This window comes from Thermovenabulum gondwanense, assembly GCF_001601575.1.
Taxonomy (GTDB): domain Bacteria; phylum Bacillota; class Thermosediminibacteria; order Thermosediminibacterales; family Thermosediminibacteraceae; genus Thermovenabulum; species Thermovenabulum gondwanense.
Genome location: NZ_LOHZ01000032.1, coordinates 57672 through 115342, shown reverse-complemented (window position 1 = coordinate 115342; position 57671 = coordinate 57672). Strand labels below are relative to the sequence as shown.

At 34.9% G+C, this 57671-nt stretch carries 70 protein-coding genes (2 of these 70 cut by a window edge); 65 read left to right on the top strand and 5 right to left on the bottom strand.

The window, feature by feature from the left end:
* From ATZ99_RS07490 to ATZ99_RS07450, 9 genes are all read left to right on the top strand, one after another.
* Positions 1-230: the end of a peptidase U32 family protein gene (locus tag ATZ99_RS07490; protein ID WP_068748614.1), read on the top strand. It extends 997 nt beyond the left edge of the window; 230 of the gene's 1227 nt are visible here — the last part of the coding sequence; the start codon falls outside the window, past its left edge; it ends in the stop codon at positions 228-230.
* An 82-nt stretch (positions 231-312) separates the two neighbouring features.
* On the top strand, positions 313-1848 hold the full coding sequence (locus tag ATZ99_RS07485; RefSeq protein WP_245641335.1) for a peptidoglycan D,D-transpeptidase FtsI family protein: 1536 nt from the start codon (positions 313-315) through the stop codon (positions 1846-1848).
* A 151-nt stretch (positions 1849-1999) separates the two neighbouring features.
* Positions 2000-3286: a YjiH family protein gene (locus ATZ99_RS07480; RefSeq protein ID WP_068748613.1), complete on the top strand. Its 1287-nt coding sequence runs from the start codon at positions 2000-2002 to the stop codon at positions 3284-3286.
* A gap of 18 nt (positions 3287-3304) precedes the next feature.
* Positions 3305-4948, top strand: a complete 1644-nt coding sequence (hutU, locus tag ATZ99_RS07475) for a urocanate hydratase (protein WP_068748612.1) — start codon at positions 3305-3307, stop codon at positions 4946-4948.
* A gap of 14 nt (positions 4949-4962) precedes the next feature.
* Complete coding sequence (locus ATZ99_RS07470) at positions 4963-6171, top strand: helix-turn-helix domain-containing protein (RefSeq protein WP_068748611.1); 1209 nt, start codon at positions 4963-4965, stop codon at positions 6169-6171.
* 111 nt (positions 6172-6282) lie between these two features.
* Positions 6283-7932, top strand: coding sequence for a urocanate hydratase (hutU, locus tag ATZ99_RS07465; RefSeq protein ID WP_068748610.1), 1650 nt, complete (start codon positions 6283-6285; stop codon positions 7930-7932).
* A gap of 21 nt (positions 7933-7953) precedes the next feature.
* A complete protein-coding gene (gene ftcD, locus ATZ99_RS07460) occupies positions 7954-8856 on the top strand; it encodes a glutamate formimidoyltransferase (protein ID WP_068748609.1) in 903 nt (300 codons plus the stop codon).
* 53 nt (positions 8857-8909) lie between these two features.
* Complete coding sequence (hutI, locus tag ATZ99_RS07455; RefSeq protein WP_068748608.1) at positions 8910-10166, top strand: imidazolonepropionase; 1257 nt, start codon at positions 8910-8912, stop codon at positions 10164-10166.
* On the top strand, positions 10163-10789 hold the full coding sequence (locus ATZ99_RS07450) for a cyclodeaminase/cyclohydrolase family protein (protein ID WP_068748607.1): 627 nt from the start codon (positions 10163-10165) through the stop codon (positions 10787-10789). The genes hutI and ATZ99_RS07450 overlap by 4 nt, the downstream gene beginning before the upstream one ends.
* Here ATZ99_RS07450 and ATZ99_RS07445 read toward each other — a convergent pair whose 3' ends face one another.
* Together ATZ99_RS07445 and ATZ99_RS07440 are read right to left on the bottom strand one after the other, a co-directional pair.
* On the bottom strand, positions 10790-11875 hold the full coding sequence (locus ATZ99_RS07445; protein ID WP_068748606.1) for a GerAB/ArcD/ProY family transporter: 1086 nt from the start codon (positions 11873-11875) through the stop codon (positions 10790-10792).
* Between the two features lie 9 nt (positions 11876-11884).
* Positions 11885-13354 carry a spore germination protein gene (locus tag ATZ99_RS07440; RefSeq protein ID WP_083947410.1) on the bottom strand — a complete coding sequence of 490 codons (1470 nt, stop codon included), beginning with the start codon at positions 13352-13354 and terminating at the stop codon, positions 11885-11887.
* 115 nt (positions 13355-13469) lie between these two features.
* Between ATZ99_RS07440 and sigK the strand changes: the two genes are divergently transcribed.
* Positions 13470-14192: an RNA polymerase sporulation sigma factor SigK gene (sigK, locus tag ATZ99_RS07435; protein WP_068748605.1), complete on the top strand. Its 723-nt coding sequence runs from the start codon at positions 13470-13472 to the stop codon at positions 14190-14192.
* Positions 14193-14210: 18 nt separating this feature from the next.
* On the opposite strand, the gene ATZ99_RS07430 is transcribed toward sigK, so the two are convergent.
* Genes ATZ99_RS07430 through rd form a run of 3 tightly spaced genes read right to left on the bottom strand, consistent with a single transcriptional unit; the run spans position 14211 to position 16067 of the window.
* Positions 14211-15386: an FprA family A-type flavoprotein gene (locus tag ATZ99_RS07430; protein ID WP_068748604.1), complete on the bottom strand. Its 1176-nt coding sequence runs from the start codon at positions 15384-15386 to the stop codon at positions 14211-14213.
* A 13-nt stretch (positions 15387-15399) separates the two neighbouring features.
* Complete coding sequence (locus ATZ99_RS07425) at positions 15400-15903, bottom strand: ferritin-like domain-containing protein (RefSeq protein WP_068748603.1); 504 nt, start codon at positions 15901-15903, stop codon at positions 15400-15402.
* Between the two features lie 2 nt (positions 15904-15905).
* The gene (rd, locus tag ATZ99_RS07420; protein WP_068748602.1) at positions 15906-16067 is read right to left on the bottom strand and encodes a rubredoxin; all 162 of its coding nucleotides are present in this window, start codon (positions 16065-16067) and stop codon (positions 15906-15908) included.
* 164 nt (positions 16068-16231) lie between these two features.
* On the opposite strand from rd, the gene ATZ99_RS07415 reads away from it, so the two are divergent.
* The 55 genes from ATZ99_RS07415 to spoVAC all read left to right on the top strand — a co-directional run.
* Positions 16232-16648: an RrF2 family transcriptional regulator gene (locus ATZ99_RS07415; protein ID WP_083947409.1), complete on the top strand. Its 417-nt coding sequence runs from the start codon at positions 16232-16234 to the stop codon at positions 16646-16648.
* A gap of 20 nt (positions 16649-16668) precedes the next feature.
* Entirely contained in the window at positions 16669-18297 is a 1629-nt protein-coding gene (hcp, locus tag ATZ99_RS07410) for a hydroxylamine reductase (protein ID WP_068748601.1), read from the top strand.
* Between the two features lie 134 nt (positions 18298-18431).
* Positions 18432-18944: a YqeG family HAD IIIA-type phosphatase gene (locus tag ATZ99_RS07405; RefSeq protein ID WP_068748600.1), complete on the top strand. Its 513-nt coding sequence runs from the start codon at positions 18432-18434 to the stop codon at positions 18942-18944.
* Positions 18945-19025: 81 nt separating this feature from the next.
* Positions 19026-20711, top strand: coding sequence for a GspE/PulE family protein (locus ATZ99_RS07400; RefSeq protein ID WP_068748599.1), 1686 nt, complete (start codon positions 19026-19028; stop codon positions 20709-20711).
* A gap of 2 nt (positions 20712-20713) precedes the next feature.
* Positions 20714-21766 (top strand): type IV pilus twitching motility protein PilT, encoded by a 1053-nt coding sequence (locus tag ATZ99_RS07395; protein WP_068748598.1) that lies wholly within the window; start codon positions 20714-20716, stop codon positions 21764-21766.
* Positions 21767-21775: 9 nt separating this feature from the next.
* A complete protein-coding gene (locus tag ATZ99_RS07390) occupies positions 21776-22981 on the top strand; it encodes a type II secretion system F family protein (protein ID WP_068748597.1) in 1206 nt (401 codons plus the stop codon).
* Between the two features lie 62 nt (positions 22982-23043).
* Positions 23044-23370, top strand: coding sequence for a competence type IV pilus major pilin ComGC (locus ATZ99_RS12225; protein ID WP_281178172.1), 327 nt, complete (start codon positions 23044-23046; stop codon positions 23368-23370).
* A 163-nt stretch (positions 23371-23533) separates the two neighbouring features.
* Entirely contained in the window at positions 23534-24268 is a 735-nt protein-coding gene (locus ATZ99_RS07380) for a prepilin peptidase (RefSeq protein WP_068748595.1), read from the top strand.
* 19 nt (positions 24269-24287) lie between these two features.
* Positions 24288-24734, top strand: coding sequence for a GspH/FimT family protein (locus ATZ99_RS07375; RefSeq protein WP_068748594.1), 447 nt, complete (start codon positions 24288-24290; stop codon positions 24732-24734).
* A 25-nt stretch (positions 24735-24759) separates the two neighbouring features.
* A complete protein-coding gene (locus ATZ99_RS07370) occupies positions 24760-25143 on the top strand; it encodes a prepilin-type N-terminal cleavage/methylation domain-containing protein (protein ID WP_068748593.1) in 384 nt (127 codons plus the stop codon).
* Positions 25115-25642: a PilW family protein gene (locus ATZ99_RS07365; RefSeq protein ID WP_068748592.1), complete on the top strand. Its 528-nt coding sequence runs from the start codon at positions 25115-25117 to the stop codon at positions 25640-25642. The genes ATZ99_RS07370 and ATZ99_RS07365 overlap by 29 nt, the downstream gene beginning before the upstream one ends.
* A gap of 31 nt (positions 25643-25673) precedes the next feature.
* Positions 25674-25946 (top strand): late competence development ComFB family protein, encoded by a 273-nt coding sequence (locus ATZ99_RS07360; protein WP_068748591.1) that lies wholly within the window; start codon positions 25674-25676, stop codon positions 25944-25946.
* A gap of 12 nt (positions 25947-25958) precedes the next feature.
* A complete protein-coding gene (gene pilM / locus ATZ99_RS07355; protein WP_068748590.1) occupies positions 25959-26834 on the top strand; it encodes a type IV pilus biogenesis protein PilM in 876 nt (291 codons plus the stop codon).
* Between the two features lies 1 nt (position 26835).
* The gene (locus ATZ99_RS07350; protein WP_068748589.1) at positions 26836-27363 is read left to right on the top strand and encodes a PilN domain-containing protein; all 528 of its coding nucleotides are present in this window, start codon (positions 26836-26838) and stop codon (positions 27361-27363) included.
* Between the two features lie 26 nt (positions 27364-27389).
* Positions 27390-27947, top strand: coding sequence for a type 4a pilus biogenesis protein PilO (gene pilO / locus ATZ99_RS07345; protein WP_068748588.1), 558 nt, complete (start codon positions 27390-27392; stop codon positions 27945-27947).
* A gap of 78 nt (positions 27948-28025) precedes the next feature.
* Positions 28026-29099, top strand: coding sequence for a M24 family metallopeptidase (locus ATZ99_RS07340; RefSeq protein WP_068748587.1), 1074 nt, complete (start codon positions 28026-28028; stop codon positions 29097-29099).
* A gap of 45 nt (positions 29100-29144) precedes the next feature.
* On the top strand, positions 29145-29702 hold the full coding sequence (gene efp, locus ATZ99_RS07335; protein WP_068748586.1) for an elongation factor P: 558 nt from the start codon (positions 29145-29147) through the stop codon (positions 29700-29702).
* A gap of 19 nt (positions 29703-29721) precedes the next feature.
* Positions 29722-30207, top strand: a complete 486-nt coding sequence (locus tag ATZ99_RS07330; RefSeq protein ID WP_068748585.1) for a CD1247 N-terminal domain-containing protein — start codon at positions 29722-29724, stop codon at positions 30205-30207.
* Positions 30208-30306: 99 nt separating this feature from the next.
* Entirely contained in the window at positions 30307-31323 is a 1017-nt protein-coding gene (gene spoIIIAA / locus ATZ99_RS07325) for a stage III sporulation protein AA (protein WP_068748584.1), read from the top strand.
* A complete protein-coding gene (gene spoIIIAB, locus ATZ99_RS07320) occupies positions 31313-31834 on the top strand; it encodes a stage III sporulation protein SpoIIIAB (RefSeq protein ID WP_068748583.1) in 522 nt (173 codons plus the stop codon). Before spoIIIAA ends, spoIIIAB begins: the two co-directional genes overlap by 11 nt.
* 17 nt (positions 31835-31851) lie before the next feature.
* Complete coding sequence (gene spoIIIAC / locus ATZ99_RS07315) at positions 31852-32052, top strand: stage III sporulation protein AC (protein WP_068748582.1); 201 nt, start codon at positions 31852-31854, stop codon at positions 32050-32052.
* 33 nt (positions 32053-32085) lie between these two features.
* A complete protein-coding gene (gene spoIIIAD, locus ATZ99_RS07310) occupies positions 32086-32472 on the top strand; it encodes a stage III sporulation protein AD (protein ID WP_068748581.1) in 387 nt (128 codons plus the stop codon).
* A 13-nt stretch (positions 32473-32485) separates the two neighbouring features.
* Positions 32486-33658: a stage III sporulation protein AE gene (gene spoIIIAE, locus ATZ99_RS07305; RefSeq protein WP_068748580.1), complete on the top strand. Its 1173-nt coding sequence runs from the start codon at positions 32486-32488 to the stop codon at positions 33656-33658.
* Between the two features lie 4 nt (positions 33659-33662).
* Positions 33663-34253 (top strand): stage III sporulation protein AF, encoded by a 591-nt coding sequence (spoIIIAF, locus tag ATZ99_RS07300; protein ID WP_068748579.1) that lies wholly within the window; start codon positions 33663-33665, stop codon positions 34251-34253.
* Positions 34253-34825, top strand: a complete 573-nt coding sequence (locus ATZ99_RS07295; protein ID WP_068748578.1) for a hypothetical protein — start codon at positions 34253-34255, stop codon at positions 34823-34825. The genes spoIIIAF and ATZ99_RS07295 overlap by 1 nt, the downstream gene beginning before the upstream one ends.
* A gap of 13 nt (positions 34826-34838) precedes the next feature.
* Positions 34839-35354: a SpoIIIAH-like family protein gene (locus ATZ99_RS07290; protein WP_068748577.1), complete on the top strand. Its 516-nt coding sequence runs from the start codon at positions 34839-34841 to the stop codon at positions 35352-35354.
* Positions 35355-35442: 88 nt separating this feature from the next.
* Entirely contained in the window at positions 35443-35811 is a 369-nt protein-coding gene (locus ATZ99_RS07285) for an Asp23/Gls24 family envelope stress response protein (RefSeq protein ID WP_068748576.1), read from the top strand.
* 59 nt (positions 35812-35870) lie between these two features.
* On the top strand, positions 35871-36395 hold the full coding sequence (amaP, locus tag ATZ99_RS07280) for an alkaline shock response membrane anchor protein AmaP (protein WP_068748575.1): 525 nt from the start codon (positions 35871-35873) through the stop codon (positions 36393-36395).
* 16 nt (positions 36396-36411) lie between these two features.
* Positions 36412-36627 carry a DUF2273 domain-containing protein gene (locus tag ATZ99_RS07275; protein ID WP_068748574.1) on the top strand — a complete coding sequence of 72 codons (216 nt, stop codon included), beginning with the start codon at positions 36412-36414 and terminating at the stop codon, positions 36625-36627.
* A gap of 24 nt (positions 36628-36651) precedes the next feature.
* A complete protein-coding gene (gene nusB / locus ATZ99_RS07270; RefSeq protein ID WP_068748573.1) occupies positions 36652-37068 on the top strand; it encodes a transcription antitermination factor NusB in 417 nt (138 codons plus the stop codon).
* A 34-nt stretch (positions 37069-37102) separates the two neighbouring features.
* Positions 37103-38317 (top strand): exodeoxyribonuclease VII large subunit, encoded by a 1215-nt coding sequence (gene xseA, locus ATZ99_RS07265; RefSeq protein WP_068748572.1) that lies wholly within the window; start codon positions 37103-37105, stop codon positions 38315-38317.
* A complete protein-coding gene (locus ATZ99_RS07260) occupies positions 38314-38550 on the top strand; it encodes an exodeoxyribonuclease VII small subunit (RefSeq protein WP_068748571.1) in 237 nt (78 codons plus the stop codon). Before xseA ends, ATZ99_RS07260 begins: the two co-directional genes overlap by 4 nt.
* Complete coding sequence (locus ATZ99_RS07255) at positions 38538-39428, top strand: polyprenyl synthetase family protein (protein ID WP_245641334.1); 891 nt, start codon at positions 38538-38540, stop codon at positions 39426-39428. The genes ATZ99_RS07260 and ATZ99_RS07255 overlap by 13 nt, the downstream gene beginning before the upstream one ends.
* A gap of 717 nt (positions 39429-40145) precedes the next feature.
* Positions 40146-40772 (top strand): hypothetical protein, encoded by a 627-nt coding sequence (locus tag ATZ99_RS07245; RefSeq protein ID WP_245641333.1) that lies wholly within the window; start codon positions 40146-40148, stop codon positions 40770-40772.
* Positions 40773-40785: 13 nt separating this feature from the next.
* A complete protein-coding gene (locus ATZ99_RS07240; RefSeq protein ID WP_068748569.1) occupies positions 40786-41583 on the top strand; it encodes a TlyA family RNA methyltransferase in 798 nt (265 codons plus the stop codon).
* A 4-nt stretch (positions 41584-41587) separates the two neighbouring features.
* Positions 41588-42436 carry an NAD(+)/NADH kinase gene (locus ATZ99_RS07235; protein ID WP_068748568.1) on the top strand — a complete coding sequence of 283 codons (849 nt, stop codon included), beginning with the start codon at positions 41588-41590 and terminating at the stop codon, positions 42434-42436.
* 18 nt (positions 42437-42454) lie between these two features.
* Positions 42455-42898, top strand: a complete 444-nt coding sequence (locus tag ATZ99_RS07230; protein ID WP_068748567.1) for an arginine repressor — start codon at positions 42455-42457, stop codon at positions 42896-42898.
* 24 nt (positions 42899-42922) lie between these two features.
* Positions 42923-44650, top strand: a complete 1728-nt coding sequence (gene recN, locus ATZ99_RS07225) for a DNA repair protein RecN (RefSeq protein ID WP_068748566.1) — start codon at positions 42923-42925, stop codon at positions 44648-44650.
* A gap of 161 nt (positions 44651-44811) precedes the next feature.
* Positions 44812-46101: a SpoIVB peptidase gene (gene spoIVB / locus ATZ99_RS07220; protein ID WP_068748565.1), complete on the top strand. Its 1290-nt coding sequence runs from the start codon at positions 44812-44814 to the stop codon at positions 46099-46101.
* Between the two features lie 105 nt (positions 46102-46206).
* On the top strand, positions 46207-47019 hold the full coding sequence (spo0A, locus tag ATZ99_RS07215; RefSeq protein ID WP_068748564.1) for a sporulation transcription factor Spo0A: 813 nt from the start codon (positions 46207-46209) through the stop codon (positions 47017-47019).
* 94 nt (positions 47020-47113) lie between these two features.
* Complete coding sequence (gene steA, locus ATZ99_RS07210; protein ID WP_425428303.1) at positions 47114-48241, top strand: putative cytokinetic ring protein SteA; 1128 nt, start codon at positions 47114-47116, stop codon at positions 48239-48241.
* Between the two features lie 42 nt (positions 48242-48283).
* On the top strand, positions 48284-48874 hold the full coding sequence (locus tag ATZ99_RS07205; protein ID WP_187694836.1) for a copper transporter: 591 nt from the start codon (positions 48284-48286) through the stop codon (positions 48872-48874).
* A gap of 29 nt (positions 48875-48903) precedes the next feature.
* Complete coding sequence (locus tag ATZ99_RS07200; RefSeq protein WP_068748561.1) at positions 48904-49713, top strand: MraY family glycosyltransferase; 810 nt, start codon at positions 48904-48906, stop codon at positions 49711-49713.
* Complete coding sequence (locus ATZ99_RS07195; RefSeq protein ID WP_068748560.1) at positions 49689-50780, top strand: DUF3866 family protein; 1092 nt, start codon at positions 49689-49691, stop codon at positions 50778-50780. Before ATZ99_RS07200 ends, ATZ99_RS07195 begins: the two co-directional genes overlap by 25 nt.
* A 13-nt stretch (positions 50781-50793) precedes the next feature.
* A complete protein-coding gene (locus ATZ99_RS07190) occupies positions 50794-51339 on the top strand; it encodes an NUDIX hydrolase (protein ID WP_068748559.1) in 546 nt (181 codons plus the stop codon).
* Complete coding sequence (locus ATZ99_RS07185; RefSeq protein WP_068748558.1) at positions 51340-52503, top strand: endonuclease Q family protein; 1164 nt, start codon at positions 51340-51342, stop codon at positions 52501-52503. It abuts the gene before it with no gap.
* A 66-nt stretch (positions 52504-52569) separates the two neighbouring features.
* Positions 52570-53199 carry a stage II sporulation protein M gene (gene spoIIM, locus ATZ99_RS07180; RefSeq protein ID WP_068748557.1) on the top strand — a complete coding sequence of 210 codons (630 nt, stop codon included), beginning with the start codon at positions 52570-52572 and terminating at the stop codon, positions 53197-53199.
* Positions 53200-53214: 15 nt separating this feature from the next.
* Positions 53215-54102, top strand: a complete 888-nt coding sequence (gene xerD / locus ATZ99_RS07175; protein WP_068748556.1) for a site-specific tyrosine recombinase XerD — start codon at positions 53215-53217, stop codon at positions 54100-54102.
* A 57-nt stretch (positions 54103-54159) separates the two neighbouring features.
* Complete coding sequence (locus ATZ99_RS07170) at positions 54160-55320, top strand: D-alanyl-D-alanine carboxypeptidase family protein (protein WP_425428298.1); 1161 nt, start codon at positions 54160-54162, stop codon at positions 55318-55320.
* A 138-nt stretch (positions 55321-55458) separates the two neighbouring features.
* On the top strand, positions 55459-55803 hold the full coding sequence (gene spoIIAA, locus ATZ99_RS07165) for an anti-sigma F factor antagonist (RefSeq protein ID WP_068748554.1): 345 nt from the start codon (positions 55459-55461) through the stop codon (positions 55801-55803).
* Positions 55804-55814: 11 nt separating this feature from the next.
* Positions 55815-56249, top strand: coding sequence for an anti-sigma F factor (spoIIAB, locus tag ATZ99_RS07160; protein WP_068748553.1), 435 nt, complete (start codon positions 55815-55817; stop codon positions 56247-56249).
* A 10-nt stretch (positions 56250-56259) separates the two neighbouring features.
* Positions 56260-56979 carry a SigB/SigF/SigG family RNA polymerase sigma factor gene (locus ATZ99_RS07155; protein ID WP_068748552.1) on the top strand — a complete coding sequence of 240 codons (720 nt, stop codon included), beginning with the start codon at positions 56260-56262 and terminating at the stop codon, positions 56977-56979.
* An 86-nt stretch (positions 56980-57065) separates the two neighbouring features.
* Entirely contained in the window at positions 57066-57263 is a 198-nt protein-coding gene (locus ATZ99_RS07150; protein ID WP_068748551.1) for a hypothetical protein, read from the top strand.
* Positions 57264-57265: 2 nt separating this feature from the next.
* On the top strand, positions 57266-57478 hold the full coding sequence (locus tag ATZ99_RS07145; RefSeq protein ID WP_068748550.1) for a dodecin family protein: 213 nt from the start codon (positions 57266-57268) through the stop codon (positions 57476-57478).
* A gap of 47 nt (positions 57479-57525) precedes the next feature.
* Positions 57526-57671, top strand: the 5' portion of a protein-coding gene (spoVAC, locus tag ATZ99_RS07140; protein WP_068748549.1) for a stage V sporulation protein AC. 313 nt of this gene lie beyond the right edge of the window; only the first 146 of its 459 coding nucleotides appear in the window; its start codon is at positions 57526-57528; the stop codon falls past the right edge of the window.

The window sequence follows — 57671 nt, the reverse complement described above, 5'->3', positions numbered from 1 at the left end:
ACGACGAAAAAACTAAAAAAGCTATTATTGAGCAAAGAAATCCGGTAAAATTAGGTGATGAAGTTGAAATATTAAGTCCTGATAGAGAAAGTTATAGCTTTGTTATAAATAAAATGTGGGACGTGGAAGGTAATGAAATCTTAAATGCGCCTCATCCAAAGCAAATTTTCCAGATAGAAGCGGAGATTCCCCTTAAGCCCTATGATATATTACGAAAACCGGCTGAATAATTTTAACAATTAGAGGAAAACCTACCTTTTGGTGATATTTATGCAAAAGGATAGGTTTTATTTTTTATATAGAGTCTTCCTGATGCTGGTGCTGATCCTTGTGTTAAGGTTGTTTTTTATACAAATCGTCGAAAGGCCTTACCTGTATGAGAAAGCTTTATCCCAGTGGATGAGACCTGAATTAAAATCTACAAGGGGTGGAATTTTTTCAAGAAATGGTGTTCTTTTACTGGATACGGAAAGAAAAAAAGTTGCTTTTATATCACCTGGTTGGCTAAAAGATGATGAAAAGAATCTATTAATAGAAGGAGAAATCATAAAAGCTGATGATTTTAAACAACCTTTTATCAAAATTACTGAACCTCAAAAAATTAATATTTTGGAGAAACTGGAAAAAATTAGTCCGGGAATAGTAATTTATAATGAAATCGAAAGGTACGGAGAGGAAGCTTTAGCTACTCACCTTATCGGTTTAGCTGGAAAAAGCGGTATAGAAAAAAAATACGATGCTATTTTAAGCCAGTCAAAAAAAAATGAAGAAATTTTTTTTGACGGCATAGGTCAACCCATAAAAGGGTCGATAAGGGAAAAGGATAAAAACAACTGGGGAGTATATTTAACAATAGATGAAAAAATTCAAAAGAAAATAGAAGAAATAATGGATGAGGAAGTTAAAAAGGGTGCCGTCGTGGTGCTGGATGCAAAAACAGGAGAGATACTTGCAATGGCCAGTCGCCCCAACTTCAAACAAAAATTTGTAGAAAACTTTCTCAACGATCCCGATTCTCCATTATTAAATAGAGCATTAATGCCGTACATTCCCGGTTCTGTGTTTAAGTTGGTGGTACTTTCTGCTGCCTTAGAAGAAAAGCTTTCAGACCTGAATGAGGTTTTTAACTGCCCGGGTTTTATAAAAGTAGGGGGTAATATTTTTAAGTGTACCAGTTACAAAAACGGTGGACATGGTCAAATCACTTTAAGGGATGCCCTTGCATATTCCTGTAATGTTGTTTTTATAGAATTAGGACGGAGAGTAGGAAAGGAGAAAATAATCGAATATGCTAAAAAATATGGTTTAGGAGAAAAAGTTCTTGATGAAATTCCCGAGGAAAAACCGGGGAATGTACCGGATCCTAAATCGCTCTACTATCAGGATTTAGGAAATATATCGATTGGGCAGGGAAAGATTCAGATAACTCCTATCCAGGTAGCTAAAATGATGTTGACAATAGTGAATGACGGGCAGGAAATAAATCCTCATGTGGTAAAAAAAATAATAAACAAGGACGGGGAGGTCGTTTTTGACGATAGGTTCGTAGATTATAGAGGGAATAGAGTAATTTCAAAGGAAAACGCTGATAAAATTAAGGAAACTTTAAGGGCTGCATGCCTGTATGGAAGTGCCGTTAAGGCAAATTTACCGGGAGAAAGCAAAAGTGCGGGTAAAACCGGCACCGCTGAATTGGGGGATAATACTACACATGCGTGGTTTGTGGGATATTATCCCTATGACCAACCTGAATATGTTGTTTCAATCTTACTGGAAAGAGGTGGCTCTGGGCCTTCCAATGCAGCACCTTTATTTTCGAAGATTATTAGAGAAATAACAAATTTTTAAAATCTGCAGCGATAATTCGCTGCAAATTTTTTTATACTAATTATCTAAAGCAAAATAATACTAATTTATAGCAATAAAAAATAGAGGTTTTTGAATATAAAATATAGAAAATATAGATATATTTTTAAAAATTATTAAAAGGAGGGAATTTATGAATAAATCCGGTTCAGCCCTGAGGTTTTTAATTTACAGTACAATCGGCTTTTTTATGTTTTTCATTCCGATCAATGTAAAGGGTAGCTCTTCTATTCCGATCGACCATATTGTGACATGGATCAGACAAAACTTAGCAAAACCTGCATTAATTTACGCTTTAATAGTAACTGCTATAGGAGCTATCATGCCCTGGATAAATGGAATATACAAAAAGTCTAAAGTTGACCTCGTTTTTTCTATTTTTAAAATAGCTGGAATTATAATTGCGTTAATAGTATATTTTAAAGCAGGGCCTAAATGGATGATGGATCCCAATGTAGGGCCTTTTTTGCTAAACAAACTGGTAGTTCCCGTAGGATTAATAGTTCCCATAGGTTCGGTATTTTTAGCATTTTTAGTAGGATATGGGCTTATGGAGTTTGTAGGAACTTTTTTGCGTCCCGTAATGAGGATATTGTTCAAAACACCGGGTAGATCTGCTATTGATGCGGTTGCTTCTTTTGTAGGAAGTTATTCCATTGCTCTTTTAATCACCAATAAAGTATTTAAAGAAGGAAAATATACGATAAAAGAAGCGGCGATTATTGCGACGGGATTTTCAACTGTTTCGGCTACCTTTATGATAATAGTTGCAAAGACTTTAAAACTGATGGATATGTGGAACACATTTTTCTGGGTAACCTTTATCGTAACGTTTTTGGTGACTGCAATTACTGCAAGGATTTGGCCATTATCGAAAAAACAGGATGAATATGTAGGGACCCCCAATCCGGAAAAAGAGGTAAATGGTAACCTTTTAGCAATTGCCTGGGAAGAAGCTCTCAAATCCGCATCGGAGGCCCCAAATATTTTGGAAAATATAGTAAAAAATTTGAAAGATGGTTTCAGGATGGCCACATCAATTTTACCTACAATTATGTCGGTTGGTTTTCTTGGACTAATCCTTGCAATGTATACTCCCATTTTTGATGTAATAGGATGGATTTTTTATCCTTTTACATTAATTTTGCAACTACCGCAGCCATTTTTGGCGGCAAAAGCCTGTGCAGTAGAAATTGCTGAAATGTTCCTCCCGGCTATGCTTGCTGTAGAAGCGCCTATTATAACAAAATTTGTGGTGGGGGTTGTATCCATATCTTCTATCCTTTTCTTCTCGGCTTCCATACCTTGTATTTTATCCACAGAAATACCTTTAAATCTTACTGAGATTTTAACTATCTGGTTGGAAAGAACCATACTTTCGATTATTTTTGCTGCTATAATAGCGATGATTTTATTCTAATAAAAAAGGATGATTCCTATGTCAGTTATTAAATCACCTACAGGAAAAAAACTTCATTGCAAAAGCTGGCAGCAGGAGGGGCTTTTAAGGCTCCTCCTGAACTGTCTTGATCCCGATATCGCCAAAAAGCCCAAGGATCTAATTGCTTACGGGGGAAGAGGAAAGGTTGCAAGAAATTGGGAATGTCTTGAAACAATAATAGGAACTTTGAAGAATTTGGAAAATGATGAAACCCTTTTAATACAGTCAGGTAAACCCGTAGGGGTTTTTAAAACCTTTGATTTTTCTCCACGAGTAGTGATGGCCGGGGCATTACTTGTCCCCAAATGGGCAACCTGGGAGACTTTTTACGAATTAGAAAAAAAAGGGCTTACCTCCTACGGACAATCTACCGCCGGGTCCTGGGCTTTTATAGGAACACAGGGAATTTTGCAGGGCACCTGGGAAACCTTTTTACAGGTGGCTTTAAAACATTTTAACGGCTGCCTAAGAAAAAAAATTGTGCTTACTTCAGGACTTGGAGAAATGGGTAGCGCCCAGCCCCTTGCTATAACCGGATTAAAAGGAATTGCGATTATAGCTGAAGTAGATAAAAATGTTATTAAGAAAAGGTTGCTTTCTAATGTCATAGATATAATGGTTTTTTCTGTGGAAGATGCTATTGATATAGCGGTAGAATACAAAGAAAGAGGGGAACCGATTTCCATAGGTTTGCTCGGCAATGCTGCCGATATTTATGAAAAACTCTTTGAAATGGGATTTATTCCCGATGTGGTGACGGATCAAACTCCTGCTCATGACCGGAAAAGTTATATTCCTTCCGGGATCCTCCCGGAGGAAGCCTCATCACTGCGGGAAACGGATCCGGTGAAATACGAAGAGATGTTCAGGAACACAATTATAAGACATGTAAAGGCGATGGTGGAATTTAAAGATAAGGGTTCGGTGGTGTTCGAATACGGGAACAATATTAGAGAGCAGGGGAAAATTTCAGGGATAGATGCGTTTAATATAATTCCAAACTTTGCTTCCGAGTATATAAGGCCTTTGTTTTTTGAAGGTCGTGGTCCCTTCCGATGGGTAGCTCTTTCAGGTGACCCGGAGGATATATATAGAACCGACGAAGTTCTGCTTACATTATTCAAAAACGATAGGAAAATTGTAGATTGGATAGACTTTGTAGAAAAGAGATTTTCCTTTCACGGTCTTCCCTCAAGGGTGTGCTGGCTGAACTTTTATGAAAGGGCTTTGTTTGGAAAAATTATTAACGAAATGGTTAAATCGGGTGAATTAAAGGCACCTGTTGCAATTACAAGGGATCATATGGATGCTGCGTCAATGGCATCTCCTTACAGAGAGACGGAAAATATGAAGGATGGAAGCGATGCCATAGCTGACTGGCCTGTATTAAACGCAATGTTGAATGCTGGTTGCGGAGCGACTTTGGTGGGTGTGTTTCAGGGTGGAGGAGTAGGAATAGGCTATTCAATACATTCAGGGATGACCATTATTGCCGATGGCTCGAAGGAAGCAGATTTCAGGCTTGAAAGAGCCCTTCAGGCTGATGCGCAGCTGGGAGTGATAAGATACGCCGATGCCGGATATGACAAAGCAAAAGAAATAGTAAAAAGCACCCTGTTTACGGCGAAAGTTATATCTTGAAGGAGAAATCGCCTATGGAAGACGACAAAATTTTAGAATTTGCCAGAAAAGGTTTTTTAAAAGATCTTTTATTAAACAGTTTAGATAACGTAAAAGAAATATGGTACCTTTTGAAAAAAATGAATATAAAAATTATACCAAATACGGTGCTGGTAATAAACCATGACAATTATTACACGGAGACGATGAATAAAAGTGAAGCCCAGAAAAGGGCTTTACGAAAAAAATTGATGACGGCAATAGAAAATATTATAAAAGGTGAAAACGGCTACTTTGTAGAATTGGATGAACAAAAGTATGCTGCTGTTTTTAAGTTAAATTATTTTGAAGAAGAAGAGAAAATCCGGACAATTATATTAGCAGAAAAGATAAAAGATAGCATAGAAAAAATTACAGGGGTTTTGGTATCCATTGGAATAGGGACCAGATATAAAAATTTAGACAATCTTCATCTTTCCCTAAAAGAAGCCCTGGAAGCTCTTGAAAGTAAATTTTATTTAGGACAAAGTCAGATAATACATTTTTCTGATATTTACCCCCAGAGGGATGAAATTGGAGTATTTACAATAGAGATCGAATCAAATTTATCGGTAAAAATTTTGAGCTGTGATAAAGAAGGAAGCTTTAATCTTATAGATGAATTATTGAATGCGATAAAATATAATAAAATGAACAATCCTTTCAGTATAAAAAGCAGAATAATAGAAATTTTATCGCTGACACTTAAACTGGCACTGGAAATCGGAGTGGAGAAGGAGAAAATTGCCGGCTTTTGTAATGAATGTTTTGAAGGAGTGTTAAAATGCGACAATATTCTTGAACTCGAAAAACATGTAAAGGATTATGTAGGGAATATTATCGATGAAATTTTTAATATTCGAAAAAGGGTAAACCTGCAAGCTTTTGAAAAAGCTCTGGAATACATAAGAAAAAATTACAGAAAAAATATAACATTAGAAGAAGTGTCCAATTATGTTCATCTAAGCCCTTTTTACCTCAGTCATGAATTTAAGAACTTCACTGGAATGAATTTTATAGACTATCTGACAAAAATTCGTATAGAAAAGGCTCTTTACCTTTTATCAACTACCAATTTGAGTATTAAAGAAGTAGGGAAAAGCGTTGGCTATAATGATCCCAATTACTTTGGAAAGGTTTTTAAAAAGGAAGTGGGAGTATCGCCGAAAAAATTTAAGGAAAGCAAAAAATTCCCAGAAGGATAAATTTTTTTTAGAGGAGAAAAAAGTATAAATAGAGAAATTATAAAAAACAAAATATTTTTTGTGAAATAACAATATATATGTAAAATTTATGTTTATTTGGGAGGTAATAAAATGGAAAGGTTAATTCGCGCCCCAAGGGGTAATAAACTGACCTGCAAGGGCTGGCATCAGGAAGCAGCCATGAGGATGCTTATGAATAACTTGGATCCTGAAGTAGCCGAAAGGCCAGAAGATTTGGTGGTATACGGAGGAGCGGGTAAAGCTGCGAGAAACTGGGAATGCTTTGATAAGATTGTAGAAGCGTTAAAAAATCTCGAAAACGACGAGACCTTATTAATACAGTCGGGAAAGCCCGTTGGCATTTTTAAAACTCACCCTATGGCACCGAGAGTGCTTATATCCAATGCCATGCTCGTCCCTGCCTGGGCAAACTGGGAGACTTTTTGGGACCTTGAGAAAAAAGGTCTTACGATGTACGGCCAAATGACTGCCGGAAGCTGGATTTATATAGGAACACAGGGTATCGTTCAGGGGACCTATGAAACCTTCGCAGCCTGTGCTAACAAATATTTTGGTGGCTCGCTAAAAGGAAAATTAGTATTAACGGCCGGTATGGGTGGCATGGGCGGTGCACAGCCTTTAGCTATAACCATGAATGACGGTGTAGCTCTTGTAGTGGAAGTAGATAGAAACAGAATTGAAAAAAGGATAAAAACAAGGTATTGCGATATAATGGTGGATAATTTGGATGAGGCTTTAAGTATTGCATTAAAGGCAAAAGAAGAAAAAAGAGCGATTTCCATTGGCCTGGTAGGGAATGCAGCAGAAGTACATCCCGAACTGGTTAAAAGAGGCATTATTCCCGATGTGGTAACCGATCAAACTTCTGCTCATGATCCTTTAAACGGTTATGTTCCTGCCGGAATGACCCTTGAAGAAGCCGTAGAACTTAGAAAAACAAATCCAAAGTTATATATTCAAAAGGCCAAGGAGAGTATGGCGGTACATGTTAGAGCAATGCTGGATATGAAAAAACGAGGTGCAATAGTTTTTGAATACGGTAATAATTTGAGGAGACAGGCTTATGATACCGGAGTTACGGATGCTTTTGAAATTTTGGGGTACGTTCCCGAATTTATTAGGGATCTTTTCTGTGAAGGCAGCGGGCCCTTCCGCTGGGCAGCCCTTTCCGGAGACCCCGAAGATATATACAGGACCGATGAAAAGGTACTGGAATTATTCCCGGAAGATAAACATTTAGCAAAATGGCTGAAACTTGCAAAAGAAAAAGTGGCTTTTCAAGGCCTTCCGGCCAGAATATGCTGGCTAAGATACGGTGAAAGGGCTAAAGCCGCTCTTGCTTTTAATGAGATGGTCAAAAATGGAGAATTAAAGGCTCCGATTGTTATAGGAAGGGACCATCACGATACGGGTTCTGTTGCTTCACCCTACAGGGAAACCGAAGCCATGAAAGACGGAAGCGATGCTATAGCCGATTGGCCAATCCTTAATGCTCTTTTAAACGTGGCTTCAGGAGCTTCGTGGGTTTCCGTTCACCACGGTGGAGGGGTAGGCATAGGTTATTCCATTCATGCAGGTGTAGTGGTAGTAGCGGACGGCACAGAAGATTCAGCTCTCAGAATTTCCCGGGTTTTGAACAATGACCCGGGTACGGGTGTGATGAGGCATGCCGATGCGGGTTACGATATTGCAATAAGGACTGCAAAGGAAAAAGGGATTAAGATGCCCATGTTGAAGTAAAAAATTAAGGAGGAAAATTTAATGACGAAAATAGTTGAATGCATTCCGAATTTTAGCGAGGGAAGGAGAAAAGAAGTAATCGAAAAAATAGCAGAAGAGATTAAAAAGGTCCCAAAGGTCAGGCTTTTGGACTATTCTGCCGATCAAAGCCACAACAGGAGCGTATTTACCTTTATGGGTGAACCGGAAGCGGTAATGGAAGCGGCTTTTTTGTCGGCAAAAAAAGCGGTGGAATTAATTGATATGACAAAACATAAAGGAGAACATCCGAGAATGGGAGCGGTAGACGTTATACCTTTTGTTCCCGTAAAAAATATGACGATGGAAGAATGCGTAGCCCTTTCGAAAGAACTGGGAAGGAGGATAGCTGAAGAACTTTCGGTCCCGGTGTTTTTATATGAGGCTTCCGCAACAAGGCCGGAAAGGAAAAACCTGGCGGAAATTAGAAAGGGAGAATTTGAGGGGATGCCTCAAAAGCTTAAAGATCCGGCATGGATGCCCGATTTTGGGAAACCTGAAATACACCCCACAGCTGGAGTTGTAGCGGTAGGTGCAAGGATGCCCCTTATTGCTTATAATGTGAATCTTAACACTTCAGATATTAATATAGCAAAAAACATAGCAAAAGTTATAAGAGAAAGCAGCGGAGGTTTGAAAAACGTAAAAGCAATAGGGGTAATGCTGGAAGAAAGGCAAATTGCTCAGGTTTCCATGAACCTCACTAACTACGAGCAAACAGCCATTTACAGGGTGTTTGAATTGATAAAAATGGAAGCAAAAAGATACGGAGTAGAAATTGTAGGAAGTGAAATAGTGGGTATTACGCCAATGAAAGCCCTTATCGAAACGGCAAAATATTATTTGCGACTGGAGAATTTCAATGATGAAAAGCAGGTTCTTGAAAATTATTTAATTGGTGAATAAAGCGGGGGATTACCCCGCTTTATTATAAATTTAATATTTTTTAGGAGGATGCCATGAATATTATATTGAGAAATATTGGAGTTTTAGCTACGCCATTAGGTAGTAAAGCTAAAGGGGGACCCAAGCAGGGAGAAATATCATTTGTAAAGAATGCTTTTGTTGCGATAAAAGATGGGAAGGTAGCTTATATTGGAGATGAAACAAAAAAATCTGACAAAGACTTTTTAAGAGAAAACTTTCCTTATAAGGAAATTGATGCAAATGGGAAACTCGTGACACCGGGTCTTGTGGACCCCCATACCCATTTAATATTTGCAGGGTGGAGGCAAAAAGAGCTTTCATTGAAGATAAAAGGGTATAAATACCTTGATATATTAAAAATGGGTGGAGGAATTTTATACACCGTAGAAAAGACGAGAAATGCTTCCCTTCAGGAACTTGTGGAAAACGCGAAAAAATCCCTGAAAATTATGCTATCCTATGGAACTACCACCTGTGAAGCAAAAAGCGGTTACGGATTAAATGTGGAAGATGAGTTAAAAAGCTTGAGGGCTATACAAATTTTAAATGAAAGTCAACCTGTTGAAATTGTGCCTACATTTATGGGAGCCCATGCAGTCCCAAATGAATATAAAGATAAAAGGGAGTATATAAGAATTGTTAAAGAAGTAATGATTCCAAAAGTAAAAAAAGAAAATTTGGCAGAGTTTTGCGATGTTTTCTGCGAGGAAGGTGTATTTGATCTAAAGGAATCTGAAGAAATTTTGGAACAAGGCAAAAAATACGGCCTTATACCTAAAATTCATGCAGATGAGATTACTTCAATGGGTGGAGCAAAGCTTGCGGCTAAGGTCGGAGCAGTTTCAGCAGAACACTTAATACATGCAGATGATGAAGGCATAGAAGAATTGGCGAAAAAAGGTGTAATTGCCGTGCTATTACCGGGGACCTCCTTTTACCTTGGGGAGAATTTTGCAAAGGCTGAAATTTTTAAAGAAAAAAATGTTCCGATAGCCCTTGCCACTGATTTTAATCCAGGGTCTTCACCAAACGAGTCTTTGCAGATAGTTATGAACCTTGCATGTTTAAAGTATAAATTAACCCCGGAAGAGGTATTGACTGCTGTAACGTTAAACGCAGCAGCTGCAATAAACAGAGCTTCTAAAATAGGTACTATTGAGGAAGGAAAAAACGCTGACATAATTATTTGGGAAGCAGAAGATCTGGATTTTATATGCTATCATTACGGCACAAATCTTGTAAATAAAGTTATCAAAAAAGGTGAGCTGGTTTGGGGGGTAAATGTATGAAATTTCAGGATTATAAAATTTCGGATTTTCTTGATGAACTTTCTTCAAAAAGCCCTGCTCCTGGTGGGGGAACGGCTTCTGCTTTACTGGGTGCTGTAGGATTGTCTTTATTTTCTATGGTCTGCAACCTGACCCTGGGAAAGGAAAAGTTTAAACCCCAGAAAGAAACGATAAAGGAATTTTTAAATAAAGCTCAATCCTTACAGGAAGATTTCAGGCGATTGATGGATGAGGACACAGAGGCTTTTAACGAAGTCGCTAAGGCCTATAAAATGCCTAAAGATTCCGAGGAAGAAAAGAAAAAAAGAAAGGAAGCAATTCAGGAAGCTTTAATGAAAGCTGCCTGGGCCCCTTTGAAAATGATGGAAAAGGTAAAAGAAGCCTCGGAACTTATTGCCCCTGCCGTTTCTTTGGTAAATCCGGCGGTTATTACCGACCTTGGGGTATGTGTATTATCGTTAAAAAGCGCTCTTTTTGGGGCATGGCTGAACGTAAAAATAAATTTAAATTCCATTGTTGACGAAAAATTCAGGGCATTTTTATCGGAAAAAATGATGGAGTATTTAAAGGTATCGGAAAATCTTGATAAACTTTTTGAAGAAATACAGAAGAAGTTAGTTTAATTACAATTTTTTGGTTTTCATTACTATGAAATATAAAAGGGGCAATAGAAAACAGGCAGGGATTGACAAAAAATCGGAAAAAGAAAGCCAGGTTTCCACTTCAGCCATATTTTTAGGGATAAAAGAGAGAATAAAAATTAAAGGAAAAAGCATTTCTGCAGGAACCCTTAAATCTTCCAGGCCTAAAATACTTTTTAAGCACATGGAAGCAGCAAAATAATAAGAAGAGATGGTGGTAAATACCGTTATTAACCAGAAAGAAATAACAAGAGCATCTACTCTTTCAAATAAGCCACCCGGCAGGATTAGTCTTTTTGCCATTTCCATTCCCGGCCAAACGAATAATTTTGTTTCTTCAATCCCAAGGGAGGAAAAAACCATAATAACTACGAAAAGATAAAACAATACCATGAACAGGTTGTAAAACACTACTATTTTAATAGTTTTCTTTGGATCTTTAAGATTTGGGCTGATAAGTAAAAGTATTTCAAAACCTACCAGGCTGAACAATGACTTATATGTTCCCGAAATCAATTTTGGAAAGGATATTGTGAATAATGGGAGTAGCCTTGAAAAATCCGCATCAGAAAAACCGAGGAGATAGAAGAAAAATGACGGCACAAACCAGTATGGAGTAAGGAAAAAACATATTCTTGCAAGGGGTTCTACGCCGTACCTGATTATGTAAGCGGAAATCAATATTAAATTTAAAATAACAAATTCCTTGGGTGTATGGCACAAAAGAAAAATTTTAAGGGCTTCCGAAATTATCTGGATTACCGTAACGGTAATTATTAAAAAATATAGGGTATAAAAAAATTTAATGGGATATGAAAGGATTTTTCCGAAGATTTTTTCGGAAAAATCCAGTGCATGGCGGGTAGTACATTTTTTTGCAATTAAAGCTACAATCAAACTACCCAGAAAGTTTATAATACCGCCCGTTAAAAGAAAAATCCAGCCGTTTTGATTCCCTTCACGGGCCAGGGTATTGGGTAGCATTAAAATTCCAACGCCGATAGAGGCGTTAATAAGAAAAGATATGCACTGCCTCGTGGTGATTTTGTCGTTATCAAAAACCTGCATATTATCACCTTACCTAATCCTTTTTTTATCCAAAGGCATCAAATATTCGGGCCTCTCTTTCATAAAAGAAAGAGGGGCTCTTATTATTACATCCTGAAGTTTTTCCGGGTCTAAATTTACAAAGGGATAAAAATATACTACTCCAAAACTTTTAAGGGTTACTAAGTGACAGTTTAACCAGAGAAAGCCTAATATAATCCCAAATAATCCAGCAACAGAGGCAAAAACCAAAAATATGAAAGTAAGTATCCTGAAGGCTATGGCAATGCTGTAACCCGGAATGGCAAAGGAGGAAATAGCGTTTAATGCTATTACTATTACCATTATGGGGCTTACTATTCCTGCCTTCACCGCTGCCTCACCGATAACAAGACCCCCCACTATTCCAATGGTCTTTCCAATGGGACCCGGGAGTCTTACTCCTGCTTCCCTTAATATCTCCAATATAAGGATCATAAGTAGAGCTTCTAAGGGAGAGCTAAAGGGCACTCCTTCCCTTGTTGCTGCAATAGAATATAAAAGGTCGGTGGGAATCATCTCGGGGTTATACGATGTCAAAGCCACGTATAATGCTGGTGCAAGGGTAGCCATAAATAACGCTAAAACGCGCAAAAATCTTATAATTGAAGCCAAATACCATTTTTGATAATAATCTTCCGCTGCCTGAAAAAGGCTTGTAAAAGTGGTAGGGCCGATTAGAGCATAGGGGGTATTGTCGCAAATTATAGCAAAATTTCCTTCCAAAAGCGAACCGGCTACCACATCGGGTCGTTCGGTTCTTCTGAATTGGGGAAAGGGCGAAAGCCAGTTATCTTCGATTAATTGTTCGATGTAACCGATTTCGATAATACCGTCAATATCGATTTTATTTATTCTATTTTGCACCTCTTCAATAAGTCTGGGATTTGCAATTCCTTGAAGATATAATATCCCCACATCGGTTTTGGTATGCCTGCCAAGTTTTATTGTTTTTATTTTTAGGTTTATGTCCTTTAATCTTCTCCTGATTAAAACTATATTTGTCCTGTAATTTTCGGTAAAACTATCCTTTGGACCTAAAATCACCGCTTCCGCGGTGGATTCGGTTATACTTCTTTTTTCATAGCCTTTTGAGCTTATAATTATTGCATCATCTATTCCATCAAAAAATAAAGCTGTTTCTCCCGATAGGACGTAATCAAATACCTTTTCAATATCGGTTTCGGATTTTAAATCACCTGCTGTTAGTACCGAAGTTTCGATAAACCGCTTTTTTATATTACTGGCATTTGTAACATTTTCTCTATAAAAAAGATTAAGAGATTTAATTATATGTTCCTGAATTAAATTTTTATCGGCAAGCCCATCTATATAAAGAAGAACTGCTTTTAATTTTGAGAAAGCTTCATCAATTGTTATTTCTCTTAAAATGACGTCATCGGCATCCAAGGTTTCTTTTATTTTTTTGACATTATCCTCCAAAATTTTAGATACTTTCATTTTGGTTCACCTCTTGAATTAAGTTTTTGATATTTTCCTAAAAAAAATTCTTAGACTTGCACATTTTTTAAAAAAATAACATATACTAAAGTAACGCCGAGGGAGGAGGTACTGTATGTTTGAATTTTTAGCGGTTATAAGTGCCCTTGGTATTTTACTTTTAAAAGAACTTTTTACACTTTTAGGATTTCTAACTGACAGTGAAGCCTTCCCTCAACCTTTAACTCCTGAAGAAGAAGAAAAGTATTTAGAACTTTCCAAAAAAGGAGTTAAAGAAGCAAGGGATATTTTAATTGAAAGAAATTTGAGATTGGTAGCCCATGTGGTAAAAAAATATTCCACAAAAACCGAAGATTTGGAAGATCTAATATCCATAGGAACAATAGGCCTTATCAAGGCTATTGACACTTACGATAAAGAAAAGGCCAATAGATTGGCTACTTATGCGGCAAGATGTATAGAAAATGAAATATTGATGAACCTTCGATCAACTAAAAAATTAAAAAATGAATTCTTTTTGCAGGAGCCCATAGGAGTAGATAAGGAAGGTAATGAAATATCGCTTTTGGATATTCTGGGAAGTGATACCGATGCAATTTTAGATGAAATTGCAAATAAGTTGGAACAAAAGAGAATTGTTGATAAGATAAGAAATTCTTTAAAAGGAAGGGAAAAAAAAGTTCTTGAACTGCGATTTGGTTTAAACAACGGTATTGAAAGGACACAAAAAGAAGTTGCAAAAATACTGGGCATTTCCCGATCCTATGTATCGAGAATTGAAAAAAAAGCAATAAAAAAATTATCCGAAGAACTCCTGAATAAAAAAAGCTGCGATTAAAAGTCGCAGCTTTTAAAGTTAATAGTTTTCTTTAATTATTTTAGCAATTTCTCTTCCTTTTTCAATAATAGCTTTTTCCTCGTTTTCGTCGGGAGTCATATTTATTAACAGGGGATCACAGAGGATTTTTACACCAATTTCTTTCATTTTTTCGTTTAGAGCCTTTACACCTATACCGGCCCATCCGTAAGTACCAAAAGCCATACCCATTTTGCAGACGGGTTTTATCATTTCCAAAAAGGAGAGAAAAGCATGCATCAATGGATGATAGCCTTTTACAAAAGTGGGGCTTCCCAAAAGTACAGCTCCGGCTTCAAGGGTTTCGGAAATAGCTTCAGAGAACGGGAAATTTGCTAAATCAATTTCTTTAACTTCTACATTTTCTTTTTTTATTCCCTCGCTTAAAAGCTTTGCAATTTTTTCTGTTCCCTTCCACATGCTGACATAAGCTATAACTACCTTTTTTGTCTCCGGATTTAAAGACCATCTTTTATAGTTGGATATCATTTCTTTAACTGCATTACCTTTTAATATGGGGCCATGAGAAGGAGCGACAATTTCCGGAGATAGATCTACCACCTTATCTATTCCTTTTACAGCTTGTTCCCAGTAAGCCCTCATTAAAAAGGTATAGTAATCCCTTGATTCTTCAATTATAGTTGATACATTTTCTATTATTAAAGGTTCAGCGGGAATCTGGGTTCCCAGAAAATCAGTAGAAAATAAAATATTTTTTTCTGGAATATAGGCGAAAGTAGTATCCGGCCAGTGAACCATGGGTGTTTCATAAACTTTTATTGAAAAGTTTTTTAAACTAATTACATCATTATCTTTTATTAAATTTATCCTTTCATCAGGTATTTGATATAGCTTTTTTATAAAACCGGCACATTTTTTTGTACAGAGTATTTTTGCCTTCTCGGCGTAATTTAATATATAGGGCAGGGAAGAGGAATGATCATTTTCCGAGTGAAGTAAAAATATATAGTCTAAATTCTTAGCGGGTATTATTTCTTCTATATTCTTTAACAAATCCTCGGCGTATTTTTCGTAAACCGTATCTATTAATATATTTTTATCACTTAATATAAGATAGGAGTTATAGGACCCTCCATTAACGGTAAGTCCGTGAAAATCCTTGAGTTGCCAGTCGTTCACTCCTACCCAGAAAATACCTTCCTGAATTTTTCTCATACAAAAACACCCCTTACATGTTCATCCAGTTCCAAACCTTACTTTCTTCTTCAGAATACCAGATTTCCGATTCCGATAAGTACCTGTAAACATTGTTTAAGGATTCGAAATGTTGTTTCTCCTGTTCCATCAAAGTTTCGAAAAACTCTTTTTCTTTTCCGATTGAATTTTTTGCAAAATCTTTATACATTTCATACCCCTTTTTTTCAAGCTCCATAGCAAGTTTATACCCTTCGATATGGTCAAGGGGTGCCTTTCGTTTTTCTTTATCTATTTCAAAAAACACCTTTTTAATATCTTCTTCCATTTTGTTTATTTGCTTCAATTCTGCAATGCCAATTTCAAAATTGCCTTTTTCATAAATATCTTCAATAAAATGGATATGTTCCTTTTCCTGCTCTGCCAGTGATTCAAAGAGCCTTTTAGCAAGGGGCTGATTCATCTTTTCAGCAATTTCTTTATAAAATTCAAAGCCTTTCCTTTCAAATTCAATGGCCTTTTTATATATTTCGTTCAATGTTAAGCCTCCTCTTTAAACATATCTTTGCCTGCACCGCAAACAGGGCAAGTCCAATCTTCGGGTAGGTCTTCAAAAGATGTTCCCGGTTTTATTCCATTTTCCGGATCGCCTTTTTCAGGGTCATATACATAACCGCAAACATCGCAAATGTATTTTTTCATTGTAGATTCCTCCCTTTGTATTTTATTATTAATTTTTATTTAATATACCAGTAATTCCATTATTTTTCAACGTTATTTTAACATTATTTTATAATAATTTCAAAAACTTTAACAAAGATGTTGACAAAAAGGTATTTAGGTATTATAATACCAAAATAGAGGGGGTGAAAAAAATAATCAATATTTTTAAAATGTCAGAAATGCTTTCTCTTGCTTTTCACAGTATGGTTTTAATTGCTTCAACGAAAGATGGGGAATTTCTAAACGTAAAGGATATGTCGGAAAAACTGAATGCATCCGAAGCACATCTTGCAAAAGTAATGCAAAGGTTATCAAAATCCGGACTTTTGCGTTCCGTAAGAGGACCAAAAGGTGGATTTATTCTTGCAAAGAAACCCGAAGAAATTTCTTTATACGACATTTATGAAGCCGTGGAAGGTCCAATTAAAGAAAGGGAATGCCCTTTAGGATACGATAAAAAATGCTATTTTAACGATTGTATTTTTGAAGGTATCCTTGAAAAATTGTATGCTGAATTTTTAGCTTTTATTAAAAATAAAAAATTAAGCGATTATATTTAAATAATTAGAGGAGGGGAAATATGTCCATGTTTTGCTTTCAGTGCCAGGAAGCGGCAAAAAATCAAGGGTGCACATTAAGGGGTGTATGCGGAAAATCGCAGGATACAGCCAAATTGCAGGACTTACTTATTTACACATTAAAAGGAATCTCTTATGTTAATCAAAGAGCAAGGGAAAAAGGGGCTACCGATGAAAAAGTGGATAAATTTATAATAGAAAGCCTCTTTTCAACCCTGACTAATGTAAATTTTGATGAAGAGTACTTTGTAAAAGCTATTGAGAAGGGATTATCAATCAGAGAGGAGATAATATCAAAAATTAATTTAGATGAAAACGAACTACCCGATGCAGCCACCTGGAAAGGCACAAAAGAGGAATTTCTTACGAAGGCGGAAAAGGTAGGAATTCTTTCCGAAGAAAATGAAGATATAAGGTCTTTAAAAGAATTACTAACCTATGGAGTTAAAGGAATAGCAGCTTATGCCTATCATGCATATGTTTTGGGTTATAAAAACGAAGAGATTTTCAAATTCATCGAAAAGGCTTTGGCTCAAACACTAAGAAAAGATATTTTTGCCGACGAACTTTTTTCTCTTGCTATGGAATGCGGAAAATATGCGGTAGAGACCTTATCACTCCTTGATACAGCAAACACTTCTACCTACGGTAATCCGGAAATAACAAAAGTTAACATCGGAGTAAGAAATAATCCGGGCATATTAATCTCCGGCCATGACTTAAAAGATTTAGAGGAACTTTTAGAACAAACAAAGGGTACCGGGGTTGATGTTTATACTCATGGAGAAATGCTCCCGGCCCACTATTATCCAGCTTTTAAGAAATATCCTCATTTTGCAGGAAACTACGGAAACGCATGGTGGATGCAGGACAAAGAATTTGAAAGCTTTAACGGGCCCATAATAATGACAACAAACTGCTTGGTGCCTCCGAAGGAAAGTTATAAAGACAGGCTTTATACTACAAATGTAGTAGGTTTTGAAGGGGTAAAATACATTCCAACCGGATCTGATGGGAAAAAAGATTTCAGCCAGGTAATAGATCATGCTAAAAAATGCCAGCCACCTGTAGAAATAGAAAAAGGTGAAATTATCGGCGGTTTTGCTCACAATCAGGTGCTTGCATTGGCGGACAAGGTAATTGAGGCAGTAAAAACGGGGGCAATCAAAAAGTTTGTGGTAATGGCAGGGTGCGATGGAAGAATGAAAAGCAGGGAATATTATACTGAATTTGCAAAGTCCTTGCCTGAGGACACTGTGATTCTTACAGCCGGATGTGCTAAGTACAGGTATAACAAATTAAATTTAGGTGATATAAATGGCATTCCGAGGGTTCTGGATGCAGGGCAATGCAATGATTCTTACTCATTGGCGGTAATAGCCCTGAAATTAAAGGAAGTTTTTGGTTTAAATGATATAAACGAACTTCCCATAGTTTATAATATTGCGTGGTACGAGCAGAAAGCGGTAGCCGTGTTGCTGGCTTTGCTTTACCTGGGTGTAAAAAACATACACCTTGGACCTACACTACCTGCATTTTTATCCCCCGGCGTGGCCAAAGTTCTCGTAGAGAAATTCAATATCGGAGGCATTTCCGATGTACAAAGTGATCTAAAATCTATGATCGGGTAGTTAAAAATTGGGAAGGGAAAAATTTCCCTTCCTTTTTTTGATATAAAAATCCGATCATATATATGAAAGTTTCGAAGCAAATATATATATGTTATAATAAAATATAATGTGTATTGGGAAAGGGTAAAGATTATATGATAAAATTTCTTGTGCCCGATATTTATTTAAACAGTGTTTATGATCTGGACTTAGAATTGCTAAAAAAGAAAAATATTAAGGGAATATTAATCGATCTTGACAATACCCTGCTTCCCTGGAATTCTTCAAGGATAGATGAAAAAATGACCGAATGGCTTTTAAATGCAAAAAAAATGGGTTTCAAGTTTTGCATTATCTCTAACAACAGGGCGAGCAGAATAAAAGAATGCGCAGAAAAATTGGGCATACCTGCGGTTGAAGGTATTGCCTTTAAACCGGCAAAGAGGGTATATATTAAGGGCATGAAAATTCTTGGAACGGAAAAGGAACAAACAGCGGTAATAGGAGACCAGCTTTTTACAGATATTCTGGGTGCAAAGCGACTTGGACTTTTTGCTATACTTGTTAGACCATTGGTGGAAAAGGAGTTTTTCTTTACCCGGTTTATGAGGAGGATTGAAGCAAAGATTCTCAAAAGGGTTTTGAAAAAAGAATCCGATAAAAATTGATATAAATCGTCAAAAAATGAAGGAATTATTCATAATATGTTGAAATAAAATATTAATCTTTAAAAGGCTTGAGGTGCGAAAATGACAAAAAACAGGAAACGTCTCGGGGATATTCTTTTAGAAGGAAAACTGATAACCCCCGAACAATTAAATAAAGCCCTGGAAATACAGAAAAAAACCGGTGAAAGATTGGGAGAAATTTTGATAAAACAAGGTTATATAAGTGAAGAAGAAATGGTGGAAATTTTGGAATTTCAGCTGGGGATTCCCAAAATTAATTTACATAAATACCTTATTGAACCCGAAATAGTAAAGATCTTACCTGAAGCCATAGCAAGGAAATATACGGTATTTCCCGTAAAGGTTGAAAACAATACCCTCACTCTTGCCGTTAACGACCCTTTTAATATTATTGCAATTGACGATATAAAGATGCTCACCGGATTAAATGTGGAAATAGTGCTGGCTACAAAGTCGGAAATAGAAAAAGCGATTGATAATTATTACTCATCCAAAGAAGTTATTCAAAAAGTGCTCCAGGAAATAAAAATCGAAATCGGAGCTACTGAAGATGAAAGCATTGGCATTGTTGATATTTCTGAAGAAGAAACCGCACCTGTTATAAGGCTTATTAATACTGTTATTAATCAGGCAGTAAAAGAAAACGCCAGCGATATACATATAGAACCCCAAGAAAGAAACATACGGGTAAGATTCAGGATAGATGGTGAACTTTATGAAGTAATAAGATGGCCCAAAAATTTGCTTCCATCCGTTCTAACGAGGATAAAGATACTTGCGGGGATGGACATCACCCAGCGCCGTTTGCCTCAGGACGGGCATTTAGAACTTCAGATAGAAAACAATAATATTGACGTCAGGGTGTCTACCCTCCCAACCGTCCACGGAGAAAAAATAGTTTTGCGTATTTTTAATAGAAAGCATTCCCTTTTGGGGCTTGAAGAACTGGGTTTTAATGGCGAGCAAATAGAAATAATAGAGAGGATCCTAAAAATTCCTTACGGAATGATCCTTGTTACCGGCCCTACCGGGAGCGGGAAAACCACAACCCTTTATTCCATGCTGAACAAGATAAATAACCCTACGAAAAACATTATTACCTTGGAAGACCCGGTGGAATATATTTTAAACGGCATAAATCAGGTGCAGATAAATATGAAGACGGGTTTTTCCTTTGCCAGCGGTTTGCGTTCGATTTTAAGGCAGGATCCGGATATTATTATGGTGGGAGAAATACGAGATGCGGAAACCGCAGATATAGCGGTTCGAGCAGCATTAACAGGCCATTTAGTGTTTTCAACCCTTCATACCAATAATGCGATAGGAACAATTACAAGACTTTTAGATATGGGACTTGAACCTTATCTTGTCGCTTCATGCCTTGTAGGAATTATTGCGCAAAGATTGGTGCGGAAAAACTGCCCTTACTGCAAGGAAAAATACGAACCCTTGCCCCACGAAAAAGCCTTTTTTGATGATGATAAAGAACTTGTACTGTATAAGAGTAAAGGCTGCAACTTCTGCAGCAATACTGGATTTAAAGGTAGAACTGTTTTGGCGGAAATTCTACCTATAAGCGCTGAATTAAGGGAATTAATCGCAAAAAAAGCCACTAATAGGGAAATTGCAGAGAAAAGCCAAAAGATTGGTTTTAAGTCGATGAAAGATGTCGGATTGGAAATGGTTAAAAATGGGATAACTACATTAGATGAAATATTAAAAGTACTTTATTCGGAAGAGGATTGAAAATGGAAGAAAAAAGGTTTTTAAAAATATTAGAAAAAGCTTTGAATAAAAGAGCCTCGGATATACATATTTCGGTGAATCTTCCTCCGGTTTTAAGAGTTGATGGAAAACTTTTCCTGATGGAAGAAGAAGAAAAATTTTCCGTAAAAGATTTGGAAGAAATAACAAGGATTATATTGACCAAGGAAAAATTTGATAAATTTAAAGAAAACGGAGAAATAGATTTTGCCTATTCAGTTAGCGGTTTGGGTAGATTCAGGGTAAATTTATACCTGCAGAGGGGTACTCCTGCTCTTGCCATTAGGACAATTTCTGACAAAATCCCCTCTTTTGAAGAACTAGAAATTCCTTCTATTTTAAAAAATTTTTCTTTAATGGAAAAGGGTTTAATAATAGTTACGGGGCCTACCGGCACCGGCAAATCTACTACCCTTGCCGCAATGATAGATTATATAAACAAAGAGAAAAATTGCCATATAATAACCATTGAGGATCCTATAGAGTACCTCCACCGGCATAAAAAAAGCATAATTCATCAGAGGGAATTAGGCGAAGACACCAGATCTTTTGATAGAGCTCTGGTTTCGGCTTTAAGGGAAGATCCGGATGTCATAATGATAGGAGAAATGCGGGATTTGAATACCATGGCTGCGGCTATTACCGCTGCAGAAACCGGGCACCTTGTCATGTCCACTTTACATACTTCCAGCGCTGCGGGCGCGATAGAAAGGATTATAGACATATTTCCTCCCCATCAACAAAATCAGATCAGGGTCCAGCTTTCGGATATTTTGCTCTGCGTGGTGGCCCAGAAGCTTTTACCTAAGAAGGATGGAGACGGTAGGGTTGCGGCTTTTGAGATTTTAATAGCAACCCCTGCGGTAAAGAATCTGATAAGAGAGGGAAAAACGCATCAATTATTTTCTGCAATTCAAACCGGAGCAAGGTTTGGTATGCAAACAATGGAGCAGGCTATTCAAAACCTGTTTAAAAGGGGATTAATATCAAAAGAGGTCCACGATAAACATATTACCGAGTTAAGCTTCATACAGTAGGTGAAGTGCATGTTAAATTTTTACTACAAGGGAATAAGTCCTCAGGGAGAAATAATTGAAGGTTTTTTTGAATGCAGCGAAAAAAGCGAAGTAGCAGAAATGCTCAAGAAAAAGGGATATATTCCCGTCAGGATAGAAAAAAGAAAAAATAAAAGCCTGATGGATACTCTGAGGCTTTTCACATCCCGTATTGGCTATAAGGATTTTGCCGTTTTTTGCCGGCAGTTTGCCATTATGCTGGAGGCGGGAATTCCGTTAATTGATTGTTTAAATATTATTTCTCAACAAACTGCAAACCCGGTTTTTAAAAAGACCTTAGAAAAGATGGTGTACGATTTAAAAAGAGGCTTGACCTTAGCGGAAGCCTTCAAAAATCAAAGCAATATATTCCCGGAGATTCTCGTAAACATGGTAGAAGCAGGAGAGGTAAGCGGTAGGCTGGATGATGTCTTGAAAAAAATTTCCGTTTACTTTGAAAACCTTTCAAAGCAGACGGAAAAAGTAAAAAATTCCTTAACCTATCCAGTTGTGCTGAGTATCGTGGCTTTTTTGGTAGTTGTATTTTTAATGAACAGCGTAATTCCTACTTTTATAAACTTGTTTGCGGAAGCAAAGGCAGAACTTCCCCTTACCACAAGGTTGCTATTGATGATAAGTCAGAAATTTAATATCATCTTGTCAATAATGTTACTAATAACAATATTATTAATTATTACATATTACAAATTAATGGAAAATCCCCAAATAGCAATAAAATTGGACTACTATAAGCTTAACATACCTTTAATTGGCAGATTTATAAAAAAAGGGATAACAGCAAACTTTGCCAATACCCTTGCGATACTTATTGCCAGCGGTATACCCATTTTAAAATCCTTAGAGGTTGCAGAAAGGGTAATACAAAACAGGGTTTTCAAAAAGGACCTGGAAAAAGCAAGGGAAGATTTAAGAAAGGGAAAAAGTTTATACGAAGCTCTTGAAAATAGCGAACTACCGGTTATGCTTATAAAAATGATAGGAGTGGGAGAGGAAGCAGGAGCTCTGGAAGAAATGCTTACAAAAACAGCGGGATTTTTCGAAAACGAAATGGAATTTGAAAGGGAAAGACTGCTGAGCCTGATAGAACCCGTAATGATAGTTTCCTTAGCCTTAGTTGTAGGTTTTATAGTAGTAGCGGTAGTGATGCCCATATTTACAATATACAACTTTTATTAAGGCATAAAATTTTTTTATAAATTTTTAATATAGAAGAAAGGGGGTGCAAGGGGGGCATGTTGATGAGAATTAGAAAAATGTTAAAAGAGAAAAAGGGGTTCACATTGATTGAATTGATTGTGGTTGTCGCAGTTCTTGGTATTTTGGCAACAATAGCGATACCGAGGGTAGGAAATATTGTAGGAACTGCAAAATCTAACGCAGATGAAATGAATAAATCTTTAATTATTAATGCATTGGAAAGATATAACGCAGAAAAAGGAGAATATCCTACTAGTTTGGATGTTTTAGTTTCCAGTGGTTATTTAGATAAAATTCCTAAAAAATCTAATAATACCGATTTTAGCTATAGTGTTGCAACAGATAAAAAAAGTTATACTTTGCAGTAAATTAATTATTTAATTTTAAATTTAAACGTTAAATGTAAGTTTTTAAGAATTGAAAGGTTTAAAAATACTTTTTGCAAAAATTTCTTGAAATATTTATTTTTTAATATTAATTATTAATAATAAAAACATTATCTGAATATAAAATTCCTTTCGGAGGGATATAATGCTTTTTTCCTTTATCCTGGGTGCAATAATCGGAAGTTTTATAAACGTTGTAGTCTACAGGGTTCCTCAAAAGATGTCCATTGTATATCCCTCCTCTCATTGTCCTTTTTGCAAAAAAAGGCTGGAGGTTTTTGAGCTTATACCCGTTGTGAGCTTTCTTTTACAAAAGGGACGGTGTAGAAATTGCGGTGAAAGGATTCCCATAAGGTATTTTTTTATAGAGCTCTTAACCGGAATACTTTTTACTCTTTTATTCTTTAAATTCGGTTATAATTTGAGTTTTATAAAATTTGCCCTTTTTGTAAGCGTGCTTTTATCTTTAACCTTTATAGATCTGGAGCATTACATTTTGCCCGATGAAATTATCATATTCGGCTTAGTTTGCGGTATTATTTTCGTTTTTATCGAGAAAAATTTTTATACCTCACTTCTGGGCGGATTAATAGGATTTACCTTTATGGCAGTGATTTTCCTGCTTTCTCGGGGAGGTATGGGGGGCGGGGATGTGAAACTCGCCTTATTGATAGGACTTTTTACCGGGATAAGGTTTATACTGCTGTCGATCTTAACTTCTTTTGTAGTAGGGGCCTTTATCGGGATTATATTAATTTTTATAAAAAGAAAAAATTTAAAAGATCCAATCCCCTTTGGGCCTTTTTTGAGTTTAGGCGCTATATTTTCGATACTTTTTGGAGAGGAATTGCTAAAATATTATTTTAACCTTTTTAAATAAATTTTGAAAAGAGGTTTAAATGAATAAAAATTCGGGTTTTACTTTAATTGAACTGCTTATTATTATTGCAATTTTTGCCATAATTACAACCCTTGCCCTGCCAAGATTTGAGTCTACCTTAGAAAATTTTAAGCTAAATCTTGCCGGTCAGCAGGTGGCGAGGCATATTGCTTTGGCAAGAGAGAAGGCTTTATCGGAAGGAGTTACGGTAAGATTAATTTTTGATTTGCATTCTAAGGACAATTATCAAATATTAGTTTCTATTCAGGGGAGCAAATTCGTTTTACCTCCCGGTGTAAAATTTTCCTATACCAATTTTCCGGGTAACACTTTAGAGTTTTACCCATCAGGAGTTCCTTCTCAGGGAGGAACCGTTGCAATTTCAGGGAAATATAAAACCTATTATGTTATAGTAACTCCCGTGACTGCGAGGGTAAGGATCGGCGATTCTCCCCCGGTATATTAAATTTTTTACGTAATGGGGTTTTATTATGAAAGGGTATACCCTGGTGGAAGTTGTTTTAGCTGTTGCTCTCTTGGCTTTGATTTTTGTGCCGGGCTATATGCTGTTAAATGATAATTTGCTTACTGAAAGCGTAAGCTTGGATAAAACCGTTTTGACATTTTTAGCAAAGCAAAAAATGGAAGAAATGCTTGCAAAAAGTTTTGGGGAACTTTACGCAAAAATTCCCGCTAATGAAAGTTATTACGAAGAGGAAGAAAAGGATATAGAATATAATGGGCTAGTGTTCAATAGAAAAACAAAAATTATTTTTAAAAATAATTGTTTGCTTCAGCTGGTCGTAACTGTTGAGAGTGAAAACGGAAAAGGCGGGGCGGTTACAATTGCGACTTTTAAAGGAAGGTTTGATTAAAATTAAAAGGCACGAAAAGGGATTTACTCTGATAGAGGTTATATTAACCGTTGCCATAATGGGACTTATTATATCAACTGCTTTAGGGGCATACAGAGGAACCTTGTCCACCTACGGAGTAATATTAAAAAAAAGCGATGTCTTTTTAAATGCCAGAACTGTTTTAACAAGAATTGAGGAAGATATTAAATATGCAAAAGAGATAAATTTACTGGATGAAACCTATTCGGGAAGCGGTAATTATAAAAAAATAGAGGTCGCATATATAAATTCCCAGGGGCAAAGGGAGACTGTATATTATTATTTTAATAGTGCCACTAATACCGTATTAAGGGAAAGCAACGGAACATCTAACCCTGTTGCGCAAGTGGAAGATTTATATTTTTCCTGGGAGGACAAAAACCTGAGCAAGGTAAAAATCGCTTTAAAATTGAAATACAATGAAACAGAATATGTTTTTTATTCCCAAATTATCCCTTTATCGTTATTATTAGATTAATTACATGATTATTTACGGAGAGGATGAGGGGATGAAAACTTTGAAATTAAAAAATTTTATGGAAGACGTGGTAATTCAAATACTGGATGAAATTTTGACGGAAAAGAAGGATTTTTGTAACTGCGAAAGGTGCAGGCTGGATATCATGGCAATAGCCTTAAACCACCTGCCTCCCAAATACACCGTTACGGAAGAAGGGGAGGTATTTACCAAAATACAATTATTAAGCCAGCAATTCAGGGCGGATGCTCTGGTAGAAATCGTAAAAGCTATAGAAATAGTATCAAAAAATCCGCATCACTGATGAGGTGTAATCATGTCGTTTTATAAATCAAGGATTGGTATAGACCTGGGTAGTTTTTATATTAAAGCAGTTGAAGCTTATAAAACAAAAAATGGAATTTATATAAAGGAATTTATTAAGCTGGAAAAAGGAGAGAATGAGGATATAATCCCCATTTTGAAAGATATTCGATCTAAATTAGGGAAAAAAAGTGTAATTTTTGGCCTTCCATCAAAACATATCATATACCGCAATGTTTCCCTCCCCAGAATGAAGCCCAAGGAGATGAAGGAAGCGGTTTACTGGGAATCTCAGGATTTTACTATGGTTATAAAAGATGACTATACTTTTGATTATGAGATAATTTTGGAAAACGAAAAAAGTGTACAGTTGCTCTTAGCTGCAGCCCCCACTTCGGTAATAAAGGAGTATATCGAGGCCTTTGAAAAAGCAGGGTTTTATGTAGAAGCGGTAGATGTTTACCCTTTGGCAGTAAACAGGGTTTTTAAGGAAAGGTTTAAGGATGAAGTGGTAATTATTCTGGATTTGGGACAGCACCACACTGAGGCCACAATTTTGGAAAACGGTCTGTTTTTTTTCAGCAAAACCTTTAGTTTTTCGGTTTCTTCTGGAAAAATAAAAGCCCTGGATTTTATCCAGGAAATTTCACGATTTATAGATTATTATTCTATTCAAAAAAAAGGCAAACGTGTAGATAAGGTTCTACTTATGGGAGGCGGAAGCAAGTTATCGCACATTGGGGGAATTATTTTTGAAAATTTTAACTTAGACATCCTTTTTGCAAGAGAGCTTAACCTCCAGGATTTAAAAATAAAAGTATTAAAAAATGAAACCCTTTTTGACCTTGCAGATTTTTGCAATGCATTAGGATTTGCGATGAGGGGATAGGATGAACAGATTGAATTTAATACCGCAGGATATAGTTTTGAAAAGAAAAAATAAAAAAAGATTAGTAGTATCTTCTATTGTTTTAATAATAATATTTACGCTTTTCATTTATTATTTAGGCATTTTTTTTGCCTTCAATTACAAATTAGAGAGAGAAATAGCTTTTTATCAGAATAATATATCACAGATAAATAAACAGATAGGAGAGGAAAAGGATTTTGAAAAGGAATTAAAAGATCTTAAAAAAAGAAAGGAAATATACGATTCTTTGATTAAAGGTAAGATATACTTTTTTGACCTTATAAGTAAAATTGAAAGTAAAAAATCTGCGGATATAAATTTAACATCTATAAATTTGAAAGACCGCACTTCTATTTCGATCGCTGGCTATTGTTCTTCTTTATCTTCCTGTTCAAATTTTTTAAGAAATTTAAAGTATATTGAAAACTTAAAAGAAGTGAATTTAAATCACGTTCGTTTCGATTCCTCAAAAAATATATTTTACTTTGAAATTACCCTGAGTTTTTGAATATTTTATGAACCGGGGGAAAAGGAATGAAAGGAAAATTGTTTTCATTAAAAATCAATAATAAACTAAGCCAGAGGGAAAAAAAATTGCTTTTTTTACTTTTGATAGTGATTATTTTTTATTTTTTTACGAATTTTTTTATACCCTGGCTTGATGATTACAAGCAAAAACAGGAAAAATTAATCGCTTTAAGGGAAGAATATAAAAAAATTCTGGATTATTATGATGAGCTGGTTAGGGAGAAAAAGAATTTAGAAGAGTATAAGAGAAAAAGAGAAGAATTGAAAAGTGTGCTTCCCGATAGCAGTAACGCTGAAGATGTGCTGGAAAATATAGATTTTTTAGCTGCTAAAAATAAGGTTAAAATATTAATAATTAAACCTGAGGGTGGAAATAAAGGAGAAGGTGGAGAAAAATATGCCTTTTTTTCTATACAGGTAGAAGGTAGCAAGGAAGGTTTATACTCTTTTCTTTCAGATTTAGAAAAACAAAAAAGGTTAATCTTTATAGATAACTTAAGTATTAATTTAAATGACGGCAATGCGGGCAGTGCAGAATTGAAGGTAAGGTATTGCTATTTCTAAACTTATAATCCTGTAAATTGTAATACAAATATGGTAATATTAAGGTAAACGGTTTATAAAAGGGAAAGGAGGGTTAATTTGGTAAGCACGAGGATTGAAAAACTTGTAAATGCATTAAAGGAAAAAAATTTATTATCCGCTGTTATTTTTAAGCCGGAAAATATTTTTTACCTTTGCAACTATACCGGAGAAGGCTTTTTGCTGGTTACCGAAACTAAGATGTACATATTTACAGATTTTAGATACGTTGAACAGGCCAAAAAGGAAAGCCCGCATTGCGATGTAATAGAATACAAACCCGGGGTTTCCTCTTTTAGCCTTCTTGCTCAGGTATTAAAGGAAAATAATATTTTAAATACCGGCATTGAAGAAAATGTAGTAACATTAAAAACTTATGAAGAATTAAATCAAAATTTAGAAGGGATAGAAATAGGAAGAGTAGGCGGTCTTGTAGAAAAAATAAGGATGATCAAGGAAGAGGAAGAAATAGATAATATAAAAACTGCTCAGCGAATTGCGGATATGGCGTTTATTCATATTTTGGATTACATAAAACCCGGAGTTTCGGAAAAAGAGATTTCCTTAGAATTGGAGTTTTTTATTAAAAAGAATGGGGCCCAAGGTTTATCCTTTCCGACTATCGTAGCTACCGGTGAAAGAGCTTCCCTTCCTCATGGTGAACCAACGGAAAGAAAATTAAAATACGGAGATTTTATAACCCTGGATTTTGGTGCAAAGTATAATCATTACTGTTCCGATATGACCAGGACGGTATTTTTAGGAAAACCCGGTGAAGAACAGATAAAAATATACCGGATCGTCAGGGAAGCTCAGGAAAAAGCTCTGGAGTACATAAAAGCAGGAATTTTAGGAAAAGATGCCGATAAGATTGCAAGAGACATAATTGAAAATAATGGTTTTGGTTCAAATTTTGGACACGGATTGGGTCATGGTGTTGGTTTAGAGATTCATGAGGAGCCAAGGCTCTCAAAATTGGGCGAGGAAGAATTAAAGCCGGGGATGGTAGTAACAGTAGAACCGGGAATATACATAGAAAATTTCGGTGGTGTACGAATCGAAGATTTGGTAGTGATTACCGAACATGGCATTAAGAACTTGACAAAATCCAGCAAGGATTTGATAATCTTATAATGTTAAATTCTTTTAATGAAAATACTAAGAATGGAGGTATTTTATATGATTTCAACTAATGATTTAAGACCCGGTGTCACCGTAGAAATTGATGGAGAAGTATATGTAGTTGTTGAATTCCAGCATGTTAAACCAGGAAAGGGTGCAGCCTTTGTAAGAACCAAGATCAAAAATGTTAAAACCGGACAGGTCTTTGAAAGGAACTTCCGGGCAGGAGAAAAATTAAACAGGGCTATACTGGAAAGAAAAAATATGCAGTATTTATATGAGACTGATGGTACATACTATTTTATGGATACTCAAACTTATGAGCAGGTACCTCTGACTAAAGAACAGCTGGGTGATGCGCTGAAGTTTTTAAAAGAAAACTTGGAAGTAATGGTGGTCTTTTATGAGGGCAAAGCTATAGGTATTGAACTTCCCACCTTTGTTGACCTCAAGGTTGTGGAAACTGAGCCCGGCTTCAGGGGTGATACTGCTACGGGAGGATCAAAACCGGCTACTCTGGAAACTGGAGCGGTAGTTCAGGTACCACTTTTTGTTGAAATAGGTGACGTAGTAAGGATAGATACCAGGACGGGTGAGTATTTGAGCCGAGTATAAAAATTAAAGGAGGATAATTATGAGTGATTTAAAAGCAAAGGTAGCTTATGTGAAAGGTCTTGCAGACGGGCTGGGATTGGAGGATTCTAAAGAAAAAAGATTGCTTTTAGAAATTATTAATTTACTTGAGGCAATGGCTGAAGAAATTGATGAAGTAAAAGCTTTTTCCGAAGCAACCCAGGAATATGTAGAAAGCCTTGACGAAGATCTGGGCAGATTGGAAGAAGATGTATACGGGGATGATGATTACGAAGAGGACGAGGATTATTTATATGAAGATGAAGACGAAGAAGATGAAGATTTAGATGAGGATGATTACGACGATGAGGATTATGAAGAAATTGATTTAGATGAGAGCGACCTTGTGGAATTGGAATGTCCTAACTGCCGCGAGACGATATATATAGATAGAAGTCTTTTGGAAAACGACAGCACGGAATGCCCAAATTGCAAGACGGTAATAAATGTTAATTTTGATGAAGATAGTAAAGAACAAGAAGATTAAGAGGGAGTATCCCTCTTTTTTTTTGTCTTTTTTTATAAGATTAAAGTCATATTGAAGGGTTAATTTAAATATAAATTTATAACAAAGGGGGGACAAGGTTTGTACATTGAAAAATTCTCAAAAGTAATAGAGAAAGATATATTTCCGGTGTTGCCGTCTAATATCCGGGGAATTATTCAGAAAATCGAGGGAGATTTGCTGGAAAAGGTTGAGGAAATAAGAATCAGAGTGGGAAAACCTCTTACACTGGTTTTTACAGGAAACGATTTTTTTGTAACACCCCAGGGTAATTTGACTAAGAATCCATCAATAGCTTATGAAATTACAGAAGATGATGCCTTAAGACTTCTTTCAATAATTAGTCAGAATTCAATTTATGCCTTGGAAGAAGAACTGAAAAATGGTTTCCTTACTATAAAAGGAGGGCACAGAATAGGCTTGGTGGGTAAAGCTGTAATGGAAAATGGAAAAATTAGAACTCTAAAACATATTACAGGGTTCAATATTCGCGTTGCAAAGGAATTAAAAGGGGTGGCTGAGAAAGTTTTACCCTTTATCATAGACAAAGATGGTCAAATTTTAAATACCCTGATCTTATCTCCTCCCAAGGCAGGTAAAACCACATTGTTAAGAGACATTATAAGACAGGTGAGCGATGGTGACCCAAAACTGCATCTTAAAGGATTTAAGGTGGGTCTGGTGGATGAGCGTTCAGAAATTGCCAGCTGCTTCGAGGGAAAACCCCAAAAAGATGTGGGAATAAGAACGGATGTTCTTGATGGATGTCCCAAAGCCATAGGAATAATGATGCTCTTAAGATCAATGTCGCCGGAAATCATTGCTACCGATGAAATAGGCAGGGCTGAAGATGTAGCTGCTATAGAAGAAGCAATTAATTCAGGAGTAAAACTAATAACCACAGCTCATGGCAGAGATATAGAAGATGTAAAAAAAAGGCCGATTTTAAGGGAAATTATTGAACGGGGTATTTTTGAAAGATATATAATTCTGGGGTTTTCTCAAGGAGCAGGGACCCTGGAAAAAGTGCTGAATGAAAATTTTGAGATAATTTACAGTATTAACTTGATTAAAGGGGGGTATTTAAATGTGGTTTAAAATCATCGGGGGCTTATTAATTCTGTTTTCCTCTTCTTCAATTGGATTTATAGTAGCAAAATATTACGGTGAAAGGCCTAAATTACTGAGGCAATTACAAAATGCTCTTTCGATGCTGGAAACGGAAATAAATTATTCTAATTCTCCTTTGCCTGAGGCGTTGCGCAATGTTGCTTTAAGATGCGATAAGGATGTTTCCTTTTTATTTTCTAAAACAAAGGAGTATATAAACTCTACGGAGGGTTTGACTGCTGCTGAAGCCTGGGAAAAAGCTTTGAAGGCTTTTTCCAGGACAAAATCACTGAACGAGACAGACATGGAAATACTTGATGCTTTCGGAAAATACTTAGGAACTTCCGACAGAGAGGATCAAATTAACAAATTAAGGCTAACTCTTTCTCAACTTAGGTCCCAGGAACACAAAGCCATAGAGGAAAAAGAGAAAAATGAAAGAGTATGGAAATACTTAGGGGTAATGACGGGTCTCTTGATAGTACTTTTGCTAATATAAATCGGGAGGAGATGTATATGGAAGTAAATATTTTATTTAAAATAGCAGCTATTGGAATTGTGATTTCAATTATAAATAGCGTCTTAATAAGGTCGGGGCGAGAAGAACAGGCTCAATTTACCACACTCGCGGGTGTTATCTTAGTTCTATTGATGATTATACCCCTGCTTACCCGTTTATTTTCTAATATAAGAACGATGTTTCAAATATATTATTAAATAAATTTAAATTAACTTTGAAGGGGTATGTAAATGGAAATTATTAAAATAGTTGGAATTGGGATAGTTTGCACGATTTTTATTGTACTTTTAAATAAGGATCGTCAGGAGATTGCAATCCAGCTTTCAATTGTCGCGGGAATAGTTATTTTCCTGATTGTGCTAAACAAAATAAATTCTGTTATAGAGGTATTAAGCGAACTGGCTTCAAAATCCAATATTCAGTCTTTTTATTTTACCACCATATTGAAAATTGTTGGAATAACCTATATAGCGGAGTTCGGTGCACAGATTTGCAGAGATTACGGCTCTGCTTCCGTAGCATCGAAAATAGAATTTGCAGCAAAAGCAATAATAATGTATCTTTCAATCCCTATTATTTTTGCAGTAGTTCAGACCCTTTTTAAGATAATTCCTTAAGAGGAGGATCTCTTTGAAAAAAAATTTATATGTAATGATAATTACGGTATTGATAATTTTCTTTAATATTTTCTTTTCTAAGACTTGTCTTGCTGACATTACCGATGAAGTGGAAAAACAACTTAAAGAGATGGAACTCAATAGAATAAATTCCTTTTTACAGGAAATAGAAAAGGAGTATGAGGGTTACGTTCCTTCTTTTGATATAAATTTTATCCTGGATTTCATAAGGGGAAAGAATAGATTTGATGTCAAAAACTTTTTTATAAGCCTTTTTGAATATTTTTTTAAGGAAATAAAAGCAAATTATGCCCTTCTTGCCAAACTAATAGCAATGGCAGTGGTCTTTGCTGTTTTAAAAAATATGGAATTAAACTTTGAAAATAATAATATAAGTAATTTAGCGCACAGTGTGGTATACATGGTATTAATTATTATCGCGGTACAAAGTTTTTACGTAGCCATTTCGGCAGGGAAAAATGCAATAGACCGAATGGTTGCCTTTGTTCAGTCCCTTGTCCCGGTTATGATGTCCCTTCTTTTAGCAGTAGGCGGAAAGGTATCAAATGCGGTTTTACACCCGTATATTTTTGCTGCAATTACTGCTTCCAGTACATGGATAAAAGATATTATCCTTCCTATAGTACTTTTAATAGCGATATTGAATATAGTAAACAATATTTCGGATAGTTTTCATGTTTCCCAATTAGCTACTTTGATGAAGCAAATAATGATACTTCTTATAGGTATATTCCTTTGTGTATTTTTAGGAACTATTGTTGTAACGGGTGCTGCGGCTTCTGCGGTAGACGGAATTTTTATCAGGACGATGAAGTTCGCATCAAAAAATTTGATTCCCATCGTCGGCGGAGTATTTGCGGATACTGTAGATGCGGTAATAGGTTGTTCGCTGATCATAAAAAATGCATTGAGTTTGGTAGGTTTAATTGTTGTGATCGTTATAACAGCATTTCCGGTAATAAAAATTTTTTCAATAATATTTATTTACAGAATTGCAGCTGCTGTTATTCAACCTCTTGGAGAAAAATCCCTGGTAAAAAGCTTAGAGGATATAGCAAATAGTTTAGTACTTGTGATTATTTGCGTTGCATCGGTTTCTATAATGTTTTTTATAGCCATAACGGTAATACTATCTGCGGGCAATGCAGCCACGATGATGAGGTGAAATAATGGAATCGGTGATTTCATGGGTAAAGCAGATAATAACTATAGTCATGTTTTCCGTATTTATCGATTTTTTAATTCCTAACGGTAGCTTTGCAAGGTATGTAAAAGTAGTTGTGGGAATGTTAATTGTATTGGCGCTTTTAAATCCCATAATTGCCTTTTTAGACAAAGACAGAATTTTTGATCAAGCTTACTTTGGTATTAAAAGCTACATGGATAAACGAGAAACGGAAACCCTTTACCGATTTTCTGCCGATGAAGTTCAAAGGAAAAACATTATAAAAAATTACAGGAAAGAAATAGAAGATATTATCAAATATCAAATCGAAAGAATGACTGGATACGAAGTGGAAAAGGTATCGGTAATAATTGAAGAAAGACAGAATAATGATTTTGGAGAAATTGCGTCTATTAATATGGAAATCAGGCCTAAGGGGGAAATGACCGGAAATAAAGTAAAAAAAGTATCGGTGGAGTTAACAAAAAATGTAATCAGCGGAAACGATGATAAAATTAACAATTTAATTGAAACACTAAGCAGCATTTACAATGTACCGAAAGAAAGAATTTACGTGAAGTTGGAGGGGTATTGATGAAAAATTATATGAAGGATGAAAAGATAATAAACTTGGTATTCAATAATAAAATAATTTTAAGCCTTTTTATTATAGGCATATTATTTATGACTGTTGGTGGTTTTATTTTTAAAAAAGAAACTAATTTTACCACAGGACAAAATGAAAATATTCAAAATATGGTACCTGTTGACTATCAAAAAAATTTAGAAGGGAAATTGGAGGAAGTTTTAAGCCGGGTAGAGGGGGTTGGAAGGGTTAAGGTAATGATAACCTTTGGAAGTCAGGAAGAGGTCGAGCCTGCCTTTAACACTGTGGAAGGAGAGACTATAACGGAAGAAAAAGATAACCAGGGGGGGATGAGGACGGTAACTGAAAAGGAAGTAAATAAACAGGTGGTTTTGGTCAATAAGGACAATAAAAGCGAAGCATTTATAGTAAAGAAAATTATCCCGGAAATAAAAGGTGTATTAATTGTCGCAGAGGGCGGTGAAAGTTCGGAAACGGTGGATAGATTAACAAAAGCCGCATCAACCCTTTTGAATATTCCCGTTTACAAAATTAATGTTCTTCCTTATGTAAAAAACTAAAGGAGGGGTAAAAATGACCTTTTTATTTGAAAGAAAAAGGATAATTGTAGGAGTGCTGGTTTTACTATTAATATTTTCGGTATATTTAATGTTAAAAAGTGATTATCCCAAACTCTCTTTTATAAAGGAAAATAAAAATGAAAAAAATACACTGCAACAGGTTAGTAAAAATGGGTTGGAGAAAAATTTCTTCATAGATTACAGGTTGGAAAGAGATAGATTGAGAAGTCAGGAAGCGGATTATTTAAGAGAAATAATAAATAATCCCAATGCCAGTAAAGAATCAAAAGAAAAAGCACAAAAGGATTTAATAGCTCTTGCCCAGAAAATAGAAAAGGAAATGATGATGGAAAATTTAATAAAAGCTAAAGGCTTCGAGGATTCGGTTGTTATTTTAGCAGAAAATTCAGCTAATGTAGTTGTAAAATCAGGGGGGTTACAACCTAAAGAAGTTGCACAAATTACGGACATAGTGAACAGGATTACGGGGCTTCCATTAGATAAAATTACCATCGTAGAAAGAAAATAAAAAATATTGTATTCAATTGTATTCGATAGATATTTTTGTTATAATTTAAGATAATTGGATAATATTTGCATTGTGGAGGTAAAAAAATATGGTTATAGACAACGAAAAGGGCTCTGTAAAGATAGCTGACGAGGTAGTTAGTGTTATAGCCGGATTGGCGGCTTCCGAGGTTTCAGGTGTAGCCGGAATGAGCGGAGGGATAGCCGGGGGTATTTCTGAAATTCTTGGAAGAAAAAACCTTTCAAAGGGAGTCAAGGTGCAAATTAATGAAAAAGATGCGGTTATAGATGTATACCTTATTGTAAATTATGGTGTAAGGATTCCGGAGGTTGCGTGGAAGGTTCAGGAAAATGTCAAGAAAGCAGTCGAAAACATGACGGGATTAAACGTTTCGGAGGTAAATATACATATTCAGGGTATTAATTTTGAACAGACACCGAAAGAGCAGCCTAAATAATTAAAATAAATTATAGCCCCTTTAGGGGCTGATTTCCATTGAAAGGGGATTATATTAGAATGATAGAAAAATTTTTCCTGGGATTTTATTCTTTTATCATTGTTATTATTTCATTTTCTGCAATTATGTATTTTCTGGATCTTCCTTTTCCTTTGATGAATTTATGGACAAGTTTTACAGGAATGGTCGGGAATTTAGAATTTGCCATAATCTTTGGTTTGGTGTTATTATTGAGTCTTTACACCTTGTATCTCTCCTTAAAAATAAAAAGGGTTGAATTGGCGCAAATCAATATGACTGAAATTGGTGGTGTAAGCATTTCCTTTAAAGCTATTGAAGACATGGTAGCTATTTTAATGAAAAAATACGATGCGGTAAAAGATACAAAAATTTATATAAACAAAAAAGAAAACGGTGTAGGCATAAAACTGTATTTATCTGTTACTCCTGAATCAAATATTCCCGAACTGTCCGCAGATATTCAAAAAACCATAAAGGAAGCCCTGCAGTCGGCAGCAGGAGTGGAAGTAAATAATGTAAATGTGGTAATAAAGGACGTATTTAAAGCAGCTAAAAAAGCATAACACGAGGGGTGAAAGAATGAATTTTTTTTATGAATTGTGGGAATATCATAAAGGTAAAATAACAGGAGTGATTTTGGGATTTATAGTAGGGCTTTTAATAATAATTTTCGGTTTTTTTAAGGCTCTTTTTTTAATATTTTGTTGTGCAGTAGGCTATTTTATAGGAAAAGCCATTGATAGAAACATTCCGCTAAGAGAATTTATAAATAAATTTTTACCACCGTATAAATAGATTTTTTAAAGGAGGCAGGATTTTTTGACCAGAAGATCCGCACGGGAAATAATCTTCAAAATGCTTTTTGCTTACGAATCCGGAGAAAATACCCCTGAAGAATCTCTTTCCATAGCCTGGGAGAAGCCTATTGAGGAAAAAGATAAAGAATATATTTTAAGAGTTCTTGAAGGAATTATAAAAAACTTAGGCTTAATTGATGGCATTATTCAAAAGTATACGATTGACTGGAAATTGGAAAGACTTTTGCTTACGGATAAAACTCTGCTCAGGTTGGCTATATATGAAATATTATTTTTAGAAGAAATACCGGAAGGTGTTTCAATAAATGAAGCTGTAGAATTGGCTAAGGTCTACGGGGATTCAAAATCTCCCAAGTTTATTAATGGTGTACTTGGTGCAATTGTTAGAGATCTGGATAAAATAAAGAAAAATATTTAATTTAATATTTAATTTTTATAATCCGGGGGTTTCTATGGAGAGTGAAATTTTTTCGGTAGGTGAGGTTACTCGATATATTAAATATTTATTTGATAATGATGAAATCTTGACGGGAATTTCTATACGTGGAGAAATTTCCAATTTTAAGTGCCATAATTCCGGGCATTTTTATTTTTCTCTGAAAGATGAAGAGGCTCAAATTCACTGCGTAATGTTTAAAAGTCGTAATATGAACCTCGATTTTTTCCCTCAAAACGGTTTGAAAGTTATTGCAACGGGTTATATAACGGTTTATGAAAAAAACGGTGAATATCAGTTATACGTGGAAAAACTTGAAAAGGATGGGATAGGGGAGTTATATCTTCAGTTTCAAAAATTGAAGGAAAAATTACAGGAAGAAGGGCTATTTGATGATTCAAGGAAAAAAAATCTGCCGTTTTTACCAAAAAATATTGGAATAGTTACATCTATTAACGGTGCAGCATTAAGGGACCTTTTAACTGTAATAAAAAGAAGATTTCCTAATGTTAACATTACTATTGCACCGGTTTCGGTTCAGGGTGAGCAAGCAAAGGATGAAATATCTGAAGGAATAGAATTATTAAATATTTATGGAAATGTAGATGTAATTATAGTTGGAAGAGGTGGAGGATCAATTGAAGAATTATGGGCTTTTAATGAAGAAAAAGTTGCAAGGGCAATAGCTGGTTCGAAAATTCCTGTAATTTCTGCGGTAGGTCATCAAACAGATTTTACCATTGCGGATTTTGTCGCAGATATGAGAGCCCCAACTCCTTCCGCAGCGGGTGAAATGGTAATACCCGAAAAGGATAAATTAAGGAGCAATTTGGAAATAATGAAAAAGAGATTGTTTAAACGTTTGGAGGCCATAATAAGCACTAAAAGACAGGAAGTGGAATATTTAAAAAGGCACTACACGGGGAAAAAATTTAATATTATTTTGAATACTAAAAGGCAGGACTTAGATGAGGTCTTAAAGAATTTGATAAATTGTATGGAAAATATGATCGATGAAAGGAAGACAGCTTTTAATTATCTTGTTGAAAAATTAAACGCGTTAAACCCTCTTGCAGTTCTAAGTAGAGGTTATAGTATTTGCCAGGATGAAAAAGGAAAGATCATAAATTCTATCGAAGATGTTTCTATCGATCAAAGTGTAAAGGTAATGCTATGGGATGGTTTTTTAAAATGTAATGTAAATTCCAGGGAAAAAAGGGTGATAGAATGAAATACGAAGAAGCTATAGATAAACTTTCTAAAATAGTCGAGAGGTTAGAAGAAGGTTCACTTTCCTTAGAAGAATCACTGACTTTATTTGAAGAAGGGATAAGGCTTACAAAAATCTGTATGAAAATACTGGATGAAGCTGAGGGGAAGATACAGATTTTAACAAAGGAAATTAATGGAGAGATAAAAGTGACAGACTTTGAAGAAGGAAGTGCAGAAAGTTGGAAGAGCTAATTAGAGAAATGCAGGCATGCAAAATACTGGTGGATAAAGCCTTGAATGAATACCTTCCCGATGAAAATTTATATCCTTCGGAAATTTTTAAAGCAATGAGATACAGCATTTTTGCAGGCGGAAAAAGAATTAGACCCATTCTGGTAATGAAAACAGCGGAGATGTTCGGCCTATCCAAGGAAATGGTACTTCCTACGGCTTGCGGTATTGAAATGATACACACCTACTCGTTAATACATGACGATTTACCCTGTATGGATGATGATGATTTTAGAAGAGGAAAGCCTACCTGTCATAAAATTTTCGGCGAGGCTATCGCTTTGTTAGCGGGAGATGCTTTACTTACCCATGCTTTTTTGGTAATTTCAAAGAATAGAGAAATCAAAGGGATTGATGCAAATGCGGTTCTTGATGTAATTGAAAGGATCTCCAAAGCAAGTGGGCCATTAGGAATGGTCTCGGGCCAGGTAGTTGATATTTTAAGTGAAGGAAAGGTTATCGATGAAAAACTACTTTATTTTATGGATGATAAAAAAACGGCGGAGCTAATAAAAGGTAGTCTTTGGGCAGGTGCAAGGCTTGCAGGTGCTGATGAGAAGGAACTTGAAAGAATGGATAATTTCGGAGAAAAAATAGGATTAATCTTTCAAATCACGGATGATATATTGGATGTGGAAGGCGATGAAAAAGCCATCGGTAAGCCTGTAGGGAGCGATATTAAGAATAAGAAAAACACCTTTATAAATGTATTTGGAATAAAGCAATCAAAAGACATTATAGGAAGCTTGGCACAGGAAGCAAAAAAACTTTTGCTTGATTTTAAGAACAACGAATTTTTAATAAAGTTGGTTGACTTTCTCATAAACAGGACTCATTGAGCATAACTCTTATTCAGTGAAAATTACTTATCATTAAGGGATTGGTAGCTAAATAAGGTTTAAATTTGGCTATTTTCGTGTTTGTAACCTTTATAATGTTTATGCTATAATTGAATTCGCATAAAGGGCAGGTGGCGCAGTATTCTAGTCGAAATCTGCTTCTCTGAAGACGGGGCTAAAAATCCGTCAAGGGCACATCGATGAAGTTCTTTGTGCTGGCTTTCGACGCCCAGTCGGGGGCTGGTGCAGGGAGTAAGGAAGTGGGGCGGCCTGCAACGGCATGCGGGATTACGACCCTATTTCCGTGGAGACCCAAGTTTGTGGTCTAATCGTCAGGAAAAGGCTACGGCTTGGGGGGTTAACCTGCATCCGATACTTATATAAGTGTTGGGTGCAGTGTAGCCTGCCTTGAGTGGTATGGGTGGAAAAAGTATTTTTACTTTGAAACCCATGCTGCAAAAGAGGCTAGGAGAAGCGTGATTTCGGTGAGGAAAACTCCTAGACTGTTCTCTCCAATGGGAAGCGGAGCGGGGATTACAGTGCGGACTAAGTGGCAATCCAGTCCTGCTTCTGGCAACAAAGCAGAAGAAGGCTTAAAGGGGAACCGCCCGGGCGGCGACGACGGGTGCCTTCTTGGGAAAACCTACTGGACCTAAGCCGCAATATTTACCTGCTTCGTTGCCTCCTGCCCCCATGATTACTATGAGGTGCATCTGTTTGAAAAAAGAAAAACTTTTTAAAAAAAATAAATCGAAGATAATGAAAAACAATAACGGAAAACCAAAGGCAAATTGGATATTAAAGGTAATAATCCTCGCTTTTGGTTTATCCGTTTTTTTTAGCCTTGGCTCTGAAATATTGATGTCAAGGGTGAATATAATAATTTCATTTATTATATTAGTAGGAATAATATTTATAGGAATACTATTTGATATAATAGGTACTGCGGTGACATCCGCTGATGAGGCTCCTTTCCACGCAATGGCTGCTGATAAAGTAAAAGGCGGAAGGGAAGGCGTTAGACTAATTAGAAACGCCGATGTAGTTTCAAATTTTTGCAATGATGTAATTGGAGATATATGTGGTATAATAAGTGGTTCGGCTGGAGCAGCAATAGTTTTAAAAATATTCATTTCAAAAGGTGGGATAAAAGAAACTTTAACCAGTATTATTATTTCGGGTATTATCTCTACGGTTACAGTAGGAGGTAAAGCGCTTGGGAAGACCTTTGCCATAAATAATTCAAAGGAAATAGTCTATAAAGTCGCATATATTGCCTGCCTCTTGAATGAAAAATTTGGAATAGACCTAATTCCTAAAAGTTGTCCAAGAAAAAAGGTTTAAAGGAGAGAATGCCGTGCCCAAGGAAAGGTTGGATATATTGCTTTTGAAAAAAGGTATTTTTGATAGCAGAGAGAGGGCAAAAGCGGAAATAATGGCCGGAAATGTTTTTATTGACGGCAAAAAGGTGGATAAAGCTGGTACATTTGTAAAGGAAGATGCGGAAATTTTCATAAAAGAAAGGTCCATTCCTTATGTCAGCAGAGGAGGGCTAAAATTAAAAAAAGCCCTGGATTTTTTTAAGATTAAAGTAGAAGGAAAAACTGCAATCGATGCAGGAGCTTCAACGGGTGGCTTTACCGATTGTCTATTAAAAGAAGGTGCTAAAAAAGTATATGCGGTTGACGTGGGTTACGGACAGTTAGACTATTCATTGCGAAATGATGATAGGGTTGTAAATATTGAAAGGAAAAATGTTCGTTACTTAACCTATGAGGATATAGGCGAACTGGTAGATTTAATTACAGCTGATTTATCTTTCATTTCATTAAAACTTGTCTTTGAACCTTTCAAAAAACTTCTTAAAGAAGAAGGGGATCTGATAACATTAATTAAACCGCAATTCGAAGTAGGCAAAAATGAAGTGGGGAAACACGGCGTTGTAAGAGATTTGAGATTGCATGAAAAAGCTATTAGGAATGTACTTATAGAAGGTGAAAAAATAGGTTTTTTCTGCCATGGACTTACTTTTTCGCCGATTCAGGGGCCGGAAGGAAATATAGAGTTTTTAGCATGGTATAAAACCTGCAAATTTACGGGATTTATAGATATCGAAAAAGTGGTAATGGAAGCCCATAACAATTTTAAGAGGTGAGCATATGAAGCAATTAAGCCTTTTCATCAATACCTCTAAACCAAAAGCGGTAGAAATTTCTGAGAGTTTAATCGATTGGTTGGAAAAAAAGGATTTTAAGGTAAAAAATAGGTTTGCAGTAGAAGAATTGAAAGATATAGAATTGGATTTAATGAATTCGGTGGAATTTGCCATATGCTTGGGAGGAGACGGTACATTACTGAGCGTTGCAAGAAAACTTGCCCCATTGAATATACCCATTTTAGGAATTAATGTAGGTCATGTTGGTTTTTTAACAGAAATAGAACTGAAGGACCTTTTCAGGGATCTGGAGTTCTTTAAAACTGGAAAATTTTTTTTGGATAAACGTATGATGATTGAAGCGTTTGTAAAAAGAGGGGATAAAGTACTAAGTAGCTTCCTTGCATTAAATGATGTGGTAATTACAAAGGGACCTTTTGCAAGGCTGATACGGATAAAGGCTACATCCAATAATTCCTATATTGATACATATCCTGCGGATGGGCTAATTATATCTACACCTACGGGGTCTACGGCTTATTCTTTATCGGCCGGTGGACCTATTGTCAGTCCTAATATGGAGCTTTTAATTTTAACTCCAATATGTCCTCATACTCTTCAAAATCGTTCTATTGTAGTATCAAAAGATGATATAATAAAAGTGCAGGTTTTTGCAGAACACCAGGAAATTATGCTGACAATAGATGGCCAAGAGGGATTTAAATTAATGCCTTTCGATGAAGTAATAATAAAAAAGTCTGAAAATTATACAAATTTAATTAGAATTAAAAACAGAAGCTTCTTTGATCTTCTAAGATTGAAACTAAAAGAACCCAATGGAAAAAGTTATTAAAGGAGGTTACCGGATATTGTGAAATCAAAAAGGCAGATGAAAATTAGGGAAATAATTAAAGAAAAGCCTATAGAAACCCAGGAAGAGCTGGCGGAAGAGTTAAAAAAAAGTGGTTTCAGCGTTACCCAGGCTACGGTTTCGAGGGATATTAAGGAATTAAGACTTATAAAAGTACTGAAAAATGGCAAATACTGTTATGACGAACCGGACAGCATTATTACTCCTTCGGAAAAACATTTAAGGATGTTTAAAGATTCCATATTATCCATAGATTATGCAGAAAATCTAATTGTAATAAAAACATTATCCGGTGCGGCCCAGGCTGCCGCTTTTGCAATAGATAATATTAAATTTGAAGAAATACTCGGGACAATAGCGGGTGATGATACAATACTGGCAGTTGTAAGGTCTAAAGAAAAAGTAAAGGATGTAGTTGAAAGGATCAAAAACATTATAAAATAGCCATAGCTAAAAGGGGGTCAATAAATGCTCCTTAAATTAAATGTTAAAAATTTGGCTCTAATAGAAGATATATCCATCGATTTTAAACCGGGATTAAATGTTTTAACTGGTGAAACGGGGGCGGGAAAATCTATACTAATAGATTCCATAGGATTAATTTTAGGAGATAGAGCCAGTACGGAATTGATAAGAACCGGAGCCGAAAATGCGTATATTGAAGCTGTTTTTGATGTAAGAAGTGAAGAAGCAAAAAATATAATCAGGGAATACGGGATTGATGAAGAGGAAACTTTAATTATTACCAGAGAAATAACCCTTCAGGGCAAAAATTTTTGCAGAATAAACGGTAAATTGGTACCTCTCTCTGCTTTGAAAAATATAGGAAGATATATGGTTGATATCTTTGCCCAGCATCAAACCTATCAACTTCTTTTTGATAGTGAATACCATTTGAAAATTCTGGATGAATTAGGGGAGAAAAAGGTTGAAACCCTTAAAAAAGAATTAAAAATTATTTTTGAAAAAATTAAAGAAATTAATAGAGAGATTAAAACACTTTTAAAAGAAAAAAGTGAAGCGGAAAAATTAAGAGATAGATTATCCTTTGAAAAAGAGGAACTGGAAAATGCATTTCTTTCTCCCGAAGAGGATAAAATTTTAGAAGAAGAAAGAGAAATCCTCGTAAATTCTGAAAAAATAATGAAATCCCTTATTTTAGCTGAAAGCTTACTTTACGAGGGAAACGATTCCCTTCCTGTGCTGGAGTTACTGGACAAAATCATTGATGCCCTTGAAGGTATATCTACTTATTTTAAAGATATAGACCGCACTTTGAACACAATTAAGGAGTCCTATTATTCCCTTCAAGAAGCTGCCAGTGACTTGCGGAAATTTATAAATAGGATTGACTTTAATCCGGAAAGATTGGACAGGGTTTTTGATAGATTATCCTTTCTCGAAAGGCTGAAAAAGAAATACGGTATGTCTTTGAATGAATTGATTAAGTATAAAGATGAAATAAATAAAAAACTGGAAGATATTTTAAACTTGGATGAAAAAATCGAAATTAAAAATAGCGAATATCGGAGTTTGATGGAAAGATACATGGATAATGCTATTAAATTACATAATTTGAGAAAAGAAATAGCTGAAAAATTAGAAAAAAAGATACTGAAAGAACTTGAAGAATTAGCGATGAAAGGAGTTCAATTTTCGGTAGATTTTAAATTTAAAGATGATATGGAGGGAATATACTTTGAAGGGCAGAAAATAGCTTATGGAGAAGATGGATTTGATTTTGTGGAATTTTTAATCTCTACCAACACCGGAGAGCCGTTAAAACCTTTAAGTAAAATTGCATCGGGTGGGGAATCTTCGCGGATAATGCTTGCTATAAAAAATATTATCGCGGATGTAGATAAAATTCCCTGTTTAATTTTTGATGAAATTGATACCGGAATTGGAGGAAGAACTGCTCAGATCGTAGGCGAAAAGTTATACAAAGTGGCGAAAAACCGCCAGGTATTATGCGTCACTCATTCTCCGCAAATTGCCTGTCTTGGTGATGCACACTTTCAAATTAAAAAAATAGTGAAAGATAATAAAACAATTACTGTTGTGGAGGAATTAACTTTTGAAAAAAGGGTAGAAGAAGTCGCAAGAATGTTGGGCGGAACTCAAATTACTTCTAACACAATACAATACGCAAGAGAAATGCTTACTATGGCACAAAGATTTAAAGAGTCAAATTAATTTCATAAAATAAAAAATTCATTATTTATAAAACGCCTTTAAGGATTAAGTTCCTTAAAGGCGTTTTTGTTTTTAGCAAATCGTTTAAAAATTGTCTGTATAAAAAAACTGTTAAAGGAAATCTTAAAAATCAGGTTAACCTTTTTTAAAGGAGTGAAAATATGAAATGGAAAAAGCAGCAAATAATAGGATTGACACTATCATTTTTAATTATAATTTTCTACTTTTTTACAAATACTATTTCCCTGCCGGAAAGGTTAAGCTTGATCGAAGGAAAGGAACAAAAAATCAGTATTAAGGTTCCTTTTACTTTTGAAATATTGTGTGAAAATGGTAATAATTTACTGATAAATGGTGAGAAAGTACAGGATTTTGTAAAAATAAACTTAAGAAACCCGGTAACAATACAATCAGCAAAACTCGGAAGCTATAATTTAGAATGGAGGTTATTCGGTGTAATTCCCGTAAAAAAAACCAAAGTTGAAGTTATTCCTCAGATCGAAGTAGTTCCCGGAGGTCATTCCATAGGTGTAAAATTAAAGCCTAATGGAGTTATAGTGGTTGGGACCGGACCAATTTCTGACGAAAAGGGCAAAAGTTATATACCTGCAAAAGAAGCGGGAATTGAAATGGGAGATACAATATTAAAGGCAAATGGAATTTATGTTTACTCAGCAGAAGATCTATCTACAATTATTAACAATGATGATGATAAGGTTATTACTTTAACAATAAAACGAAATGGAGCTATTTTCGATGTAAATGTAAAAGCAATGAAAAATAGAGCCGGGATTTATCAATTAGGCCTATGGGTAAGGGATATTACAGCGGGGGTAGGTACACTTACCTTTTATCATCCAGCAACAAGGATTTACGCAGCCTTAGGGCATATAATATCAGATTCGGATACAGGGAAAATAATCGAAATCGGCAACGGTGAGATAATACGGGCAAAAATAACCTCTATCCTTCCAGCAAAGAAAAATATACCCGGTGAAAAACGTGGAGTTTTTGTTAAGGAAGAAGAAGTTATCGGAAATATTTTAGAGAATAATAATTTTGGGATTTTTGGACAAATATATGAGCCACTGGAAAATCCCTATTACGCCCAAATACCCGTGGCACCAAGCAGCTATGTACATCCTGGAAAAGCAGAAATTCTCACGGTAGTTGAAGGCGAAAGTATACAAAGATATGAAGTGGAAATATTAAGGGTCTATAAACAGGAGGCGCCTTCTCCGAAAAGTATGGTAATAAAAATTACAGACCCAAGGCTTTTAACTAAAACTGGCGGGATAGTTCAGGGTATGAGCGGTAGTCCAATAATTCAGGACGGCTTTTTAGTGGGTGCGATTACTCATGTATTCGTTAATGACCCTGCTAAAGGGTATGGTGTCTTTGCAGAATGGATGTTAAAAGAAATTGTCAAAATAAATGAAAATATTCCATAAAAAACATTAGATATTTTTGTAAATTTAGCAGGTATTTTCCAATATTTGTCGAATATAAAATATTGTTTTAAAATTTCATCAAACATAATCGGGGGAGGGTTTACTTTGGGGGGAAATAATAAAATCAGGGTTCTAATTGCTGATGATAACAGAGAATTTTGCGAACTATTGCAGACGTTTTTAAAAGAAGAAAAAGACATTGAAGTGGTTGGTGTAGCCTATGACGGATATTCTACCATCGAAAAGGTGAAGGAATTAAATCCGGATGTTTTAATCTTGGATATTATTATGCCAAATTTGGACGGTATTGCAGTAGTAGAAAGACTGATCACCCAGAGTATAAAGCCAAAAATAATTGTACTTTCAGCGGTGGGACAGGATAGATTTACACAAAGAGCTTTGACAGTTGGAGCCGATTATTACATTGTAAAGCCCTTTGATTTTAGCGTACTGGCAGAAAGGATAAGAGAAGTGGTAATGGAGGAAAATAGATTTATCCCCGCTTCTATTTATCGGGACTGTGATATAGATAAAAATGAGGAAAAAGACTCCCCGGTGAATTTAGAAATGGAAATAACAAACATAATACATGAAATAGGAATACCGGCTCATATAAAAGGATATTTTTATTTAAGAGATGCTATTGCGATGGTGGTGAACAATATTGAGCTTTTAGGAGCGGTTACGAAAATACTGTATCCAACGATTGCCAAAAAATATAATACAACCCCCAGCAGAGTGGAAAGAGCTATAAGACATGCTATTGAGGTTGCCTGGAACAGAGGCTGCATAGAAACTATTAATAATCTTTTTGGGTATACCATCCCCAAGGACAAAGGTAAACCAACTAATTCGGAGTTTATCGCAATGATAGCCGATAAAATTCGTATGGAAAAATTGGATAATATTGCGGTATAACATTTTTTACAAAAAGCGCGGCAAAAACGCGCTTTTTGTATTTTAAGAAAAACTTTTGGAATACTAATTGTGAAAAAAATTTACCAGGGTGTTTATTATGATTTGCGGAAGAGCCTGTGTAGGGAAAAAAACAAAAATTTTGGTAAACAAAATTAGGCCCGGTGAAATCGCTGTAATTTTTCATAAAGATATAGATGAATTAGCAGCGAGTTTTCTTTTAGAAAAAAAGGCTAAAGCGGTAATAAATTTTGAAACTTCCTGTAGCGGAAAATATTACAATAAGGGACCGGAAACATTGATAAAAGCTAAAATACCTCTTATTGACGTCATTTCACCCTACCAAGGTGAAATTAAAGAAGGGGATATAGTAAAAATTAAAGACAACGGGGACATATTTGTAAATGATAAATTTTTTTCAAAAGGAAAATTCTGGGATTTAGATAGTTTAAATAAATGCAAAAATTTAGCAAAACAAAATATCGATAAGCATCTTTTAAATTTTATCGAAAATACCATAGATTATATTGAAAAAAACCGGGACATAATATATTCCAATTATTCCGTTCCGGATGTTAATGTAGATATTAAAGGGAAGCATGTTTTAATAGTAATCCGGGGACACGAGTATAAAGAGGATTTATCAATACTAAGAAGTTACATAGAGGAAATGAAACCTGTTTTGATTGGAGTTGATGGAGGGGCTGATGCAATTTTAGAATTCGGTTATACTCCCGATATTATTATAGGGGATATGGACAGTATTTCTGATGAAGGGTTGTTATGCGGGGCGGAAATAATTGTTCATGCTTATCCCGATGGAAAAGCACCGGGATTGGAAAGGATTAAAAACTTAGGTGTTAAATATTCTATTTTTTCGGTAACGGGAACAAGCGAGGATGCCGCTTTTTTACTGGCTTTTGAGAAGGGCGCTGATTTAATTGTGGCTGTTGGCACCCATACAAGTATGTTGGATTTCTTGGAAAAAGGGAGAAAAGGCATGGCAAGCACATTATTAGTGAGATTGAAGATGGGACATATCCTTATCGATGCAAAAGGTGTAAATAAACTTTATAAAAGAAAGGAGGAAAATATCAGCATAATATTACCCCTGGTATTAACAGGTATCATTCCTATATTTATACTTTTTTTAAATTCTCCTATTTTATCGCATGTATTTAAATTAATTTATCTGAAGTTAAAATTGGTGTTAATGATGTTCTAATTCGAGGTGGTAAAATTGTACAACATAAGAATAATAAGCCTGTTGACCGTATCCATTTTTATTTCCTTCACACTTGGTTTATTAACGGGTTTTTCCATAAATGGGAGTGAGGTTATTGCATACCAGCAACAAGATACCATAGAACAATTAGAAAATACGTTGAATAAATTAAAAGAGGTAAACAAAAAACTAAATGCAGATATGAAGGAAATAATAAAAAAACAAAAAGAAGACTGTGCTTTTTTAGAAGCACATTTTGCTGATATTTTTAAAAACAAGCTTATAGGAGAAAAAATTGTAATTTTAACTTCGGGAAAAAATAATGTTGAAATTTTATTAGACTCTTTAAAAAAAACTGGTGCCGGAATAGAAATAAAAAATCTTGATGAAAAAACATTTTTTCCGGTAGTATGTGATTTTATTATTTTACAGAAGGATAAAGATGAAAATAATAATGATCTTGACGGAATTATTAAATTTTTAAAGCGTTATAAGCAAAATTTCGTGGTTGTTCAAGATTATCCGGCTACTGATGAAGAGAAGAAATATTATGCACGTGAAAAAATATTTTATGTAGATGAAATAAATAATGTAGTAAAAAAAGTAAAATTAATACTGTTTTTATCAAAATAAATTAATATGTCCTTAGAGGGAAAAATATTATGGTAATTCTTACTATAGTTTTTTCTATTATTTTGTCTTATTATTTGATTACTCAATTTTTAAAATGGGATATAAAAAAAGTAAAAAACTATAAAGGGGAAGATATTCCTACGTCGGGAGGAATTGTTTTTATAATTGTTCAATATCTTATGAATATTATTTTATACACATTTATAAAAGAAAAATTATTTATTATTATTAATCTGTTTGGAATCCTCGCGATAGGAATTATTGGACTTATCGATGACGTCTTCGGGCAAAAAAATATAAAGGGATTCAAGGGTCATTTTTTTTGCTTTTTAAGAGGTAATTTAACGACAGGTTTTCTAAAAGCTATTATGGGATTTTTCGTTTCCTTTTTCATTTCTTATACAAAAAATGGTCACGATTTAAAGGAATTGATAATAGATATTTTTTTTATCTGTCTTTCTATTAATGCCGTAAATATATTGGATATGAGACCCGGTAGAGCATGTAAATTTTATATATTTCTTTGTTTAATTGGTCTTTTGAAATTATTTTTTATGAAAAATTATAACATAATAATGACCATATTCCCTATATTATTTTCTGTAATTGTATTTTTGTCCTTTGATTTAAAAGAAAAGGTAATGATGGGAGACACGGGTGCAAATGTATTAGGTCTTAATTTAGGAATATTATTTTCATGGATACTTTCAAGTAAATATAAAATAATTATTTTATTTTTTTTGCTGTTTTTAAATATTTTTGCAGAGAAATTTTCAATATCAAAAATTTTAGATTATATAGGGGTGAGAAAAATTTGGAAAAAAGGCCCGGTTTCATGATAAGATTAAGAAAAGGCAGGGTTTTAAATGTTATTGAAAAGAGAGAGGGGATAGAAGAAGTCCTGGTGGAAAGCGAAGGTACTTTACAAAAAGCTATTAATTACATTCCGTTAAGCGGTGAAGTGAGCATTGGCGATGAAGTAATTCTAAATACCACTGCGGTATTTTTAAATCTTGGAAGTGGAGGATATCATTTTATAATACACAATTTAAGAAATTCCCATCTTGATATTGAGGAAAAAGGACATATAATGAAATTAAGATATACTCCTTTTCAAATAAAATGCTTTTCCGTCGAAGAAAAGGAAGATATTAGAAAAATTATTGAAAATAAACCTTCTTTAGAAGGAATGCCCGTGGTTATTATTCCTCTTCACAGCGCTTTAGCTCCGGTTTGTGCGGCAATTAAATGCAATCAGAGAAATTCAAAAATTGCTTTTATAATGACGGATGGAGGGGCATTACCCATTTTTTTTAGCAAAACAGTTTTTTTATTAAAAAAGCTAAACCTTTTGGATTTAACGGTTACAGTAGGGCATGCTTTTGGTGGAGATTTAGAGGCTGTGAATTTATATACCGGTCTACTTGCTGCAAAAGTATCGGGATGTAATGTAGCTATTGTTGGAACGGGACCGGGAATAGTAGGTACGGGTACAAAATACGGAAATACGGGGATAATCCTTGGAGAGGCGGTAAATGCAGTTAATATACTAAAAGGGAAAGCAATTTTTATCCCAAGAATTACAATTTACGAAAAAAGAGCAAGGCATTTTCTGGTAAGCCACCATACATTAACGGCATTATCCGAAATAGCATTAACTAAGGCTATTGTTGTTCTTTCAGAAGAAATAGATTCGGTGATCAAAGATTTGGTGATGCGAAAGTTTTTGGAGTATAAATTAACAGATAAACATGATATCGTTTTTAGAAAAGGAAGAAGAGCTATAGATTTTTTAATCGAATGTAATTTTCCTCTGTATTCGATGGGAAAAAATTATGAAAAAGAACCCTATTATTTTTTAACTGCAGCTTCAGGAGGTGCTTTTGCTGCAGAAATAATTAAATGAGGAGGAAGATTTAATGGAATTCTTTGAAGAAACAATTGATTCGAAAAAAGTATATCAGGGGAAAATAATTAATCTCAAAATTGAAAGAGTTAAACTTCCGAATGGAAAGGAATCTACCAGAGAAATAGTAGAACATCCCGGTGCAGTGGCAATTGTTCCAGTAAATGAAAAAAATGAAGTAATTATGGTAAGACAATTTAGAAAAGCTGTAGATAAAGTCTTATTAGAAATTCCTGCAGGAAAGATTGAAAAAAATGAAGACGTAGAAGAATGTGCTCAAAGAGAATTAATGGAAGAGACAGGATATAGATCAAGAAAACTCGTTTTTCTTGCTGATTTTTATACTTCACCGGGCTTTTCCGATGAAAGAATGTATCTTTTCTTAGCAAAAGACCTCTTTGAAGCCAAGGGAACATTAGATGAGGATGAAATGATAAGTGTTGAAAAAATTCCTCTAACCGAGGCAGTGCTTCGCGCGTATAGGGGAGAAATTAAAGATGGTAAGACTCTTGCAGGACTTTTATTAGCAGAAAAATTCTTAAGTGAGGGAAAACTGTAAATGAAAATATTCGCCGATTTACACGTACATATCGGAAAAGCGCGAAATAAACCAGTAAAAATTACAGCATCAAAAGATCTTACATTAGAAAATATTTTGACAACAGCTTACTTAGAAAAGGGTTTAAATGTAATAGGAATTGTAGATGCTACATCCCCCTTAGTCTTAGAAGAATTAATAGAATTTGTAAAAAAAGGAGATCTGGTAGAATTAGACAAAGGTGGATACATTTATAAAAACTCGGTAATATTGTTTTTGGGCAGTGAATTGGAAACATTGGAAAAAAACGGTGTTGCTCATAGCTTAGTGTTTTTTCCAAAAATTATAGAAATGATCAGTTTTTCTAAAATAATGGAAAAATATATTAAAAATATCAATCTTAGTTCTCAAAGAGCTTCAATAAATGCCAGAGAATTATTTAAAATTGTTGAAGACATGGGAGGCGTTTTAATCCCAGCTCATGTTTTTACCCCTTATAAAAGCTTTTATGCATGTTATAACCGATTAATTTTTGCCTTCGAAAATTTCTTTGACAGAATAAAATTTATTGAACTGGGATTAAGTGCGGATTCTTTTTTAGCCGATCATTTGAAGGAATTGGAGGAAAAGGTTTTTTTATCCAATTCAGATGCCCACTCATTAGAAAAAATAGGTAGAGAGTTTAATGAATTTTCTGCTTGTGATGTTAACGATATAAATTTTGAAACAATTTTTCTTGAAAAAAAAATTAGCATCACTGCAAATTTTGGATTGAATCCTAAGCTGGGTAAATACCACAGAACCAGGTGCGAGAATTGTGGTTTTATTGCTGAAAGTGAACCTCCGGTAACTTACTGTCCCAATTGTAAAAATAATAAAGTTACTGTAGGGGTTCTCGATAGAGTATTTCTACTAAAAGATAAAGAATATAATAAACCGGCCATAAGACCTCCTTATTTTTATAATTATCCTTTAGAGTTTATTCCAGGAATAGGTAAAAAAACTAAGAAACTGCTTTTAGATAAATTCCATTCGGAAATTAACATTATGCATCTTGTTGAAATTAATGAAATCAAAGAAATTTTTGGAGAAAAAATAGCTGAAAAAATTAATAAAGTCAGGGAAGGTAAAATGGATTTAATATCAGGTGGAGGTGGAATCTACGGGAAGTTAATTATTGATTAATTTTAAAGTTATATTATCCAACTCCCCCGCATAATTATTTTATAAGTGGACGGGGGGAGATTAATTTTGCGTTACATTATTGATGTTATTATTGAATATATCAAAAAAAATATTGGCCTTTATATAATACTTTTATTGATTCTTGTCATAGGTATATTATCGGGAAGCTTAACGGTAAACTTGCTTTCCTCGCTACAAAAAGAAGAATTAACCAAATACTTGAGTATGTTTTTTGTAAATATTAACAATATGGATCTGGATAGCACCAATATCTTTTATTCATCATTATCCAACAATTTAAAAATCCTACTGATTATTTTTTTATCGGGACTTTTAATATTCGGATTCCCAATTGTTTTTATAATTATTTTTTTAAGGGGTTTTATGCTGGGTTTTACTACGGGATATTTTATTTCTGAATTTGGAACAAAAGGAGTTTTACTTTCTATTTTTGCTATTGTTCCGCAAAACATTTTAATAATTACGGGTATCTTATCAATTGGAGTGACAACTTTATACTTTGATTTTTCAGTTCTTAAATCTAAAAGAAAATACTACAGAGAAAGTTATGGAAATCTTATAGTAGGTTATATATTCTCTTTCCTATTCTTTTCCTTATTTTTGCTTTTTGCGAGCCTTATCGAAGGATATATTTCTCCTTTTTTAATTAGAATTATTGCAAATTATATTTTATAAGTAAGGTGATATAAGGTGGAAGAAATATTAGACAGTTTTCTTGATTTTTTGGTGGTAGAAAGAGGTTTGTCCAATAATACAGTTATATCCTATAAAAATGATTTAAATCAATTTATAAATTTTTTGAAGAATGGTGGAGTAAATACCTTCAACGAAGTAAATAGAGCTAATATAATCTCTTATCTTTTATTTTTACAAAGAAAAAAAAGAGCTTCCAGTAGTATTCTCAGGTCTCTGGCAGCTATAAAAACTTTTTACCATTTTCTTTTAAGAGAAAGAATTATAAAAGAAGATCCTACATTTAATTTAGATACACCAAAATTGGAAAGGAAATTACCGAGAGTGCTTACTGTTGAAGAAGTGGAAAAGCTTTTAGCTTCACCGGATAAAGAAGACTTATGGGGACTAAGGGATAGAACCATGCTGGAATTGTTATATGCTACCGGAATAAGAGTTTCTGAACTGATTTCTTTAAAAGTTGAAGATGTAAATTTAGAAATGGGGTACCTAAAATGTATGGGAAAGGGATCAAAGGAAAGGATTATCCCCATCGGCTCCGTCGCTATATCCTTTCTTAATTTATATATAAATGAAATTCGAAAAAAAATATTAAAAGATAAAGAATGTAACTATCTATTTTTCAATCATCAGGGAAAAAGTTTAACAAGGCAGGGTTTTTGGAAGATTATAAAAAAATATGCCAGAAAAGCTAATATTAAAAAAGAAATTACACCCCATACATTGAGACATTCCTTTGCCACTCATCTTTTAGAAAACGGGGCAGATTTGCGTTCGGTTCAGGAGATGCTGGGACATTCTGATATATCAACAACTCAAATTTATACTCATTTAACAAAATCAAAAATCAGAGAGGTATACGATAGAACCCACCCCAGAGCTTAGCTTTATGAATAACATTCCTCCTTCAAGGATAATCTATGATTGAAAGGAGGAATGTCTTTGAAAAATAAAGTAATTTCTCTTATTTTAGTAATTCTGATAAGTATTTTTTTATTTTCCTCGACTTGCCAGGCAGTAATGCTTCAAAGCCCGCCAAATATTAAATCTCCTTCGGCAATTTTAATTGATGCGTCCTCTGGGAAGATTTTATATGAAAAAAATGCTCACCAGAAATTGGAACCAGCAAGTTTAGCGAAAATAATGACATTGCTTGTGGCTTTTGAGTCGGTGGAAAAAGGAAAGTCAAATTTTAACGATGAGGTTAGGGTGAGCGAACGAGCATGGAAAACGGGAGGTAGCCAGGTTTTCCTGGGACCCGGCGAAGTTCAGACCCTTGAAACCTTACTAAAATGCATTGTTATCTCCTCAGCGAATGATGCATCAGTAGCCGTAGCAGAACATATAGGCGGCAGCGTAGAAGGTTTTGTAAGGATGATGAATGATAAAGCAAAGGAATTGGGGCTTCAAAATACTAATTTTACCAATCCTCACGGTCTACCCGATCCCAATCTTTATACTACAGCCTATGATATGGCAATAATAGCTAAGGAACTGATAAAATACCAGAAGTTTTTTGATTGGTCGACAAAATTGGTGGATTATCTTGAACATACCGATAAGAAACGAGAACCTACTATGCTTGCAAATACAAACAAACTTATTGGAAAATACGATGGGTTAGATGGTATTAAAACCGGGTATCACGAAAAGGCAGGATTTTGTTTTGTAGGAAGTGCTAAAAGAGGAGATATGAGGTTGATTTCGGTAGTAATGAACGCTCCTTCTTCTAATGATCGTTTTGAAGATACCAAAAAGCTGCTGGACTATGGTTTTGGATTTTATAATTCCGTATCTGTCGCCAAAAAAGGAGCGACGGTAAAAAGATTAAAAGTGGACAAAGGAATAGAAAAAGAAGTTGAAATTATTTATAAAGAGGATAAGAGTTTTCTTGTGGAAAAGGGAAAAGAGAACGAAATAAGCACTAAAATTATTTTACCTGAAAAGATTGTGGCTCCGGTAAGAAAAGGTCAAAAAATTGGAACTTTGAAAATATATCAAAACGATGTGGAAATTGGAGAAGTTGATTTGCTGGCGAAGCAAGAGGTAAGGAAAATAGGGTATTTGGATATACTAAAAACTCTTATTTATAGATTGTTTTAAGGATTTTCTTATGGTGCATCAATTGAGATGCACCATATTATTTTTTAAACAAAAATAAGGAAGGATTTTACAAAAGATTGTAGAAATACTATTTAAAACTTTTCTTCTTAATAACCTGTTAATTGAGGGGGCAGTAAAATGCTGCATGAAGGAGTAACTTTTCGTTATATAAATGATGTAATGATAGTGAATTTAAAAGGAGAATTGGATCATCATGTAGCTGCTCGCATAAAGGATGATATTGATTATGTGATGAGTAGAAAAAATATAAAAAAAATAATTTTTAATTTTAAAAACGTTACTTTTATGGACAGTTCCGGTATAGGAATGCTGCTGGGGAGATATAAAAGTATTAAATCCGTAGGAGGTGCTTTGGGGGTTTGCAATGTTAATGAACGAATAAAAAAAGTATTTGATATATCCGGCCTTTTTAACATCATACCGTGTTACACGGATGAAAATGATGCTTTAGAAAAAATATGAGGAGTGGTTTTATGGAAAAGCTTAATGAAATGATAATAGATTTTTTGAGTAAGTCCCAGAATGAATCCTTTGCCAGGGTAGTAGTGGCAGCCTTTGCATCACAGTTAGACCCTACATTGGATGAAATTGCGGATATTAAAACTGCCGTATCCGAAGCAGTTACAAATTCTATAATTCACGGTTATGAGGATAGTGTAGGGAAAATTAGAATAAAAGCTGTATTATACGAAGATGGAATAGAAATTTGGGTGCAAGATTGGGGAAAGGGGATAGAAGACATTGAACTGGCAAGGCAGCCGTTGTGGACTTCAAAACCGGAACTTGATCGTTCGGGAATGGGTTTTACTATAATGGAAAGTTTTATGGATTCCTTGGAAGTAGAATCAAAACCGGGCGAGGGCACCATAGTAAAAATGTATAAAAGATTAAAAACAAAAAAATCTTGAGGTAGATAGCATGAGCGATGAAAATATTGAACTTTTAATAAAGGCAAAAGGCGGAGATCTTGAAGCTAAGGAAAAACTAATAAAGAAAAATTTAGGACTTGTATATAATGTGGTAAAAAGATTTGAAAACAGGGGATTTGAACTGGAAGATTTAGTCCAGATTGGCACCATAGGATTATTAAAGGCTATTGACAGGTTTGATTTTTCCTATAATGTAAAATTTTCTACCTACGCCGTGCCAATGATAATCGGAGAAATTAAAAGACAAATAAGAGATAATAATCCCATAAAAATCTCAAGAAAAATAAAGGAGATGCATTATAAGGTACAAAAAACAAAAGAATATCTGGAAAAGCTGCAGGACAGAGAACCTACAATTACCGAAATAGCGGAAGAGATGGGAATTTCAGTAGAAGAATTGAATATATATCTTGAGGCGTCCAAACCGATCATATCATTAAATGAAGTGGCTTTTCACGACGATACTAATCCTATATACGTATTGGATAGAGTCGAAGATGATAATGAAGATATGATTTCGGTACTGGATAATATCTCTTTAAAAGAAGCCATTTCGAAACTTGAAGGAATAGAGAGGAAAATAATATTTTTAAGATATTTTAAAGATAAAACCCAAACCCAGATTGCTCAGATATTAGGGATTTCTCAGGTGCAAGTTTCTCGCCTTGAAAAAAGGATTTTGCAAAAAATAAAAAATATGATGATATGAAACTGCGGAAGGCCGCAGTTTTTTATTTTTAAACTGTATAAAATAGCTTACCGTGTAAAATAATACGTTTTAAAGGGGTGGTTAAAATGGCAAATTTTAAAACCAAACTATTAATTGCTATAATTTGTTTTTTAATGCTCATATTAAGTTTTGGCGGGCTATTTTATTACAGAGAAATTAAAAACAAAATACCAAAAAGCGCCAAATTTGTAATAGTTTTAGAGGAGAATATTGATAACAAGGAAGGGAAAAATATTAATGTAATTAATTTTTGGGAGGGATAAATATGACCGTGAAGGTTATAGAAGTAGTTGGGGAATCTAAAAATAGCTGGCAGGAAGCAATAGAAAATGCTGTAAAAGACGCTTCAAAGACGATAAGAAATATAACTGGAGTTGAGGTACTGAATCAAACTGCCAATGTGCAAAATGGCAAAATTGTAGAATACAAAGCAGATGTAGCCATTGCGTTCAAAGTAGATGGGACCACAGAAGCTTAATTGGCGAGCACTATATAGTGCTCGCTTTAATTTGAAAGGAGATTTTTATGGCCCGATCCGATATTACTTTAGAACAAAAAAACTATAAAGAATATATAAAAAACAAAAGACCTAAGCCACCCGTTTTGCGAAATGTAATTTCAGCTTTTATCGTAGGAGGAATTATTTGTACTATTGGCCAAATAATATTAAA

Coding starts and splice junctions, on each gene's coding strand:
- ATZ99_RS07485 (WP_245641335.1), top strand. CDS start 313: ATGCTGGTGCTGATCCTTGTGTTAAGGTTGTTTTTTATACAAATCGTC.
- ATZ99_RS07480 (WP_068748613.1), top strand. CDS start 2,000: ATGAATAAATCCGGTTCAGCCCTGAGGTTTTTAATTTACAGTACAATC.
- hutU (WP_068748612.1), top strand. CDS start 3,305: ATGTCAGTTATTAAATCACCTACAGGAAAAAAACTTCATTGCAAAAGC.
- ATZ99_RS07470 (WP_068748611.1), top strand. CDS start 4,963: ATGGAAGACGACAAAATTTTAGAATTTGCCAGAAAAGGTTTTTTAAAA.
- hutU (WP_068748610.1), top strand. CDS start 6,283: ATGGAAAGGTTAATTCGCGCCCCAAGGGGTAATAAACTGACCTGCAAG.
- ftcD (WP_068748609.1), top strand. CDS start 7,954: ATGACGAAAATAGTTGAATGCATTCCGAATTTTAGCGAGGGAAGGAGA.
- hutI (WP_068748608.1), top strand. CDS start 8,910: ATGAATATTATATTGAGAAATATTGGAGTTTTAGCTACGCCATTAGGT.
- ATZ99_RS07450 (WP_068748607.1), top strand. CDS start 10,163: ATGAAATTTCAGGATTATAAAATTTCGGATTTTCTTGATGAACTTTCT.
- ATZ99_RS07445 (WP_068748606.1), bottom strand. CDS start 11,875: ATGCAGGTTTTTGATAACGACAAAATCACCACGAGGCAGTGCATATCT.
- ATZ99_RS07440 (WP_083947410.1), bottom strand. CDS start 13,354: ATGAAAGTATCTAAAATTTTGGAGGATAATGTCAAAAAAATAAAAGAA.
- sigK (WP_068748605.1), top strand. CDS start 13,470: ATGTTTGAATTTTTAGCGGTTATAAGTGCCCTTGGTATTTTACTTTTA.
- ATZ99_RS07430 (WP_068748604.1), bottom strand. CDS start 15,386: ATGAGAAAAATTCAGGAAGGTATTTTCTGGGTAGGAGTGAACGACTGG.
- rd (WP_068748602.1), bottom strand. CDS start 16,067: ATGAAAAAATACATTTGCGATGTTTGCGGTTATGTATATGACCCTGAA.
- hcp (WP_068748601.1), top strand. CDS start 16,669: ATGTCCATGTTTTGCTTTCAGTGCCAGGAAGCGGCAAAAAATCAAGGG.
- ATZ99_RS07405 (WP_068748600.1), top strand. CDS start 18,432: ATGATAAAATTTCTTGTGCCCGATATTTATTTAAACAGTGTTTATGAT.
- ATZ99_RS07400 (WP_068748599.1), top strand. CDS start 19,026: ATGACAAAAAACAGGAAACGTCTCGGGGATATTCTTTTAGAAGGAAAA.
- ATZ99_RS07395 (WP_068748598.1), top strand. CDS start 20,714: ATGGAAGAAAAAAGGTTTTTAAAAATATTAGAAAAAGCTTTGAATAAA.
- ATZ99_RS07390 (WP_068748597.1), top strand. CDS start 21,776: ATGTTAAATTTTTACTACAAGGGAATAAGTCCTCAGGGAGAAATAATT.
- ATZ99_RS12225 (WP_281178172.1), top strand. CDS start 23,044: ATGAGAATTAGAAAAATGTTAAAAGAGAAAAAGGGGTTCACATTGATT.
- ATZ99_RS07380 (WP_068748595.1), top strand. CDS start 23,534: ATGCTTTTTTCCTTTATCCTGGGTGCAATAATCGGAAGTTTTATAAAC.
- ATZ99_RS07375 (WP_068748594.1), top strand. CDS start 24,288: ATGAATAAAAATTCGGGTTTTACTTTAATTGAACTGCTTATTATTATT.
- ATZ99_RS07370 (WP_068748593.1), top strand. CDS start 24,760: ATGAAAGGGTATACCCTGGTGGAAGTTGTTTTAGCTGTTGCTCTCTTG.
- ATZ99_RS07360 (WP_068748591.1), top strand. CDS start 25,674: ATGAAAACTTTGAAATTAAAAAATTTTATGGAAGACGTGGTAATTCAA.
- pilM (WP_068748590.1), top strand. CDS start 25,959: ATGTCGTTTTATAAATCAAGGATTGGTATAGACCTGGGTAGTTTTTAT.
- ATZ99_RS07350 (WP_068748589.1), top strand. CDS start 26,836: ATGAACAGATTGAATTTAATACCGCAGGATATAGTTTTGAAAAGAAAA.
- pilO (WP_068748588.1), top strand. CDS start 27,390: ATGAAAGGAAAATTGTTTTCATTAAAAATCAATAATAAACTAAGCCAG.
- efp (WP_068748586.1), top strand. CDS start 29,145: ATGATTTCAACTAATGATTTAAGACCCGGTGTCACCGTAGAAATTGAT.
- ATZ99_RS07330 (WP_068748585.1), top strand. CDS start 29,722: ATGAGTGATTTAAAAGCAAAGGTAGCTTATGTGAAAGGTCTTGCAGAC.
- spoIIIAB (WP_068748583.1), top strand. CDS start 31,313: ATGTGGTTTAAAATCATCGGGGGCTTATTAATTCTGTTTTCCTCTTCT.
- spoIIIAC (WP_068748582.1), top strand. CDS start 31,852: ATGGAAGTAAATATTTTATTTAAAATAGCAGCTATTGGAATTGTGATT.
- spoIIIAD (WP_068748581.1), top strand. CDS start 32,086: ATGGAAATTATTAAAATAGTTGGAATTGGGATAGTTTGCACGATTTTT.
- spoIIIAF (WP_068748579.1), top strand. CDS start 33,663: ATGGAATCGGTGATTTCATGGGTAAAGCAGATAATAACTATAGTCATG.
- ATZ99_RS07295 (WP_068748578.1), top strand. CDS start 34,253: ATGAAAAATTATATGAAGGATGAAAAGATAATAAACTTGGTATTCAAT.
- ATZ99_RS07290 (WP_068748577.1), top strand. CDS start 34,839: ATGACCTTTTTATTTGAAAGAAAAAGGATAATTGTAGGAGTGCTGGTT.
- ATZ99_RS07285 (WP_068748576.1), top strand. CDS start 35,443: ATGGTTATAGACAACGAAAAGGGCTCTGTAAAGATAGCTGACGAGGTA.
- amaP (WP_068748575.1), top strand. CDS start 35,871: ATGATAGAAAAATTTTTCCTGGGATTTTATTCTTTTATCATTGTTATT.
- ATZ99_RS07275 (WP_068748574.1), top strand. CDS start 36,412: ATGAATTTTTTTTATGAATTGTGGGAATATCATAAAGGTAAAATAACA.
- xseA (WP_068748572.1), top strand. CDS start 37,103: ATGGAGAGTGAAATTTTTTCGGTAGGTGAGGTTACTCGATATATTAAA.
- ATZ99_RS07260 (WP_068748571.1), top strand. CDS start 38,314: ATGAAATACGAAGAAGCTATAGATAAACTTTCTAAAATAGTCGAGAGG.
- ATZ99_RS07235 (WP_068748568.1), top strand. CDS start 41,588: ATGAAGCAATTAAGCCTTTTCATCAATACCTCTAAACCAAAAGCGGTA.
- recN (WP_068748566.1), top strand. CDS start 42,923: ATGCTCCTTAAATTAAATGTTAAAAATTTGGCTCTAATAGAAGATATA.
- spoIVB (WP_068748565.1), top strand. CDS start 44,812: ATGAAATGGAAAAAGCAGCAAATAATAGGATTGACACTATCATTTTTA.
- ATZ99_RS07200 (WP_068748561.1), top strand. CDS start 48,904: ATGGTAATTCTTACTATAGTTTTTTCTATTATTTTGTCTTATTATTTG.
- ATZ99_RS07190 (WP_068748559.1), top strand. CDS start 50,794: ATGGAATTCTTTGAAGAAACAATTGATTCGAAAAAAGTATATCAGGGG.
- ATZ99_RS07185 (WP_068748558.1), top strand. CDS start 51,340: ATGAAAATATTCGCCGATTTACACGTACATATCGGAAAAGCGCGAAAT.
- spoIIAA (WP_068748554.1), top strand. CDS start 55,459: ATGCTGCATGAAGGAGTAACTTTTCGTTATATAAATGATGTAATGATA.
- spoIIAB (WP_068748553.1), top strand. CDS start 55,815: ATGGAAAAGCTTAATGAAATGATAATAGATTTTTTGAGTAAGTCCCAG.
- ATZ99_RS07155 (WP_068748552.1), top strand. CDS start 56,260: ATGAGCGATGAAAATATTGAACTTTTAATAAAGGCAAAAGGCGGAGAT.
- ATZ99_RS07150 (WP_068748551.1), top strand. CDS start 57,066: ATGGCAAATTTTAAAACCAAACTATTAATTGCTATAATTTGTTTTTTA.
- ATZ99_RS07145 (WP_068748550.1), top strand. CDS start 57,266: ATGACCGTGAAGGTTATAGAAGTAGTTGGGGAATCTAAAAATAGCTGG.